Origin of the sequence: Enterococcus sp. AZ149, assembly GCF_051714285.1 — a bacterium.
In the GTDB taxonomy this organism is placed as follows: Bacteria; Bacillota; Bacilli; order Lactobacillales; family Enterococcaceae; genus Enterococcus_D; species Enterococcus_D entomosocium.
In genome coordinates, this window is sequence record NZ_JBIORO010000001.1 from 1695343 (window position 1) to 1753013 (window position 57671).

Genomic DNA, 57671 nt, shown 5'->3' on the forward strand with positions numbered 1-57671 from the left:
TGCCAGCAAGTTAGCAAATCAGCAAGCAGGGGATGTTTTCAAAGATGTCAAAGAAGTAAATGGTCTGCGTCTAATCACAGCGAAAGTGACTGTTAAGGACATGAACCAATTACGTCAACTAGCCGATCAATGGAAACAAAAAGACCATTCTGATATTTTAGTGTTAGCTACCGCGAATGATGGCAAAGTGAATCTTTTAGCTGCTATGAACAAAGTAGCCAATGAAAAAGGATTGAAAGCGGGCGATTTGATCAAAGAGATCGCACCTAAAGTTGGTGGCGGCGGTGGCGGCCGTCCTGATATGGCACAAGCCGGCGGGAAGAATCCTGAAGGAATCACAGCAGCACTTGAGACCGCAGCAGCGTGGTTAGCTGCCAAGTAAGCACACTATGGTTGAATCTGTACCCGCGAGTTCCTTTCCTTCTAAGAAGATAGGTGAAAGAGGAGCGTAGGTCTTTAACACATTCCTTTTTTGAACGAAGATGACGGAGGGGGAGACCCTTCCGTTATCTTTTTCCTTTTTTCCTACGTGTTATCTGAAAATGCGTTTGATAATTGAAGGGAATTCGCTTTTTTTTCGAAAAAACGATACGAATAGTTGTTTAATTGAATTCCTTCGGGGTAAAATAAGAAAGATGGTTTTTTGAGAGGGTGATGATTTGCTAAACTTTTTTTTAAATCGTAGCAAAAAAAATGGTGTCTACGAACGCACAGCCATTGGGAAGTTAGCAGGTAGCCTCGGGTTGCTTTCCAACCTCCTATTATTTGCCGGAAAATTTATCATTGGTTTATCTGCACAATCTGTTTCGATTATGGCCGATGCCATCAACAGTCTTTCAGATACAGCCTCGTCTATTTTAACATTGATCGGTTTTCGGATCTCGGCGAAACCAGCCGACAGTGAACATCCATATGGACATGAGCGATTTGAAGCCATCAGTGGGTTTGTGGTATCTTTGATCATCACGTTTGTTGGCGGTCAATTTCTCATCAGCTCTGTGCAACGCATCATGGAACCGACGAGTATCCGTCTTTCACCACTATTGTTTATCGTTTTGGTTTTATCGATTTTGATCAAAATCTGGCAGGGAGCGATGTACCGAAAATTGGCGAACCTGATTGGCTCTCAAACACTTAAAGCCAGTGGGCAAGACAGTCTCAACGATGTGTATACAACGGGTGCGGTTTTGTTTTCAGCGACGATCGAGTGGTTGACTGGCCTACGTATCGATGGCTTTGTCGGCTGTCTGATTGCCTTGTATATTTTGATTAGCGGAATCAAAATGATTCGTTCCTTTATCAACGAATTATTAGGGGCACGCCCAACGCAAGAAGAAGTAGCTGCCATGGAGCAGCGCTTGGATCACTATCCGACGATTCTCGGTTACCATGATTTACTGGTTCATAATTATGGACCGAAAAATCGCTTTGCCAGTGTGCATATCGAAGTGGATGAAACGTGGTCTTTACGAGAAGCGCATGAGGTGATTGATGCTATTGAACAAGATTTTCGCCAATCTTTAAAGGTCGACCTTGTCTGTCATCTTGATCCAGTACCAATTCAAGATCAGCAGTATCGGTATTTAAAAAAAGAAGTGTCAAAGATCATTCGCTTCGTTGATCCGCAGTTACGGATGCATGATTTTCAGGTCAAAGGAGATCTGTTGGCGTTTGATTTAGTGATTCCCGCAAAATCGGCGTATAGTGATCAAGAAATCGAAGAAATGCTGAAACAAAAAATCAAAGAAACACTAGGGGACTATGAATTGAAGCTTGCTTTCGATCATAGTTACCTATTATAGGGTTACAGGATATAGGAGGAAACTATGATAAAAATGGATATGAGCATGATTTCCACGGTATTATTGGCACTTTTGTTTATTAATACGATTGCTGCCTTTATTACTGTTTTTCGGAAACCACGCTCGATTGCAAGTGTCTTTGCTTGGATGATGACGTTGGTATTCATCCCCGGCATCGGGTTTTTGTTGTACTTGTTTTGTGGTCGGGGGATCGACGGAGAAATTATTTATAAATTTAGTGAGCACCACCAAAGTAGGATCAATGAGTTGAATCAAATCATCAAAGTGCACAATTATTCTTTTCCTGAACATCCTTACTCAGATGACAATCATTTATTAGAGCGCTATTTTAAGAACCTTGATGAATCGCCCTTGACTAAAGGAAACAAAGTAGAATTTTATACAGATGGAAAAGAAAAATTTGCAGCATTGTTTGAAGACATGAAGCAAGCAGAAGATAATCTGCATGTGGAATATTATTCGTTTTTTAATGATGAGATCGGTGGCCAATTTCTGTCTATCTTGATCGATAAAGCCCGTGAAGGTGTTGAAGTGCGTTTGGTCTATGATCCATGGGGGTCACCGAAAGCCAATCGGAAATTCTTTCAACCGTTGATTGATGCCGGTGGAAAAGTCGTGCCTTTCATCACTTCGAAGAACCTGATCCGTAACACACGATTGAACTATCATCTACATCGAAAAATCGTTGTGATCGATGGTCAAATTGGTTGGACTGGCGGCTTTAATGTCGGCGATCAATATTTAGGGAAAAAGGCCAAATTTGGCTATTGGCGAGACACCCATGCGAGAATCGTAGGTACTGCCAGTTTTACACTACAAGAGATTTTTATTCGTGACTGGAACGCATCTGTAAAAAAAGAAGAGGATCAACTGGAATACGAGGATCGCTACTTTATTCTACCGCCGAAAGAGCTCTCTGGAAATGTTGATTTGCAGATTGTCGCTGATGGTCCTGAAAGTGAGACCCAAATTCTCAAAGGCGGTTTTGTAAAAATGATCTTAGCTGCCAAAGAATCGATTTGGATCCAAACGCCTTATTTGATTCCTGATGACAGTATGATGAACGCATTGGAAATTGCCATCCACTCAGGTGTAGACGTCCGAATCATGATCCCATGTATGCCTGACCACCCATTCATTTACCGGGCAACACAGCATTATGCCAATTATTTGCATCGTCGTGGTGCAAAAATCTACATCTATAACAATGGTTTCCTCCATGCGAAGACGGTCATGATGGATGATACCATTAGTTCCTTTGGGACGACAAATCAAGACATTCGGAGTTATGCCTTGAATTTTGAAGTCAATGCTTTTGCCTACGATCACGATGTCACGCAAACGTTGAAAGGCTTCTTTGAAGAGGATATGGCGCAATCCACATTACTGACGGATGAAATTTTAGCTAAGCAGTCTTACTGGTTGCGCTTCAAACAAAACTTCTCTCGGTTATTGTCTCCGATCCTTTAATTTCAACGCCTTTGCTAATCCTTGGCGTGCCAAATGGTCGGCACCTTTGTTTTGGCTCTCAGGGATCCATTGGATGATCGCTAAAGGGAACTGTTTCAACAAGCATTGAATTTCCGTTAAATAATCAGAAAAAGCAGGGTTTTTGGTATAATTCTTGTCGATAGTCTGCGCAACGACTTTGCTGTCGGTATAGAGCATAATCGTCTGTTCCTGTAACCCTTTGTCAATCAGCAGCTGCAACGCGTTTACCATCACAGCGAACTCTGCTTGGTGGTTGGTTGAATCAGGTAGCGGAAACGCAATTTGCTCATGCAGATCAGTACCGACAATGACGATTCCACCGCCACTAGGGCCGGGGTTGCCTTTCGTGGAAGCATCAAGATAAACTTTTAACATTGTCTCACCCTTTTTTGATATGATAAAGATAGTATACTAGAAATTTTATGTTGTGAGGAACTTTTATGAAGCGTAAATTGTATTGGCAACCGGAAGCTGCTACAGCGATCATTTATTGGTCGTTTACTATGATGATATTATTTATCAGTTTGATTCTTTCGTTAGAAAATACCAGACCTTATTGGAAAAGCAACCTCGTTTTAGCCGTCTTTTTCTTTTTTGTATGGTTAGGTATTCATCGAAGCATACTCATCAGGAATGATTTGCTCCTTATTCGCTATGCCCGCTTATGGAAGAAACGCCTTGTTTCTTTACCTGAGATAGAAAAATGGCAAATTGAAAACCATTTAATCAGCATTACCGATCATCAAAAAACGTATACCTTCACGTTACGTAAAAAAGATGTGGTATGGTTAGAAACTTTTTTTCAAGAAAAAATCCCTGAAAAAAGGGTGCAGGTCGAAACCAACGAGTAATTCATAGAAATCTAGAAAACAGCGATCACTCCTTTTGGCGGCACAGCCTTAGGAAGGACGTTGTTTTTGTTTACATAGAGGATTCGGCAAACTTCTTGTAAAAGTGTGGAAAATCTCTCTTTCTTTCTGAATAAAATCAAGTATAATAAGAGCATAGCAAACAAAATACATTTTAAAGTGCTAAATAGTTCGTGAATTGAGGGTAAAAATGAAATCAGATATCGAAATTGCACAAGAATCAATGCCTAAACCGATTATTGAAATTGCTGAACCACTTGGTTTAACAGGGGATGACCTAGAACTTTATGGCAAATATAAAGCAAAAATCGAATGGTCAGCAATCAACGAAAAAGCAAACAATCCGCTGGGTAAACTCATTTTAGTCACAGCGATCAGCCCAACGCCAGCAGGGGAAGGTAAATCAACCGTGACCATTGGACTTGCAGATGCGTTAAATCAAATCGGCAAGCAAACCGTCATCGCCTTACGTGAGCCATCATTGGGCCCAGTAATGGGCATCAAAGGCGGCGCCACCGGCGGCGGCAAAGCACAAGTTCTACCGATGGAAGACATCAACTTACATTTCACAGGTGATATGCATGCGATCACGGCTGCCAATAACGCCTTGTCTGCGTTGATCGACAATCATATCCAACAAGGCAACGAATTAGGGATCGACGGACGTCGGGTCACATGGAAACGCGTTGTCGATTTGAATGATCGAGCGTTACGACAAGTGATTGTCGGTCTAGGGGGACCGTTACAAGGCGTTCCCCGAGAAGACGGTTTTGACATCACCGTTGCTAGTGAAATCATGGCGATTTTGTGCTTGGCAACAAGCATTGATAATTTAAAAGAGCGATTAGGAAAGATTTTAATTGGTTATTCTTTTGAGAAACAACCAATTTACGTAAAAGATTTGGCGGTCCAAGGTGCTTTAGCCTTACTTTTAAAAGATGCCCTCAAACCGAATCTCGTTCAAACGATTGAAGGAACCCCTGCGCTGATCCATGGCGGACCTTTTGCGAATATCGCCCATGGGTGTAACAGTGTCATCGCAACCGAGACGGCTTTGCACTTAGGCAAATACACGGTGACCGAAGCTGGGTTTGGTGCTGACTTAGGCGCAGAGAAATTTCTTGATATCAAAACACCGAATTTATCAAAGGCACCAGATGCGATCGTAGTGGTAGCAACGATCAGAGCACTGAAGATGCATGGTGGGGTCGCTGTCGCTGATTTAGGGACAGAAAACTTAAAAGCATTAGAGCGAGGCTTCAGTAATTTAAAGCGTCATGTTGAAAACATGCGTAAATATGGTATTCCAGTTGTCGTTGCGCTTAATGAGTTCTCACAAGACACAGAAGCGGAGCGAACATTAGTCGAAACCTTGTGCCAGCAAATCGACGTCACCATCGCACGGACAGCCGTTTGGGCAGAAGGTGGCGCCGGTGGAACGGATCTAGCAAAAGCAGTGGTTCAACTAATCGAGGAAAAACCCGCCAACTATCATCGCTTGTATACCGACGATTTGCCTTTAGCGGATAAAGCTTCTTTGATCGTGCGGGAAATCTATGGAGGAGCTGAGGTTGAGTTTGCACCAAAAGCCAAAGCGCAGTTACAAAGCTTCAAAGAGCAAGGCTGGGATCAGCTGCCGATTTGTATGGCAAAAACCCAGTATTCCTTCAGTGATGATCCAAAGCGATTGGGCGCACCAGATGACTTTACAGTAACGATTCGCGAATTCGTGCCAAAATTAGGTGCTGGCTTTATCGTTGCCTTGACTGGTGCCGTGATGACAATGCCTGGATTACCGAAGAAACCTGCGGCTATCAATATGGACGTGACTTCTGATGGCCAAGCGATCGGTCTTTTCTAAAAGAGTGATCACAAGCAAAGAAGACATTCGCTGCATTTGAAACGAAAAAACGGAAAGAGATGATTTGAAAGGACGGATGCAAGCGGCATTCGTCTTTTTCTCGTTCATTAGACGTGATGGAAGATAAAAGTAGGGATTCTTGTTATAATAATCAAGGAAGCAAGCAAAAGTCTATTTTCTTTCTTTTGATAATCAAGTATACTTAACCAATTGAGGTGATCTTTGTCAATGGAGCTACAACTAACTAGGAGGACTGGTTTTTATGGAATGGGCAGTCCCTTAGAGGTCATGCAAGGGAAAAAAAGAATCGCTGCCATCAATCATCAGCAAACGATTTTTTTAGAGTTAGCTGAGCAGACACCGATTCGTGTGCGCATGTTTTTTTTAGAAAGTCAGCCTTTTCAGCTACCACAAGGCCAATCAGCGCTCAAGCTGGAGATCGTGATGAATCCTACGCTTAAAAGATTATATATCGGCTTTTATTTAAGCCTTTTTCTCATGATGGGGGTATTGGGCTTATTCTCTATCTCCCTTTACTCGTTGCTTTTTGTCGGGGTGTATTTGGTGGCATATTTTGTCTTTGTTTTGATTTATTTGAAAAAAGCGTATCTTATCAAGGAGGTTCCTCATGGCTAGTGGTGCAGATCAATTTTTGAGTAGTTTTAATCGAATCGAAAAGCGGCTTCGTGACGAATTGGATAATCCACGGAATATGGGTTTTTCTGAAATGGTTCGTCGCTTGTCAAAAAGCAAAAATATCAATGTCAGAAGAGCAGAAGATGATCTATTACAAATGGCTCAGCTGCGCAATGCCATCGTACATGAAAAAATCGGAGAAAACTTTGTCATTGCTGAACCGAATGAATGGGTCGTCAATCGCATTCAAGAAATTGAACGCTCTTTACTGGCACCTGAAAAAGTCATGCCGCGTTTTGCGAAACGAGTGACTGGTTTTGAAAAGCACCTGCCATTACCAGAGTTATTGAAAATCGTTGCCCAAAAGCGCTATTCACAATTTCCGATCTATGATAATGGTCGATTTTTGGGCTTGATCACTTTGCGGATGCTGGGATACTGGTTAGCGAAAGAAAGCCTCCATGGTGAAATCAAGTTGACAGGCAGAACGGCAGATGAATTATTAGCAGGAGATGGGAAACGATCAAATTATTGTTTCGTGTCGGCTGAAACGACCATCGTAGAAGTGGAAGAATTGTTTCAAAAAAATGCCCTGCTTGAGGCGGTTTTGATCACCAAGGATAAAAATCCGAATGGAAATCTCTTGGGCATCATCCGTCCACGAGATATTTTTAAAGAAGAAAGAGTGGAAAATTTATGATCGCGTTGTTTTTTTTGTTAAGTGCTGTTGTCATTGGCTTGGATCAATGGCTGAAAATTTGGATCGTTGCCAATTATCAACTAGGTGAAACACATTCTCTGATCGACAATGTGTTGTCCCTGACCTATCTTCAGAATACCGGTGCAGCTTGGAGTATTCTAGAAGGAAAAATCACTTTTTTTGCGATCATCACCGTTATCGCGGTTGCCGTCGTTGTTTACCTATTGTTTCGTTACCAAAAAAGTAGTTTGTGGTTTCGCTTTGGATTGGCATTTGTTCTAGGTGGCGCTATCGGAAACTTCATCGATCGCTTGCAGCATGGCTTTGTGGTGGACATGTTCCAGCTTGATTTTATCAATTTCCCAATTTTCAATATCGCTGATATGTCATTAGTGTTTGGGGTAATCTTGATTTTTATTTATGCACTGGTAGATGACGAAGCAAAAGGGAAACAAGGAGAATCAAATGGAAAAGCAAATTGAAGTAATCATTAAAGAAGAAAAAGGGCGGGTCGACAAAGTGTTGGCTGAACGCTTGCCTGACCATAGCCGTTCACAAGTTCAACAATGGCTGAAAGAAGATGCCGTTACTTTAGAAGGTGAAACGGTTCGGGCTAATTATAAAGTAAAAGCAGGCGATCACTTGGTCATCCAAGTGCCAGAGCCGGAAGTAGTAGGTTTAGAGCCAGAAAATATTCCTTTGACGATCGTCTATCAAGATGCTGATGTGGCAGTCATCAACAAGCCGCAAGGGATGGTGGTTCATCCATCCGCTGGGCATCCAAATGGCACCTTGGTCAATGCGTTATTGTACCATATGGATGATTTATCCACGATCAATGATGTTGTTCGGCCAGGAATCGTTCATCGAATCGACAAAGATACGTCGGGTCTGTTAATGATTGCCAAAAATGATCAGGCGCATGAGTCGTTAGCGAAACAATTGAAAGACAAAACCTCGTTACGCAAGTATGTGGCATTGGTCCATGGCAATATCAGCCACGAAAAAGGCACGATCAATGCACCGATCGGCCGCTCGAAAGTCAATCGGAAAATGCAGGCGGTGATTGAGAATGGCAAACCCGCAGTGACTCATTTCACCGTGTTGGAACGCTTTGATCAATTTACCTTGGTGGAATTGCAATTGGAAACTGGAAGAACCCACCAAATTAGAGTGCATATGCAATATATCGGGTTCCCGTTAGCCGGTGACCCAATCTACGGACCAAAGCGTACCTTAAAAGGCAACGGCCAGTTTTTACACGCCAAGCTTTTAGGTTTCGCACATCCCGCTACGGGTGAGTCAATGGTCTTTGAAGCCCCATTACCAGAGCTGTTCGCGGACACGTTAAAAAAATTGCGGAAAAATGATTGATTTTTTTGTGTGAGAACTGTATAGTAATTGTAACAACTAAATAGCTCCTTTAAATGTAGTCCCGTGAGGCTAAGAAGGAATGAGTAAGCAGACGACTCCCGCGTTGGAGATTCGAACCCTTACTAGATGATAACGTGTACCCAAAATTCACAGAATGGGATTTTAGGCAACGATCGGAAAACATGACTCCTACCTCAAGCAGGTAGGAGTTTTTTTATGTTCAAAATTAGGAGGGAATAACATATGGCAGCGAAAGAAGTAGTAGATGCAGTAACAATGAAACGAGCGTTAACGCGGATCACCTATGAAATTATTGAAAGAAATCGCGGCATTGATAACTTGGTGCTGGTAGGAATCAAGACAAGAGGCATCTATATCGCTCAACGAATAGCAGAACGTTTAAAACAACTAGAAGGCGTAGAAGTACCTGTCGGTGAATTGGACATCACCTTGTACCGAGATGACAAAAAGGCAGAAGATGATCCAGAGATCCATTCATCAGACATCCCGACTGCCATTGATGGCAAAGAAGTCATCTTGATCGATGATGTCTTGTTTACAGGACGGACGATTCGGGCAGCTTTGGATGCCATCATGGATATTGGTCGACCAAAGCGAATCTCACTCGCCGTTCTAGTTGACCGCGGTCATCGTGAACTGCCGATTCGGGCAGATTTCGTTGGGAAAAATATTCCAACTGCTTTAAGTGAAGAAATTATCGTGGAGATGGAAGAATCAGATGGTTCTGACCGGATCATGATCAATAAAGAAAACGACTAGGAAGAAGAGTGACAGCAACATGCAGAAGCAAGAATTTCGTAATCCAGACGCAGTTTTAGACATCAAAGATCGGCCCAAAGCACTGCCTTGGTTAGGTCTAAGCTTACAACATCTTTTCACGATGTTTGGGGCAACAGTATTAGTTCCGATCCTCGTTGGGATCAACCCCAGCATCGCTTTAGTTAGTTCAGGTATTGGAACATTGGTTTACTTGGTCACAACGAAAGGGAAGATTCCTGCGTATCTAGGCAGCAGCTTTGCGTTTATCGCAGCGATGCAGATGCTGATGAAATCTGATGGCTACCCAGCTATCGCACAAGGCGCCATCACGACTGGGTTGGTTTACGTGATCGTTTCGATGATCATTAAACGTGCCGGTGCAGCTTGGTTGGATAAGATCTTACCACCGATCATTGTCGGTCCTGTGATTATGGTGATTGGATTAGGGTTAGCCGCTAACGCCGCCCAGAATGCAATGTACAATGACTCAGTCTACGATTTCAAGTACATTCTGGTAGCTTTGGCTACCTTAGGATTAACGATTTTCTTCAATATGTTTCTGCGTGGGTTTTTAGGATTGATCCCGATCCTTCTGGGGATCGTGGGCGGATACTTGATCGCCTTAGCAGCGGGGATCGTCGATGTGCAGCCCATCATTGACGCCAACTGGTTTGGCATGCCAAGCTTCGAGATTCCCTTCATTAACTATGAACCAAAACTGTATCTGAATGCAATCACTACGATGGCGCCGATCGCTTTTGTTACCATGACCGAACACATCGGTCATCTGATGGTCTTGAACAAATTAACGAAGCGGAACTTTTTTGAAGAGCCAGGCTTGAACCGAACACTATTGGGAGATGGGTTTGCTCAAATTGCAGCCGGTCTCGTTGGGGGCCCCCCAGTGACAAGTTACGGAGAAAACATTGGGGTTTTAGCAATTACACGGGTCCACAGTGTGTTCGTCATCGGTGGAGCAGCAGTTCTAGCCATCGTACTAGGCTTCGTTGGAAAACTAAGCGCATTGATCTTAAGTATTCCTGGTCCAGTCATCTCAGGGATCAGCTTCCTGCTCTTTGGCGTCATCGCTGCCAGCGGGTTGAAAATTTTGATCGACAACAAAATCGATTTTGATCGTAAGAAGAATTTGATCATTGCGTCAGTGATCCTTGTGGTAGGAATCGGCGGTCTTGTCTTCACGGTCGGTACCTTCACATTATCCGCAATGGCGTTAGCAACTGTCCTAGGGATCTTCTTGAATCTTATTTTACCTGACAGCTCTCGCAGCGAAGAAAAATAACTTGTGCCAACTCATCGTTTAAACAGAATCAAAGGAGGAATTCATTCATGATTATTCAATCCGAAAGAATCAGCTTAAAGCATCTTTTGACGGTAGAAGCATTGACGGACCGTGAAGTGATGGGACTCATCCGCAGAGGACAAGAATTCAAAAGAGGGGCGAAATGGATGCCCCAAAAAGAACAATATTTCGCAACAAATCTCTTTTTTGAGAACAGTACCAGAACCCACAAAAGCTTCGATGTTGCTGAGAAAAAACTAGGGATCGAAGTCATCGAATTTGAAGCCTCCACCAGTTCTGTTCAAAAAGGCGAGACCTTGTATGACACGGTCTTGACGATGTCGGCTTTAGGTGTAGACGTTGCGGTCATTCGCCACGGCGATGAAAATTACTACGACGCTTTGATCCAAAGCAAAACGATCCAGTGCAGTATCATCAATGGCGGGGACGGCAGCGGCCAACACCCAACGCAATGCTTGCTAGACCTGATGACGATCTATGAAGAGTTTGGGCATTTTGACGACTTGAAAGTCGCAATCGTAGGTGACATCACCCACTCACGGGTCGCAAAATCAAACATGCAAATGTTGAAGCGTCTCGGAGCGAAAGTCTTCTTCTCAGGTCCAAAGGAATGGTATGACGAAGAATTTGAAGTATACGGTCATTGGCTACCATTAGACGAATTGGTCGCAGAAGTCGATGTTATGATGATGCTTCGTGTCCAGCACGAGCGCCATGATGGAACGGAAAGCTTTTCAAAAGAAGAATACTTAAAAAATCACGGGTTGACCGTCGAACGCGCCGCAAGAATGAAAGAGCATGCGATCATAATGCACCCAGCGCCGGTCAATCGCGATGTGGAATTGGCTGATGCCTTAGTTGAAAGCTTACGCTCACGAATCATCACACAGATGTCCAATGGCGTCTTTGTTCGAATGGCGATTCTTGAAGCGGTGTTGAACGGTAAGGCCTAACAGGCAAAAAGGAAAGAATTAGAGGAGGAAGTTTACATGAAAACACTCATTAAAAACGGTAAAATCATCAAAAAAGACAATCACTGTGTTCCTGCAGCAATTTGGATCGAAGAAGGAATCATTCGCGGGATCGGTACAGCATTTCCCGAAACAGATTTTGACGAAGTCATCGATGCCAAAGAGCAATTGATCACGCCAGGTTTAGTGGATGTTCATGTACACTTCAGAGAACCAGGCTTTGAGTACAAAGAAACAATTGAAACGGGCAGCATCGCAGCAGCTCGCGGTGGGTTCACGACAGTTTGCGCAATGCCAAACCTTGACCCAGTTCCCGATACACCGGAAAAATTAACAGCTGTTTACGAAAAAATCAACGCAGATGCGTCAATCAATGTCTTACAATACGCCCCGATCACAGAAAACTTACGCAGTGAAACGTTGACGGATGCAGCTGGAATGAAAGCTGCTGGCGCTTTCGCCTTGACGAACGATGGCGTGGGTGTTCAGACTGCTGGCACAATGTATCTGGCCATGAAGCAAGCAGCCGAAAATGACTTGGCCTTGGTTGCCCATACAGAAGATGACTCCTTACTCTTTGGCGGCGTGATGCATGCTGGTAAAAAAGCAGAAGAACTTGGACTACCGGGGATCTTGAGTGTAACGGAAGCTTCTCAAATCGCTCGTGATGTACTTTTGGCGGAAGCAACAGGTGCTCATTACCATGTCTGCCATGTCTCGACCAAAGAAAGTGTTCGAGTGATCCGAGATGCCAAAAAAGCTGGTATCCATGTGACAGCTGAAGTTTCTCCTCATCATTTGCTTCTAATCGATGAAGATATTCCTGCCGATGAAGGCTTTTGGAAAATGAACCCACCGTTACGTGGGCAAGAAGACCGTGAAGCGTTGATCGAAGGTCTGCTGGATGGCACGATCGATTGTATCGCGACGGATCATGCCCCACATGGCTATGAAGAAAAAATGAAAAGCTTTTTAAAAGCACCATTTGGCATCGTCGGATCAGAATATGCCTTCCAATTGTTGTACACTCATTTTGTCAAAACAGGACGCTTTACCTTGCAGCAACTAGTGGATTGGATGACCGTGAAACCAGCATCAATCTTTGGTCTAAGCGCCGGAACGATGATGGTCGGAGACAAAGCCGATCTCGCGATTTTTGACTTAGAATCAGCTTATAACGTGGATCCTAAGCAATTTCTATCAAAAGGAGTCAATACGCCTTTCGGTGGATGGACGTTATATGGGGATACAAGTTATACATTTGTAAATGGAAAATTAGTATGGCAAAAAGGTGGGCAATAATATGAAACGTTGGCTTATTTTAGAAGATGGAACATACTTTGAAGGCGAAGGCTTTGGTGCCAGTATCAATGTATTTGGTGAGATTGTTTTTACCACCAGCATGACGGGCTATCAAGAAGCCATTACGGATCAAAGCTTTAACGGACAAATCATTACGTTTACGTATCCGATGGTTGGAAATTACGGCGTCAACCGAGACGACTACGAATCAATTTCACCGACTTGTAAAGGGGTCGTTGTGAAAGAACACGCGCGTCTAGCGAGCAATTGGCGGAAACAGCTGACGTTAGATGAATTTTTAAAACGCAAAAATATTCCAGGGATCGCAGGAATCGATACACGCGCGCTGACAAGAAAGATCCGTCAACATGGGACCATGAAAGCGAGTATCGTTGATGCAGGAGATGTCTTTGACCATGCCTTTGATCAATTAAAAGCGGCGGTTTTACCAACCAATCAAGTGGCACAAGTTTCTACCTCAAAACCTTATCCAAGTCCTGGAACGGGTCGCAATATCGTGGTCATCGACTTCGGCTTGAAGCACAGTATTTTACGGGAGTTGTCACGCCGCAACTGCAATTTAACGATTTTGCCATACAATACGACAGCGCAAGAAATTTTAGACCTCGCACCAGATGGTGTAATGCTGACAAATGGACCGGGTGATCCTAAAAGCTTGCCAGAAGCAATTAAAATGATACAAGGGATTCAAGGCAAGGTACCGATCTTCGGGATTTGTTTAGGCCATCAGCTCTTCTCATTAGCGAATGGGGCAGATACCTATAAAATGAAGTTCGGTCACCGCGGATTGAACCATCCGGTAAGAGAGATCGCCACTGGTCGGATCGATTTTACCTCACAAAACCATGGCTTTGCTGTGGATGAAGCATCCATCGATCCTGAAAAACTAATGGTGACACACGTCGAAGTGAACGATGGCACGATCGAAGGGGTTCGTCATCGCCGCTACCCAGCATTCAGTGTCCAATACCACCCAGATGCGGCACCGGGCCCGCATGATGCGGTCCACTTATTTGACGAATTTTTAGAGATGATCGATGCATGGAAGGAGCAGAACTAATATGCCAAAACGTACAGATATCAAGAAAATCATGGTAATCGGTTCTGGACCGATTATTATAGGACAAGCGGCAGAATTTGATTATGCCGGTACACAAGCTTGTTTAGCTTTACGAGAAGAAGGCTACGAAGTGGTGTTAGTCAATTCGAATCCCGCAACGATCATGACGGACAAAGAAATTGCTGACAAAGTCTACATTGAACCAATCACATTTGAGTTTGTCTCACGGATTTTACGTAAAGAACAGCCTGATGCAATTTTACCGACATTAGGCGGACAAACGGGCTTGAATATGGCGATGGAATTAGCCAACTCAGGTATTTTGGATGAATTAGGAATTGAGTTGCTAGGAACCAAATTAGCGGCAATCGATCAGGCAGAAGATCGAGATTTATTCAAACAATTAATGGAAGAATTGGATCAACCGATCCCAGAATCCGAAATCGTATCAACGGTGGAAGCAGCAGTTGAATTTGCGAAAAAAATCGGCTTTCCAATCATTGTTCGTCCAGCATTTACGCTAGGAGGAACGGGCGGTGGCATGTGTAACAATGAAGAAGAATTACGCCAAATCGCTGAAAACGGCTTGAAGCTCTCGCCCGTGACCCAATGCTTGATTGAACGTAGTATTGCTGGGTTTAAAGAGATCGAATATGAAGTGATGCGGGATTCTGCAGACAACGCGATCGTTGTTTGTAATATGGAAAACTTCGATCCAGTCGGCATCCACACCGGCGATTCCATCGTCTTTGCCCCTAGTCAAACACTGTCAGACCATGAATACCAAATGTTGCGAGATGCGTCATTAAAAATTATTCGCGCATTAAAAATAGAAGGTGGTTGTAACGTTCAGTTGGCACTTGATCCACATAGCTTTAATTACTATGTGATTGAAGTAAATCCAAGGGTTTCTCGTTCGTCTGCACTAGCAAGTAAAGCAACAGGTTATCCAATTGCCAAATTGGCAGCGAAAATTGCCGTCGGTTTAACATTGGATGAAATGAAAAATCCAGTCACAGAAACCACCTATGCAGAATTTGAACCCGCCCTTGACTATGTTGTGGCAAAAATTCCTCGCTGGCCGTTTGACAAGTTTGAAACGGGGGAACGTCGATTAGGAACACAAATGAAAGCAACTGGAGAAGTGATGGCCATTGGTCGTAATATTGAAGAGTCATTACTGAAAGCTGTTCGTTCATTGGAAATCGGCACACATCATATCGAAATGAAAGAACTAGAAGCTCTTTCTGACAATGATCTGATGGAGAAGGTCATCAAGGCCCAAGATGATCGCCTGTTCTACGTCATGGAAGCCATCCGAAGAGGGTATACTATCGAAGATTTGAATGAAATGACGAAAATCGATTTATTCTTCTTAGATAAAATGCTTCACATCTTTGAGATCGAACAAGCATTAGCAAACGAACCACATTCCCTTGATGTGTTGAAAAAAGCCAAGCAAAACGGCTTTACGGATAAAAAGATCGCTGAGCTGTGGGAAACCACGGAAGCTGAGATCCGCACGCTGCGTCATGAGCAAAAGATTTTGCCTGTCTACAAAATGGTAGATACATGTGCCGCAGAATTTGAATCAGCAACACCTTATTTCTACAGCACCTATGAGTTTGAGAATGAAAGCAAGCGCAGTGAAAAAGAATCTGTTCTTGTTCTAGGTTCTGGACCGATCCGAATCGGACAAGGGGTGGAGTTCGACTATGCAACAGTGCACTCGGTGAAAGCGATCCAAGCTGCTGGCTATGAAGCGATCATCATGAACAGTAATCCTGAAACGGTTTCGACTGATTTTTCTATCTCCGACAAGCTGTATTTTGAACCGTTGACCTTAGAAGATGTCTTGCATGTGATCGATTTGGAACAGCCAATTGGGGTCATCGTCCAATTTGGCGGGCAAACGGCGATCAATTTAGCCGAACCTTTGGTGAAAGCCGGAGTAAAAATCCTAGGCACCAGCATTGAAGATCTTGATCGTGCCGAAAACCGCGATCTCTTTGAGCAAGCATTACAAGCACTAGATATTCCGCAACCACCAGGCGACACGGCGACGAACGAACAAGAAGCGATCGCCATCGCACAAAAAATCGGCTATCCTGTTTTAGTCCGCCCAAGTTATGTCTTAGGGGGACGTGCGATGGAAATCGTGGAAAACCAAGCCGATTTAGAAGATTATATGCGTCATGCAGTGAAAGCATCACCAGAACATCCTGTCTTGGTCGATCGTTACTTGGTTGGTAAAGAATGTGAAGTCGATGCTATCTGTGACGGCAAAACTGTTTTGATTCCTGGAATCATGGAACATATCGAGCGTGCAGGGGTCCATTCAGGAGATTCAATGGCAGTCTATCCACCGCAAAATCTTTCGGATGAACTAATTGCTACGATCGAAGAATATACCAAACGCTTGGCATTAGGTTTAAATTGTATCGGTATGATGAATATCCAATTTGTCATCCATGAGAACAAAGTGTATGTCATTGAAGTAAATCCTCGTGCTAGCCGAACCGTGCCATTTTTAAGCAAGGTAACAGAGATCCCAATGGCCCAAATTGCCACGAAGGCGATTCTCGGGGAAGAGATCACAGCGTTAGGTTATCAAGACGGACTTGCTCCAACACCAAATGAAGTACACATCAAAGCACCTGTCTTCTCCTTTACAAAACTTTTAAAAGTCGATACTTACTTAGGCCCTGAAATGAAATCAACGGGTGAAGTAATGGGATCAGATAAAGATTTGGCAAAAGCACTTTATAAAGCTTTTGAGGCATCAGGCCTGCATATTCCTGAATTTGGAAAAGCACTTTTCACCGTTGCAGACGAAAGCAAAGAAGAGGCAGCAGCACTGGCGGCGCGTTTCGTAGAGGTCGGCTTCACCTTAATGGCTACCAATGGAACCGCTGATTACTTTGAAGAAAAAGGCCTGCAAGTGACACGAGTTGCTAAAATCTCTGATCAACAAGCAGAAGAAACGGTTGTTGATTTGATCCGTAAAGGAACGACCCAAGTAGTAGTCAATACCATGGACAAAGATCGCCAAAATGCAACGGAAGACGGATTTATCATTCGCCGAGAAGCAGTGGAGCATGGTGTACCGACCTTTACTTCTCTTGATACAGCGGATGCAATTCTAAAAGTGATGGAATCCCGCAGTTTTTCAACAAAAGCAATTTAACGCAGATAAAGGAGTTTTTTGATGAAGCAAGAAATCATGACCATCAGCAAACAGCGTCAACTGGCACCACGGATTTTTGAAATGACATTGACTGGTGAATTAGTCAATGAGATGAGGACCCCAGGGCAGTTTCTGCACCTGCGGGTTCCTCAAAATGCCTTTCTTCTTCGCCGACCGATCAGTATCAATCATATCGATGCTGAGAAAAAAGAATGCCGAATCATTTACCGGGTCGAAGGAGATGGCACACGAATTTTTTCAGAAATGACCGTTGGGGATCCAATCGATGTGATGGGGCCTTTAGGAAATGGGTTTCGCTATCATCATTTAAACCAAGGGGACACTGCATTTATCGTAGGTGGCGGTATCGGTGTACCGCCGCTCTACGAACTATCGAAACGTCTGACGCAACAAGGGATCCACGTCATTCACTTTTTGGGCTTTGCCAGCAAAGACGTCATGTATTATGAAGAGGAATTTCGCGCACTGGGAGATACGAGGATCGCTACCGATGATGGCAGCGCTGGTTTACAAGGAAATGTTGGCAACCTGTTATTAGCTGCAGAGCAAACACCTGCGGCAGTCTTTGCCTGCGGAAATAACGGTCTTTTAAAAACCACCGCCCAGCTTTTCGAAGACCTTTCAGATGTTCAATTATCCATGGAAGCGCGAATGGCTTGCGGGATGGGTGCCTGTTATGCCTGTGTTTGCCATACGAAAGATGACGAACAAGGTACAAAAAGTGTCAAAGTTTGTGACGAAGGGCCTGTATTTCAGGCGAGAAAGGTGGTCATTTAATGTCGATCAACGTCGAGCTACCCGGATTGAGTCTAAAAAATCCGATCATGCCTGCCAGCGGCTGTTTTGGGTTTGGTGCAGAATATGATAAATATTATGACATCAGTCAATTAGGTGCGGTGATGATCAAAGCGACCACACCTGAACCACGTTTTGGCAATCCAACCCCAAGGGTAGCGGAAACGCCTAGTGGTATGTTAAATGCCATCGGGTTGCAAAATCCTGGGTTAGAAACGGTCATGAATCAAATATTGCCGGACTTAGCTCAAAAACATCCAGAGTTACCGATCATTGCAAACGTTGCTGGTTCGACCGTCGAAGATTACGTTCTTGTGTGTCAGGAAATCAGTCAGGCAGAAAATGTCAAAGCGATCGAATTGAATATCTCTTGCCCTAACGTCAAACATGGCGGTATCACTTTCGGAACCGATCCTGCGGTTGCTGGTGCATTGACTGAAGCGGTCAAAAAAGTCTCGCAAGTGCCGATCTATGTCAAACTTTCGCCGAATGTGACGGATATTGTCCCAATTGCAAAAGCGATCGAAGCAGGCGGCGCCGACGGGTTTACGATGATCAATACGCTTTTGGGCATGCGGATCGATTTAAAAACACGAAAACCGATTTTAGCCAACCAAACCGGGGGCTTGTCTGGTCCATCAATCAAACCAGTGGCGATCCGCCTAATCAAACAAGTGGCGCAAGTTTCTCAATTACCAATTATTGGCATGGGGGGCGTGATGTCAGTGGATGATGTACTTGAAATGTATCTGGCAGGTGCAAGTGCAGTTGCAGTAGGAACTGCAAACTTTACCGATCCTTACATTTGCCCAAAATTGATTGAAGAATTGCCTATCCGAATGGCAGAATTAGGGATCACTTCTTTGGAACAGTTGATAAAAGAAGTGAGAGAGGAGCACGTGTGATGAGTGAACGACCAATTATTGCCTTAGATTTCCCCAACAAACAGGCTATTGAAACATTTTTAGCGCAATTTCCTGCGGGAGAAAAATTATTTGTAAAAGTTGGAATGGAGATTTTCTACCAAGAAGGACCAGCGATCGTCACTTGGTTGAAATCCTTTGGCCATGACATTTTTTTAGATTTAAAATTACATGATATCCCTAATACTGTTGGACGAGCAATGGAGCGCTTAGCTTCTTTAGGTGTTGCTTTGACGAATGTTCATGCAGCCGGCGGGATTGAAATGATGACTGCTGCTAAAAAAGGTCTGCAACAAGGAACCCCCGCTGGAGACAAAGTCCCTGATTTGATTGCAGTTACCCAATTGACCTCCACTAGTGAGGCACAAATGCATCATGATCAGCAGATCATGACGTCACTGCAAGAAAGTGTTATCCATTACGCCACCTGTGCCCAAAAAGCTGGATTAGACGGTGTTGTTTGCTCCGCACACGAAGCAAAACAGATCAAGCAAAGAACAACCGATGCCTTCATACGCTTGACGCCTGGTATCCGACCAGCTGGCAGTGAAGTTGGCGATCAAAAACGAATCATGACACCTGCACAAGCTCGCAATGCGGGGGCTACCATGATCGTTGTGGGACGTCCAATCACCCAGTCTAAGACACCGTATGAAAGTTATCTGCAAATAAAACAAGAATGGAAGGAAGCTAGCCAATGAAAGAACAATCCAATCAAATTGCCAAAGATCTTTTAGACATCGAGGCGATTTTTTTACGACCGAATGAACCATTTACTTGGGCAAGCGGCATCAAAAGCCCTATTTACTGCGACAATCGAATCACTATGAGTTATCCTCATGTACGTCGCGCCATTGCGAAAGGCTTAGCTGCAGTCATCAAAACGACTTATCCCGAAGCAGAAGTGATTGCAGGGACCGCAACAGCCGGGATTCCCCATGCTGCTTGGGTCGCTGAATTGTTAGATTTGCCAATGGTTTATATTCGCAGCAAAGCAAAAGAACATGGCAAAGGCAATCAAATTGAAGGTCGTATTCAGCCAAATCAAAAAATGGTCGTCATTGAAGATTTATTGTCAACAGGTGGCAGTGTCTTAGAAGCTTGTGAAGCAGCCAAAAGAGAAGGAGCCGACGTATTAGGCGTCGCTGCGATCTTTACTTACGAGCTGCCTCAAGTCCAAGAGAATTTTGACCAAGCAGGTCTATCCTATGTGACTTTGACAAACTATACAGCGTTGATCGAGTCGGCTTTAGAAACGGGTGCTATTCAAGAGTCTGATGTTGCCCTGTTACAAGAGTGGCGAAAAGATCCTGCTGCTTGGTTGAGTGAATAAGGAATTGAAATAAGAAACGGATATGTGAGGGAATGACCAAGCATATTCGTTTTATTTTCACCTATTTTCTGATAGCATTGGGAGAAAGTTTTTTTGATAGGAAGGGCTATTCCTTGCTGTCAACTTGAATTAGGAGGCTGTTTTTTTGAAAAGAAATATGGATGTTCCCTGGAGTTATTCCGGAGACAATGGACCTGAACATTGGCACACTTTGTGCGATTGGTATGCACAAGGCGCCGAATTTCCTTACCAATCCCCAATTGCTTTAGTTCACGATGAAACCGAAGAACCTATCGATCAGGACTTGGCTTTTCACTATAAACGAGAGCGGTTCACGGAAAAAGAATTCAAAAATACGATTCACTTCGTTCCATATAACAAAGAAAGTTATGTCACATTTAAAGGGATCAACTACTATTTGACGGATATTCATTTCCACATGCCGTCTGAACATATTATCGATGATGAACAGCAAGAATTAGAGTTTCATCTCGTCCATATGAATGAGGACGGAGAAAACTTGGTTGTGGGCATCTTATTCAAATTGACGGATAAGCTCAACTGGATCTGCAATCAGCAAGACGACAGCATCTGGGACTTTGAAAACCATACGCAATGGTTTGATCCGACTATGTTCTTACCAGAACGCACCCACCATTTCCATTATGTGGGTTCGTTGACGACACCGCCAACCAAAGGGCCAATCAATTGGTTCGTCTTTGACTGGATCGGGGAGATGAGCCGCCGCTTCATTTTGGAATTCCGGGAAGAAGTGTTAGAAAACAATAATCGCCCATTACAAGACCGCAAAGATCGACCTATTTATTTCTATTAATTTATAAAAATAGATCCTTTTACGTAGTGTTTATCACTGACTTCATTTGATGGTCAGTATAGAAACCACTTCGTAAGGGTAATCAATAAAAATGATGTTAGAATTTTTAGAATGTCATTGACTAGAAAAAGACGAAAACTCTTCGTCTTTTTTTATTTTTATATTCTAGGACCATGAAGGCTATGCTAAAATATTAAATAAGCTGATTCTCGGCAGTTAATGCATTGTGAAAATAAATACAAATATAGTTTTTTTTAGAAAAAGAGCAGACACGGTAAAGCTTTTTTGGCTGAGTATTTTATAGTGAAAGAAAGGAAATCCATATGCATGCATGGGAAGCAATCCAAAAATCCATCGATTTTATCGAAGACAATCTTGCTGAGTCGCTAGAGATCGAAACGTTAGCACAAGTCGCATCACTTTCTGTATTTTATTATCAACGCTTATTTACTCGCTTAGTTAAAATTTCTGTTAGGGAATATATAAAACTGCGTCGTCTGGCCAGAGCCGCTGTTTTATTAAAAGACAGAAAAAGTCGAGTCATTGAGGTCGCTTTTGAGGTTGGTTTTAGCAGCCATGCAGTATTTTCAAGAACCTTTAAGACCGTTTATGGACTTTCACCTTCTCTTTACCAAAAAGCGCCGATCGGCTTGCAAAATTTTGATAAGCCGGATCTATCTTTAGGGTATATTGTCACAGAAGAAGGCAATCCATTGATCAGCGAAGGAGTCGTTTTGGAGATTCAGAAGAAGCGAAATCAGCAACCGCTGGTTTTTTGTGGCGTTGTTGGTTACTATCCATTTAAGTATGGAAAAATGCTGGGCCAACGAACAGGGATTGATCCGATTGATGATATTTGGCATGATTTTTATCAAAAGACTGCCAATCAGCCTCGCACCGATCATTGCCTGATCGGTGTTTCATTTCCGGGAGATGCGCCTGAAGGCTATTCAAGTTATTTTGTTGGTCAAATATCTGATGGTTCGCAATTTCTCAACTGCACTGAATGGACTTTACCAGAACGTGAGTATATTGTTTGCAGTTTTGATACGGTCTCAGAGCAACTGATCATCAATATGGGAAAGGCGATGCGTTATACCCGTTTTTGGCTCAAGAAAAATGGCTGGATTGCTGAGAATTTTTTTCCTGAGCTTTATCGAAAAGGGGAAAATCATGTGGTTCATGTCGAATTATGGATTCCTTTTAAAAAAAGAATTATGATGCAAGGAGGAACAGAATAATGACCCACCAGTATGAAGAAGGAATAAAGCTGCTTGAAGAAAAATTCGGACATTTTAAAGACAATGTGATTGCCCTTGCGACGACAGCTTGTGACAAAACTGTAGAGGGACACATACAACCAGTCGTTCGAGAAGTTGATGCTTTTTATGAAGAGGGCGTTTTTTACGTGTCGACACACGAGCAATCCAATAAAATCAAGCAAATCAAAAAGAACCCAGCAGTTTCCATTGCTGTTAGCGGTGAATGGTTTACTGCGGTCGGTCAAGGGGAGAATTTACCCTAAAAATGCAGAATTAAGATGCAAAATTCGCAAAGCCTTTGTCTGGTACGACGAAGTCAACAATGAGAATGATAAAGGCTGTTGCTTTCTAGCAATCCATTTGACCAAAGGAACGTTGAATATCAATCACTGGGAAAAGCTGTATCATTTTGATTTCGAGAAGAAAGTCACTATGGAGGATGGTGGAATTTATTAGCTAGCAGAAGCTACTTTCTCACGGTGATTTTCGAATGCCATTCTATCGGATCTAGCAGATACGTCGATGGCTAAATTCTGAGAAGGCTTGCCTTTTGTGTTTCAAGCTAAGCAAAATTTTCGCTGAAAGAGCAGTAGATAGAAGGAAAAAGCATAAAAACCGATCACAAGCGCGTGTAGTTTCGCAGCGCTTTTGTGGTCGGTTCTTTTATTGATTACACTATGATTTTTTGATCCGAATAGGCTGAGGAGCAGCTAGGACTGTTTTAATCTCAAAATTCCCTCATCAGGTGTCACAAAAAGCGTTTTTTGATTCTCATAAATGACGAATCCAGGTTTGGCACCATTCGGTTTCCGAATATGTTTGACTTGCACATAGTCCACCGGTACTTGGGCAGATTGACGATATTTTGAGAAATATGCGGCAAGCTCTGCAGCTTCCATTAAGGTTGTCTCACTAGGATCATCCGAACGAATGATGACATGAGAGCCAGGAATATTTTTGGTATGCAGCCAGATATCACTCTTACGAGCTGTTTTTAAGGTCAGTTGGTCATTTTGTAAATTGTTTTTTCCAACGAAAATTTCTGTTCCGTCTGAAGAAAGAAATCGTTCTGGTTGCGAAGGAGCGGCTTTTTTACGCTGTTTCGTCCGATTTTTGACATAGCCTTGTGCAATCAGTTCTTCCCGAATAACCGCCAGATCCATTGGAGAGGCGATTTCTAATTGGGCTAACACGGATTCGAGATACGCGATTTCTTCTTTCGTTTCGGCAATCTGCTGATGGACCAATTTGACTGCATTTTTTAATTTCTGATAACGTTGAAAATATTTCTGAGCATTTTGATTGGGAGAAAGAGCGGGATCTAATTTGATCGTCAAAAGCCGATTCTCATCATAGTAATTTTCCAAATCAACTGAAGCAGCACCACGGGGGACTTGATTCATAAAGGTCGTCAAAAGCTCACCTTTTTGACGAAATTCTTCGGCGTTTTCTGAATCGATTAACGTTTGTTGGCGTTTCTTTAACTTCAATTGGTTCCGTTTCAGTTCATTCTCAATCTTCTTTAGTAATTCGCCACCTTGTTGTTTGACCCGATCTCTTTCCGCCTTGTCGTGATAAAACGCATCTAAAAGCTCGCTCAGACTCTGATAAGAGGTGACAGTGGTGGTCGCATCGATCAATGATGGATAGGGAATTGGTGTAAAATATTCCTTTTTCTCTGACTGGAGATAACTTGGTGCTAGCTCCTGGGTAAGCTCTGTAAAGAAAGCTTCCCACTGACGCAGTTTTTCATTGGGATTGGCATTGATTCGAGCGATTAATTCTTCTGCTGTATCGCGGCCTAAGCCTTGGAATCGTTGTTGAAGTTCTTTTGCCGTCAAGGGATCGATGGTCGATAATTCTTCAAAAATTTTGGTGCGAGAGGCTGTAAAAGGATTAAGTGTTGTTTGCTTTGGTGGTGCAATATAAGTAGCACCCGGTAATAAAGTACGATACGTATTTTGTGAATGACCAATGTGTTTGATTGTATCGACAATTTTTCCGCTCGTCTTATTCATTAATAAAATCGTGCTGTGACGGCCCATCAATTCGACAATCAAGACGAGGGATTGTAAATCACCTAGTTCATCTCGTCGAGTAAAATGAAAATGGATCACACGGTCATTGTCGATTTGTTCGATTGATTCTAAGATCGCCCCTTCTAAATATTTCCGCAGCATCATCAAGAAATTCGGTGGGGTTTCTGGATTGCTATAGGCGATCGTTGTGCATTGCACACGAGCATAGGTGGGATGTGCGGATAGCAAAAGTTTATGATTTTTCCCTTGGGCACGGATCACAAATACGACCTCATTTTCATAAGGTTGATGAATTTTGTTCACACGTCCACTGGTTAATTGATTTTGTAATTCTTTGACCATTAAATGGGTAAAAACACCATCAAAAGACATATTGTTTCCCTCTTTTCTTATAAGGATAGTTTGACTGAGGGATTGATCCTTCCAATGTCAAATATTCCTATCTATTATACCGAAGAATCCAAAGAAAAGCCATGGCAGCTAGCTTTCCTTTTTCTTGTTAGGTTGGTGATCGGTGGTTTGCAGTGCACGCTCAATTTCTTTGTTCAAGAAATAAGAGATGACTGTTCGAATAATAACGACTGCAGCTAGACGTACGATGTCTTCGAAAGTAGGGTGGATGATCGTCTCAATAATATCTGCTGCAATCAAGATCTCAAGACCTAATAAGACATAACTCCCTAAATAATTGCGGATAAAATTATTCTCTCTGGCTGCCACCAAACGGTCCTTTTCTGTTAATTCGTAGCGCACGAAATCAATGCCTGCGATCAACACACCCCAAACGATGACGAAAATGGAGAGAAAGTTTAAACAGACAACAATGAAATCGAAGATTGGGTTGGCTCCAGTCATCAAAGAACTAGCTAGATTATGCATAATGACTCCTTTACCGTTTTCTTTTATCTTACCGAATTATCGAAGAAATGTGAAGTTTCTTGACGTTCTAGAAGGGAATTGATAGTATGAATTAATAGTAGGATTTTTAAAAAAGGTGGGCAAATTATGGAACAAGTTAGGAACTTTGTTCATTACACGAAAGAAAAAACAGTGGAAAGCTGGCAGGCTTTGTTAGATGATCTATACCGAGATCAGAAAAAAACGATTTTCACGCTGATCGGAGGCATTCTTTTCGCGCTGGTTTTTGCAGGCTTGATCGTTTTTTCTCAAAATCGCATCAACGCCTCTTTAGTGGATCGAATCGCTTTCGACAAGTTACCTTCGGAAAAAGTACAGCCATTACCATATTTGACAGCTGATAAGACGATTCGCGAAACAAGAGCGATTTCTGTGATGTACAGTAAACCAAATGGCCCACAGCTGGATCAAGTGTTTGATCTGATCCAAGCACAGGAAGACGAAATGAATCGAACATTTTTTTATTATCCGATCGTCTATGACGTGGCATTTTTCTCCAATGAATATGACATTGATCCTGATAAAGTGACCTTTGTCTTCTATGAAGAAGGAGTCGAGAAAAATCGCTTTACTTTTGATTCATTTGAGCAGCCAACGACGGAATTCATCCCAGAATTGAATCGTTTACCCATGTGGACGATTCGTTCTTCTGCCAATGATTGATAAAAAAATCTGACAATTTGACAGAAAATTGTTGACGTTTTTTTATCAATAGGCTAAACTGAATTCAATCAAGAAAGAAAACAAGTTGAGAAGGAGGAACAATCATGAAACTATTTATTCCATTGCAAGTGAAATCATGGCAAAACTGGCGTAGATAGTTGTATTGATGGGACCTCATTCCATAGATACAACTTTTTAGAGAACCTTCTAAAGTGCTGTATCTATGCTGGTAGTTGAATTTATCGCCGCATAGGACAACCTTCTATGCGGCTTTTGCTTACTTGCAATTGCCGTCACATAGGCAGTTGCTTTTTTTGTTCTCAAAAACCATAAAATGAAAAACACGAAAAACGTAAGCAGAAAAAGGAGAATGAAAAATGAAAAACAAGGGATTAATTGCATCGGTTGCCGTTATTTTATTATTTTTAGGAGCGACATTTGTCTATCAGTTAGGAATGAGAAGTGGGACCAATCAAGCTAGTGAGACTTCGGAACCAGTAGAAAAAGCTGAAAAAACAGTCGGGATCCTACAATTTGTCAGTCATGAAGCACTGGATGCGATCACCGAGGGGATCAAAGAAGGCCTTAAAGAATCAGGCTATACCGAAGGGGACAACTTGACGATCGAATTCCAGAACGGTCAAGCGGATCAAAGCAAATTGGCAACGATGAGCCAGCAGCTGCTAAATAAAGATGCCGACGTTTTGGTTGGGGTAGCAACACCCGCAGCACAAGCGTTGGCGAATGTCACTCAGGATATACCGATTGTTTTAGGAGCGGTCACTGATCCAGTTGGGGCAAATCTCGTGGCAGATATGGATCAACCCGGTGGAAATATCACTGGTGTTTCAGATAAAGCACCCGTCGCTGCGCAAATCAAACTAGCAAAAGATTTGCTGCCGGAGGCAAAAACAGTCGGCATTTTGTATTCTTCGACTGAAGACAATTCGAAATACCAAGTGGCAGAAGCAGAAGCTGCTGCCGAAGAAAATGGCTTGACCAGCAAATCGTATGCCGTTCCTTCAAGTAACGAAATTGCTCAAATAGTGCAAGTGATGGCACGAGAAGTCGACTTTATCTATATTCCGTTAGATAACACGATCGCAAACGCAATGCAGACGGTAGTACAAGAAGCCAATAAATCAAAAACGCCCATCATCACGTCTGTTGATACGATGGTGGAACAAGGCGGCTTAGCAACGGTTGGGCAAGATCAATTTACGATTGGGGTCGAAACTGGGAAGATGGTGGCAGCAATTCTTGACGGGACGGCCGAACCTGCGACAACGCCGATCTATACATTCAGCGATGGCGAAACGATCATTAATGAAACACAAGCGCAGTTATTGGGAATCACTATCCCAGAAAACCTCAAAGACGAGGCAAAATTGATTACAACGACTCCGGAAAGTGAAGCAAGTGATGAGTAACAATTAGAAACAGCAATCACCTGCGATCACCGAGAGGGTCTTGAAAGAGAAAACTTGTAAGAATATGGAGGAAGAATGATGATTGTTTCAGCAATAGGGCAAGGGCTACTTTGGGGGATCCTTGGTTTAGGGATATTTATGACCTATCGTATTTTGAATTTCCCGGATATGACGACGGAAGGGTCCTTTCCGTTAGGCGGTGCTGTCTGTGTGACAGCGATCACCCATGGGGTGTCGCCCGTCTTAGCGACTTGTTTAGGAGTATTGGCTGGGATGTGTGCGGGCTGTGTGACAGGACTTCTTTATACAAAAGGCAAAATTCCCGTGATTTTAGCAGGTATTTTGGTGATGTCTTCATTGAACTCGGTCATGCTGTTTGTGATGCGCTCACCAAACCTCTCTTTATTAAACCAACCGAAAATTCAAGATTTTTTTACTAGAATGAATTTACCGAATTATTATGATACGGTGATTATCGGATTGATCATGGTCTTGTTGATTGGGGGCGTCTTGGTTTACTTTTTCCATACCAACTTGGGTCAAGCTTATATTGCTACCGGGGATAACGAACACATGGCCAAGTCAATGGGGATCAATACGGATCGAATGAAAATCATTGGACTGATCGTCTCCAATGGCGTGATCGCACTCTCAGGCGCATTGATCGCTCAAAACGACGGCTACGCCGACATAAGCAAGGGAATCGGTGTGATCGTTATCGGACTGGCGTCAATCATCATTGGTGAGGTATTATATGGTGAATTGACCTTGCTGGAACGTCTGATCGCTATCGTAATCGGCAGCATTATCTACCAATTATTGATCCTATTTGTGATCAAAGCTGGATTTGATACGACTTACTTGAAGATCTTCTCTGCAATCGTCTTGACGATCTGCCTGTTGATCCCTCAATTTAAACAAGCCTTGCATCTACGCACTGGTTTTGAAACGGAGGATGAATAATGTTAGCCTTAAAAAAAGCCTTTAAAGTTGTCGGCAACGGACCGAATGAGAAAAAAGTGCTCTTGAATAAAATCGATCTTTCTTTAAAACCAGGAGAATTTGTCACGGTCGTCGGAGGAAATGGCGCCGGCAAAAGTACGTTATTCAACTGCATCTCAGGCACCATGCCCTTGACGAGTGGGCAAGTGATGATCGATGATCAAAACGTGACCGCACTTTCGGAAGAAAAACGCGCCCGCTTTTTGGCACGTGTCTTCCAAGACCCGAAAATGGGGACGGCTCCCCGTATGACAGTGGCAGAAAATCTTCTATTAGCACAAAAAAGAGGGGAAAAACGGTCACTAGGTCTTCGACAACTCCAAGGGCAAAGAGAAACGTTCTATGCCCTTTGTAAAGAAATCGGCAATGGGTTGGAAAATCATTTGGATACGCCAACGGGCAGTTTATCCGGCGGTCAACGACAGGCACTAAGTTTATTGATGGCAACGATCCAAACACCAAAACTGTTGTTGCTAGATGAACATACGGCTGCGTTAGACCCAAAGACCTCCAAACAGCTGATGCAAATCACTGCAAAACGCGTGGAAGAACAAAATCTAACTTGTCTCATGATTACCCATCGGATGGAAGATGCATTAAAATACGGAGACCGCCTGATCCTGCTCAGAAAAGGGGAAATCGTTAAGGATCTTTCAGCAGATGAAAAAGTGCGCTTAAGTTTACCAGAACTGTTACTGTTCTTTGAAGACGACTTATAAAGCCCTTGATAGAACAGTGTTTTCAAAAAAACTAATCAAATAAATGAAAAAAATAAGAAAAAATCATTGACATCTTTCAAAGTTAAACCTATACTTAGGTCAATCTTACATCAGTTTGGAGCGAAGGACTATGCAAAAATTATTGCTAACGAACCCCACACAACTGAATAAATATTACTTTAGCTATTTTAGATAGGTTTGTATTCATGAAGGCATGGGTACAAACGCTAAGTTTGTATCTATGATGGCTAGAGCATTTCGTAATGAATTCGCAGCCACGTAGATCGTAAAATCTATAGTGGCTATTTTTTATATTCACATATCTAGCTTTGCCGATATGTAATGTTTGAAGGTGTCCACTGTAGATTCTTATATCTACGGTGGACATCTTTTTTTGTTGAAAGGAATGAACCAGATGAAACAAATGATAACCGGTCACACACGGTTGGCGGCACTATTTGCCAAACCAGCCAAACACAGCATCTCTCCAGCGATGCACAATCTTTCTTTTGAAGAACAAGGGATCGACGCCGTGTATCTGGCCTTTGATGTTGAGCCGGATGATTTAGCCGCTAGTATCCAAAGCATCCGTCAGTTGGATCTCTTAGGTGTCAATCTATCAATGCCCCATAAAATGGCAGCAGTACCGTTGATGGATGAATGCTCACCAGCAGCCGAGCTGATCGGCGCAATCAATACAATCGTCAATCGAGAGGGGCGATTGATTGGGCACAATACAGATGGTATCGGCTTTATGCGCGCACTTGAAGACATTCAAGTGTCGATCATTGGAAAAACGATGACTGTGATCGGTGCAGGTGGAGCAGCGACAGCAATCATTAGTCAAGCTGCACTAGATGGTGTCAAAACGATCCGTGTCTTTAACCGCAAGGATGAGTTTTATCCAATCATTCAGGAAAAATTGACACAGATCGCAGAAAAGACCGCCTCTGAGATCACATTAACGGATTTAGAAGATCAGACGGCTCTAAAAACAGCCATCGATCAAAGCAGTCTTTTAGTTAATGCTACTGGCGTGGGGATGAAGCCGAATGATACGGTAAGTCCTCTAAAAGACAAAACACTCTTGCGGGAATCATTAGCTGTCTATGATGTCATCTATAATCCAAGAGAAACGCAGCTTTTGAAAGATGCGAAAGAAGTCGGTGCCAAAACTGCAAACGGCTTAAGCATGTTGCTGTATCAAGGTGCAGCTGCATTTAAACTTTGGACAGGCCAAGAAATGCCTGTTGAAAAAGTAAAAGCACTTATTGAATCCATGTAAAAAATAAAAAAATTAGAAAAAACGAAAGTAGGAAGAAAAAATGATCGTAATTATGAAACCAGGCGCTACGCCAGAACAAGTTGAAGTTGTTGTAACTAGAATCAAAAAAGAAGGCTTAGATGTTCAAGTCAACCAAGGAAAAGAACAGGTCGTTATCGGGTTAAAAGGGGATACACGCCGCATCCAAGATGTTGCTTTTCGCAGCTACGAAGGTGTCGAAGATGCCATTCGGATCTCAAATACTTACAAATTGACCTCTCGTGAGTTCCATCCGCAAGATACGGTTGTGGATGTAGATGGTGTGAAAATCGGTGACGGCAACTTTGTTACGATGGCTGGTCCATGTTCGATTGAAGGCTTAGACCAAATTCGTGAATGTGCCCGAATCGCCAAAGCTGGTGGTGCACAAATCTTACGTGGTGGTGCCTTCAAACCCCGCACGTCGCCTTACGCATTCCAAGGGCTTGAAGAAGAAGGGCTAAAATACATTCGCCAAGCAGCTGATGAAACTGGCATGAAAGTCATCACAGAAGTCATGGACGAAGGGCATATCGATATGGTGGCGGAATACAGTGATATTTTACAGATTGGTGCTCGGAACATGCAAAACTTCAAATTGCTAGCTGCCGTTGGAAAAACCGGGAAACCAATTGGCCTTAAACGAGGCATCTCAGGCACGATCGACGAATGGTTGAATGCTGCGGAATACATCGCCGTTCAAGATAAAAGTGAAGTGATTTTCATTGAACGTGGGATCCGAACTTACGAAACAGCAACCCGTAATACCTTTGATCTAAGTGCAGTACCAATCATCAAAAAATTGAGCCACTTCCCAATCATCGTTGATCCTAGTCATGGAACAGGTATTTGGGATCTTGTACCACCAATGGCAAGAGCGGGTGTTGCTGCTGGCGCCGATGGGATGATCGTTGAGATCCATCCAGATCCAGCCAATGCTTGGTCTGATGGCCCTCAATCACTTAATGAAAAAACGTACATGAACATGATGAAAGAAGTCCATATCATGGAAAAAGCGATGAAAGAAATCAAAGCGTTGCAAGACTAAGCGTGAAGACAACCAATAAAAGAGGTGCAAAAATCAATGTTACACATTCACTTAGAAGAACATTCCTATGATATCCTCATCAAACGAGGGTCGTTTCAAAAAGTTGGAACTTGGGTACAACAGTTGTGGGACAAACAGCGCATTGCCGTCATTACAGACAGCAATGTCGCACCCCTGTATGGCGGACAAATCGTTGATTCCATAACCGCTGCCGGGTTTGAAGCGACACTGTTAATCGTACCAGCCGGCGAAAAAAGCAAATCACTAGAGCAAGCAGCTAGTTTATATGATGGTCTTGCCCAATTCGGAATGACCAGAAGCGATGGAATCATTGCCCTTGGTGGCGGTGTGATCGGTGATCTCGGAGGATTTGTTGCTTCTACGTATATGCGCGGCATTGATTTCTTGCAGATTCCGACGACGTTATTGGCACAGGTCGATTCAAGTATCGGCGGGAAAACAGCTGTAAATACTGGCAGTGCCAAAAATCTCGTTGGCACGTTTGCCCAACCAGCCGGGGTGATGATCGATCCAGATTTACTTGAAAGTTTGCCGCTTAAACGCGTCCAAGAAGGCATTGCTGAAATCATCAAGTCAGCCGCTATTGCAGATCCTGAACTTTGGCAAACGTTAGCAGGTTTGAAAGATGAAGCCGATTTGTTGGCCCACGCTGAAAATGTGATCACAGCTTCTTTAAAGGTTAAACAAAAAGTAGTGGAAGAAGACCCCTTTGATCATGGTAGTCGTCTGACACTGAACTTCGGTCATACGATCGGTCATGGCTTAGAAAGAACGGCTGCTTTTGAGACTAGTCACGGAGAAGGCGTTGCGATGGGGATGATTATGATTACCCGACATGCAGAAGCCACCGGATTAACACCAAAAGGTACGACCCAGCAAATTACAGAAATGGTTGAGAAGTTTCACTTGCCGATTACACCAAGGGAAATAGATAAAGAGCAATTATACCAAGCAATCACTCATGATAAAAAAGCCCGCGGGCAACAATTGAAGATTATTCTATTAGAAGCGATCGGACAGGCGAAAATCGTGACGATCCCGACTGAAAAAATCAAAGACTACCTAGTATAAGAAAGGAAGGTAACGGATCATGCGTTATATTACAGCAGGCGAATCACATGGACCAGAGTTGACCGCCATTATCGAAGGGTTACCGGCAGGATTGCCATTAACAGCAGAAGACATCAATTTTGAATTAGCGAGACGACAAACCGGCTATGGTCGTGGGGGACGGATGTTGATTGAAAAAGACCAAGTCCGTATCACTTCCGGTATCCGTCATGGAAAAACATTAGGCTCTCCTGTGACTTTAGTGGTCGAGAACAAAGATTGGAAAAATTGGACCAAGGTCATGGCAATCGAAGAGGTACCAGAAAAAGACCGCAAACTACGACGAGTGGCACGACCAAGACCTGGTCATGCTGACTTGGTCGGCGGCATGAAATACCACCATCAAGATCTACGAAACGTCCTGGAACGTTCATCTGCCCGGGAAACGACTATGCGGGTAGCCATCGGCGCAATCGCGAAGAAAATTTTGAAGGAGCTTGGCATCGATGTGGCAGGTCATGTAACGATGTTAGGCGGCATCAAAGCAGAAATTCCAGAAGGCTTGACTGTCAAAGAAATCGCACAACGCTCTGAAGCCTCGGAAGTAAGAGTCTTAGATCCATCTGTCGAGGAAGAAATTAAACAGTTGATCGATCAAACGAAGAAAAATGGTGATACGATCGGCGGCGTAGTGGAAGTGCTTGTTGGCGGCGTTCCTGCTGGTCTTGGCAGTTACGTGCAATGGGACAAAAAACTTGATGCGAAGATTGCCCAAGCCGTGGTCAGTATCAACGCCTTTAAAGGGGCTGAGTTCGGTGTTGGCTTTGAGGCAGGTGTTTTACCGGGTTCAAAAGTCATGGATGAGATTTTATGGGACGAACAACGGGGCTACACCCGTCGCAGCAACAACCTAGGTGGTTTTGAAGGCGGCATGACGAACGGGGAACCAATTGTGGTTCGCGGGGTTATGAAGCCGATCCCGACCTTGTACAAGCCGTTGCAAAGTGTTGATATCGACAGCAAAGAACCGTATAAAGCAAGCGTCGAACGCTCAGATAGCACCGCTGTACCAGCAGCTAGTGTTGTTTGTGAGAGTGTGGTGGCAACAGTGGTGGCCAATGAACTATTAGAAAAGTTTCCAAGTGATTCTTTCGAAGAATTGACCGCATCTGTTCAGGCGTATCGAGAATACTTGTTAACCTACTGATTAAAGAAACAGCAAAAAATTCCAGTAGAAATGAGGATTCTTTTCATGAGCCAAAATATCTTCGTCGCCGGTCTAGGATTGATCGGCGCTTCCTTAGCAACATGTATCAAAAAGGCACATCCGCAAGTGCATTTGATGGGGTGGGATTGTCAGGAAACCAATGAGATCGCATTAGCAACAAATTTAGTAGACGAAGTGCCCCCTTCATTTTCTGAAGGTGCTGTCCGTGCCGACGTGATTTTGTTGGCATTGCCGGTAGAGATCACCAAAAACTATCTTGCCGAACTGGGGGCACTTTCATTAAAGCCTTCGGTGCTAGTAACAGACACCGGCAGTACCAAAGCGGAAATCACGCAATTTGCCGAGTCCTTTTCCTTTGATTTTATTGGGGGCCATCCGATGGCTGGCTCTCATAAATCAGGGATCACAGCAGCCGATGAGAACCTTTTCGAGAATGCTTACTATATCTTCACACCGACGAAAAGTCAGCGGGTGGAAGAACTACAGGAGCTTTTTCGCGGCACTAGAGCCAAATATGTGGCACTTGCTCCCCAAGAGCATGATCAAATCACAGGGATGTTGAGCCATCTGCCCCATATTATTGCTTCGGGATTAGTCAATCAGGCAGATGCCTTCAACCACGAACACCCTAGAGCGCAGCAACTTGCAGCAGGCGGTTTTCGCGATATCACTCGCATTGCTTCTTCAGATCCTCGTATGTGGACCGATATCTTATTGAGTAATCGACAGGAGCTGCTGCAGCTGATCGATGAGTGGCAAAAACAAATGACGACCATGGCTCACTGGTTGCAGAAAAAAGACGAAAGGGCGATCTTTCGGTTTTTTGAATCCGCGAAGGAAACACGGGATCAATTGCCGGTTCATCAAAATGGGGCGATCCCAGCATTCTATGATCTATTCATCGATGTACCGGATCATCCCGGCGTTGTCGCTGAAGTGACGGGGCTATTGAGCGAACATCAGCTCTCTTTGATCAACTTGAAAATTCTTGAAACTCGAGAAGATATTATTGGTGTTTTACAGATTTCATTTAAAACGCAAAATGATTTGCTGCAAGCAGAGCAGCTGATTCAAAAAAAAACGACCTATTCATGTCGAAAAAAATAGGAGGCCGTTATGAAACTAAAAAAAGCAACACATCTAAAAGGGACGATAGCAGTCCCTGCTGACAAATCAATCTCGCATCGTAGTATCATGTTCGGGGCGTTAGCCGAAGGGACAACGATTGTCCGTAATTTCTTGCGTGGAGAAGACTGCTATAGCACCCTTCATGCATTTCAATCATTAGGCGTTCCAATCCATGATGACGGTCAGACGATCACGATTGAAGGACAGGGCTTTAATGGCGTTAAGCCTGCCCAAGCCCCAATTGATATCGGCAATTCTGGTACAACGATTCGCTTAATGATGGGGATTTTGGCTGGACAGCCATTTACAACCACCTTATTCGGCGATAACTCTTTGAATAAACGTCCGATGAACCGAGTGATGCTGCCATTAAGAGAAATGGGTGCCAATGTGAGAGGGCATGAGCAGACGGAGTTCCCACCGATCACCGTTAATGGTACTGCTTCTTTACAGCCCATCAATTATCAGATGCCCGTAGCAAGTGCCCAAGTAAAATCGGCGCTGATTTTTGCGGCATTGCAAGCACAAGGTACCTCGACGATCATTGAAAAAGAGGCGAGCCGTAACCATACTGAAGAAATGATCCGTCAATTCGGTGGCGTCATCACAACACAAGGCAAAACGATCACTGTGACGGGACCTCAAACACTCCAAGGACAAGAAGTAAATGTTCCTGGTGATATTTCCTCCGCTGCTTTTTTCCTAACAGCCGGCGCGATTATGCCAGAAAGTGAGATCGTTTTAAAAAATGTCGGGATCAACCCCACTCGTACAGGAATTCTTGACGTGCTAGAGGAGATGGGTGCTTCGATTGCTTGTTCCAATCAAGACGATCAGAATCAATCAGCTGACCTTACCGTTCGAAGTTCTACCTTGCAGGCAGTAACCATCGCTGGCGATATTATCCCACGCTTGATCGATGAATTGCCGATCATTGCGTTGTTAGCCACGCAGGCTCATGGCAAAACGGTGATCAAAGATGCGGAAGAACTGAAAGTAAAAGAAACCAACCGAATTGATGCAACTGCCGAAGAGTTGACAAAACTTGGGGCGGACATCACTCCCACCGAGGACGGGTTGATCATCAACGGTCCAACCCCTTTGCATGGCGGACGTGTGTCAAGTCGGGGGGACCATCGCATCGGCATGATGCTGCAAATTGCCGCCTTATTGACAGATGAAGAGGTAGAATTAGAAAAAGCCGAAGCCGTAGCAGTTTCTTATCCTGATTTTTTTGAGGATGTCGCACGTTTGGCTAAAGGAGGAAACAGCGAGTGAAAAAAGTGATATTAATTGGATTTATGGGTGCTGGAAAAACCACGATTGGCCGTCTTTTGGCTGAAGAAACGAAACAGTCTCATGTGGATTTTGATGACTTGATCGTTGCTGAGATCGGCATGACCATTCAAGAATTTTTCGACCAACACGGTGAGGAAGCCTTTCGCAAAATCGAAACGGATATTTTAGCTAAAACTTTGGCAAAGGAACAAATTATTTCCACTGGTGGGGGCATCGTATTAAAAGAAGAAAATCGTCAACTTTTAAAAGAGATGCCGCTCGTCGTGTATTTAAAAACAGATCCCGAGGAGTTGATTCATCGCTTAAAGGCGGATAATGGCAGCATTCGTCCCTTAGTCGTCTCAAAATCACCAGAAGAAATATTGGCTGTTTACCGTCCTCGGATCCCTCTTTATGAAGAAACTGCTTCATTGATCGTTGAAACGACGAACAAAGCACCAGAAGAAATCGTACAGGAAATTTTGATCAAAGCGGGTGCATAAAATGAAGATTGGTTATTTAGGACCGAAAAGTTCCTTTACGCATTTAGCTGCGCAAGAAGCTTATCCGGAAAATACCTGTATCCCCTATGGATCGATTCCACTTTGTATTCAAGCGCTAGCTAACGGCGTGATCGATCGCGCGGTCGTTCCGAACGAGAACTCATTAGAAGGGTCCGTTCATGCCACGATTGATACGCTCTTTCGTCAAAATCAGTTGAGCATCGAACAGGAAATTATTTTACCGATCAATCATCAATTGTTAGTTTCTCAGCAATCAGCAAAAGACAACCGTCCCATCACTAAGATAATTTCTCATCCGCAAGCCTTAGCGCAATGTGCCGACTTCATCGAAGCCCGATTTGCTGGAGCTACTGTTGAGGCGGTTGCTTCCACAACGACTGCAGCAGCCTACGTAGCAAAACATCCAGAAGAAGCAGTTGCGGCGATTGCTTCCAAAGAAGCGGCATTGGCCTATCAATTAACGATCAAAGAAACCAATATTCAAGATGTTGCCTTTAATCAAACCCGTTTTTGGGTTTTGACGAAGAAAGTAGCAAACACCCAGTTACCAGAGCAGTCTGCTGAGAAAGCAACGATTTTTGTGACGCTGCCAGCAAACCGACCGGGGATCTTGCACAAAATCTTAGCAACCTTTGGCTGGCGAGAAATTGATTTAAGCAAAATTGAATCGCGGCCTTCAAAAACCACCTTAGGGGAATACTTTTTCGTGATCGATCTGGTGATGGACAAGCCGTGGCAACTGATTGTAAATGCCTTTGAAGAAATTCAGTTGTTGGGTGGTCAAGTCCATCTTCTCGGCGTGTATTCCGTAAATGTTGTTGAGGAAGTGACCAAGAATGACTCAAGTCAAAATAAAATTTAGCCAAGATGAAACCCTATTAGCAACGTTTCATAAAGAGATCCAAACACAGCACCATCAATGGTACCCAACGATTTTTAAGCCCTTTGATCAGTCAAGATTTGAACGAGCAATCACACAGCAGCTGCAAGAGCCAAGCCACCACTTTTTTATCGCTTGGTTGGCGGACCAGCCTTGTGGCTTTGTGCATCTTCAAGAGGTCTGTTTGCCACAAAATGCGATGATGCATGAACGAAAGTGGCTGGAAATTGCAGCGATCGCTGTTGACCCTCGGTACCAAGGGATGCATATTGGAAAACAATTGTTGGCATTTGCTGAAAATGTTGCGCTGGAAAAAGGCTTCGATGATCTCTCACTAAACTTTTGGTCGGCAAACCAAGTGAAATCATTTTATGAGCAAGCAGGATTTGTGAGCATACGACAAGGCGCATCAAAGCATCTAAGGTAAAATATGAAGAAATTTCCTAGAAAAAGGTTAAAATTTCAGAAAATAGCTTTCTTTCTATAAGGTCTAGGGTATCCTTATAGACAGAGAGCTATTTTTTAGTTGGAGGATCAGAAGCAATGAGCAGGATGGAAAAAAATAAAAAACTGCATGAACGGCTAGAAAAGGAATCCAGTCAGGCAGCCAAAGAAAGTATCTTTGCCCGTCGAGAAGCCAAAAGAAGAAACCAGCGCGTCAGACCGAGTGATTCTACTTTTTCTGCTGATGAGCGAGTAGGAGACATTCCTTATCAAAACACCGATCATCCTAGGGCAAGCGACTCTCGTGCGGCTCAAAGTTCTCGAGAACAGTCACAAGTAGGAGCAATAAAATCTGAGGGACGAAAAAGCGCGATCCCTCCGCTATCTGCTCAGAGGCCTGCGATGCATCAAAGCCAGGAACAAAGCAAACAAAAACCGTCAAAGCTTAAGAAGACCAAGCAACCCAAACAAAAGAAAAAGCGGAAGCACCCAGTTCTGCGTATTGTGGTTCGGGTACTATTGGTGCTTTTTGCCTATTCATTGATTGCGTTTCTTGTCGGTCAGCAAGTCGCAAGAAGTGACGCTGCTTTTGCTACGACTGATGAAGAGACCTTTAATGGTACGGCCGCTGCAAATGGTGCTCGGAATATATTGCTCATTGGTAGTGATAGTCGTGAAGGAGAAGCTGGACGAGCAGACACTATTATGGTTTTGCAATTAGATGGTCCCAGTAAGCAACCGAAGCTACTTTCCTTTATGCGGGATACTTTAGTTACGATTCCCGGTTATGGCGAAAACAAGATCAATGCGGCTTATGCCTTTGGTGGTGCTGATTTGGTTAGACAAACGTTAGCGGAGAACTTCGGGCTAGAAACCAACTATTATGCAAAAGTTGACTTTCGTTCCTTTGAAAAAGTGATCGACACATTGTTTCCCTCAGGCGTTGCTATCAACGCGGAAAAAGATATGAGTAAAAATCTTGAAGTTGCCATCAAGCAAGGGCAACAACAAATGAATGGGCTTGAGCTGTTGCAATACGCACGCTTTCGGATGGACGAAGAAGGTGACTTCGGTCGTGTAAGACGACAGCAGCAAGTAATGGATGCGATCTTTAGCGAAATGAAAAATCCTTTAGCTATTTTAAAATTGCCTTATGCAGCTGGAAAAGTCTTAGGCTATGCTTCCACCAACCTGCCAATGTCTTTCCTATTAAAAAATACCTTCTCGATTGCTCGAGGGGCGGGAGGAGTCGACAGCTTGACTGTCCCAGTCGCTGACTCTTGGCAATACGGTTCAAGTGCGAGTGCCGGAAGTGTGTTAGTCGTCAATCTTGAAACCAATCAACAAGCGATCAGGAATTTTCTTAATGAGTAAGCAGAATGAAAAGTTCTGAAAACCATTTGAAAGTAAGTAAATTTATGCTATATTATTAATGACGTTTGAAATTTGTTGAAACGAGGAAAAAGAATGAAATTAGCCGTTGTTACTGACAGTACAGCTTATCTGCCGGAACGGATCAAAAACCATGAAGATTTGTTTATCATACCGATCCCTGTTATTTTAGATGGAAAAGTCTACAATGAGGGCATCGACATTGAAGCTGATGAGTATTACGCTTTGTTGAAAAACAGCAAAGAATTCCCAACCACTTCTCAACCGGTATTAGGAGAAGTGTTAGCCTTATATGAGTCATTGAAAGATCGCGGTTACGACACGATCATTAGTATCCACTTATCAAGCGGTATCTCTGGATTTATCGGAACGCTTTATGGAATTACCGATGAAATCGAAGGCGTTCAAATCATTCCTTACGATTCGAAAATCACAAGTATGCCGATGGGGCACATGGTAGAAACCGCTCTTGATCTGTCAAGTCAAGGCAAAACCGTAGAAGAGATCATTTCCCATCTGGACACTATCAGAGACAATACCTATGCCTATTTGATCGTTGACGACTTGAATAACTTGGTTCGTGGCGGTCGCTTAACCAATGGAGCAGCCTTGATTGGCGGATTATTAAAAATCAAACCGATTTTGACCTTTGATCAAGGAAAAATTGTGCTTTACGAGCGCATTCGTTCCAGCAAAAAAGCATTCAATCGCGCGGAAGATATCATTGGTCAACGGGAGCAAGAAATCGCATTGCCTGTTAAATTTTATGTAATCCACGCCAATAATTTAGAAGTAGCGAAAGAAGAAAAAGCGAAGCTACAAGCGAAATACCCAAATGCAGAAATTGAGATTGGTCACTTCGGACCAGTTATCGGCACGCATTTAGGGGAAAAAGCCATTGGCATCGCTATTTCAGCGCAATAATTTTTATTTTTTCTATGTTTATTCACGCCATTATCTCCTCAAGACAATGTATGTAAGAATCAGTTAGACGTTCGTCTAGCTGGTTCTTTTTTCTGCTTTTTTGAGATTCGCTTGTAAAAAATCACACAAACTCGTACAATAGGATCAAAATGAAGGACTGGCAAAGGAGGAATTGCTATGAAGTGTTCCTTAAGAAGGTGGCAAATGAGCGATGCGCAAGATTTAGCCCATGCGTTAAATAATCAATCCATCCACGATTATTTACGGGAGGGGTTGCCATTCCCGTATACGGTCGCAGATGCACAAGCCTATATTCGATCTGTGGAAGAAGCAGAATTTGCCTTTGCAATCACTGTGGATGACCGAGCAGTCGGCAGTATCCGTGCTGTTCGCAAAGAAAATATCCATTATAGAACGGCTGAGATTGGCTACTCTATTGCACAAGAGTACTGGGGAAAAGGTTTGATGACACAAGCCGTTCAACAACTATGTGACTATATATTTACTACTTCAACTATCGTTCGTATTTCTGCTGAATCTTTTGCGAAGAATCATTCCTCTTGTCGTGTGTTGGAAAAGGCAGGTTTTACATTAGAAGGCGTTTTGCGAAAGCATGCGGAGAAAAACCATCAGCTGTTAGATATGAAACTCTATGCGTTGATTCGTCAAGAGGAAGACGGGCAGGATGACAACAATCAAAAAGGAGAAACCTATGAATGAACTGCAAAAGTTACCAAATGTAGGCCAAGTTTTAGCGGATCACCTGGTTCGTATCGGCATCAATACCCCTGAACAACTACGCGCAAAAACGGCCGAAGAGGTTTTTCTAGCTATCCGCCAACAATGCGATACGGGCGCTTGCTTGCATATGCTATACGGCATTGAAGGGGCGATCCAAGGCATTCCCAAAGCCCAACTTGCAAGTCAGAGAAAGCAAGAATTGCGCCTTTTTTTCAATCAATTGAGCTAGTGAAGTAATGCGTCATAAAAAAGCACTTTTTAAGAGCGTTTGTTTTTAGATACTTCTTATCAAGTGCTTTTTCTATAGACATCTGTCCCTAGCTACTAGAAAAGACCTTTTACTTGTTCCAAACCAGCTTCCTCATTATACTTACTCTATCTAGTAAATTAGTAATTTACTAAACAAGGAGTGAGAACAATGAAAATACCAGAAAACTTGAAACATAAGCCCGTCATTAAAGTGGAAGACTATGATACTGTTGACGGAAAAAATGCGTTACATACGGATGCAAAAGGCCTTTCCCTCGGATTGGCACAATGGAACGACCGGGGAAAAGTCGATATCTCAGGCAAGGTTTGGCGCCACACAGGTGAAAAATGGTCTCGTCAGTCAGAAGAACTACCGCTCACTAGAATCTTAGATCTAGCAATCTTAGTGGCGCAATCCAGTTTGTATTTTCAAGAGGCTTATCGCCATGAAAAGTTTTACGATCCTGAAAATCCGTTGATCGAGATCATTGGCTTACAAGGAAATCGTATGACCGTTGAAGTAGACACCGAAAATCCTAAGATCGATGAAGACATTTTACTTTTTTATGATTCCTTGCAAAAAGATGGCGAGCTATACGGCGAACGCTTCAAAATCCTAAAGCGGCTTTTAGATGAGCTAGGTTATTAAGAAAAGGAGCAGATTGCCATGACACAAAATCAACCGTCTTTTGTTGTAACGAAAGGACGCGCTTTTAGCAAATTAGAACAAACCATGATTTGGAAAAAACCACAAAGTCATCAGACCAGTGCTGAAGAACTACGAATCGCTTCAGAGATCGCGTTGAATTGGGCGGATCCAGAGATGAAGATCTTCAATGTGTTGCTGGAAGGCGATGCTGGTTCCGGCAAGACCCAGTTGGCAAAGGCACTTTCTGCCGACCTGCAACTGCCCTACACCAAAATCACCTGCTTTGCGGATATGGATAAGTCAGATGTGTTTGGGGCTTTATTACCAGTGATCAACACCGACCAAGAAGAGGACAAGGACTTGCTGGATGCAATTTATCAAAGTGATTGTTTTGAAGATGTCTTAGGGTTGATCCAGCGGCATTTTTCCCTGACTCGTGAGCGGGCACGGGCGAAATTTGCAGAACTGATCGAACGGATCGAAACCAGTGATCAGCAACCAACGATTCAATACAAATTTTATCCCTCGGAAATCGTACGGGCGCTGGAAAAAGGTTATTTGCTTGAGATTCAAGAGCCAACGGTCATTCGTGATGCTTCGGTACTAGTGGCACTAAACTCGGCCCTTGAACAAAATGGAATGCTGAATATCCCAACTGGCTTTGTTCGACGACACCCTGACTGTGTGGTGATCATCACAACGAATCGGAATTACCAAGGCAACCGACCATTGAACGAATCCTTGCGAGATCGGATGCAGCATGCTGAAAAAATGGATTTACCTGAGCTAGCAGTCATGGTGCAGCGAGGCATTGCCAAAACCAATTATCCGGACAAAACGACTGCGGAGAAAATGGCTGAGATCATACGCTTGCTAGACGTGACCGCCAAAGCCAATGCCATCAAAGGAGTGGCGGGCATGCGTTCCTATTTTTATTGGCTAAATGCAGTCAAGCAAGGACAAGATCCCTTTACAGCAATTGATAGCAAAGTGCTATACAAAATCACCACCGATCCGAATGAGCTTTCTCTTTTACAACAGGCGCTAGAAGCTTCAGGGTTATTGGCGCAATTGCGGCTTTTGTTTTCTGGACAACCGCTAAATGCCTTTAAAGAACAAATCAAAGGACGCCGAATCAGCAGCGAAGAGGCGGACCATCGCAATGTAGTGGAAGAAGGCACGCCCGTCCTAAAAAATGAGCAAGTCCTTGAGACCGCCAATCAAGAAACTGAGGCGGAAACGATGGAAACCACTGATTTTGACAAACAAGAAGCGAAAAGCGCAGCAACTGAGGCGACGTTTTCAGAAGAACTAGAACGCAATAGTCATGATGGCCAAGCAAAAGCTGGGAGTGAAGCACAAGAGGCAGCTCCTGCTGCTCATTCTTTGTCGATCGAAGCGTATGAAGCCCAGGAGAAAGAAAAGAAAACTACGGCATCAAAGGCAGCACGACAAGCATTGAAAGAATCAATCCATGCCAAAGAAGGGCTGATCGTTCATCGACCACCCGTCGATTTAGAAAAAGCGACTGAAGCCCAACAGCGTTTGCAGCCGTTGCTGCCGATCGTAGAGTCATTGATCAAGCAAACCCAAGAAGTATTGGAAAATGAACAAGCTTCGGCATACAGTAAAGGTAAGTACAGCGGCACACGCTTTGATGCCAGCAAGGTTGCGTATCAAGATTTCCGGACCTTTGACAAGAAGAATCCACCTCATGAACAGCCTTCCTTAGCTCTTGCTTTGCGCATCGATGAATCGGGTTCGATGATTCGAGAAGATCGGATATTGTATGCGCAACAGGCGGTCTTAGCGGTGAATGCTTTTGCCGAACGTTTATCTTTGCCATTGATGATCTATGGCGATACAGCGGACGTGACCGCTCGTGAAAAAACCTCGCTTTTTGCTTACAAAGAATTTAATGAAGGCTTTGAATTTGTGCCAGAGAAACTCATGACAATGAAGCCTCGGCAAAATAACCGTGATGGGTCTGTCTTGCGCGTGCTAGCTGAAAAGCTCGCTCATCAGCCGGCAACCACTAAATTACTCTTGAATATCAGTGATGGCCAGCCAAAAGCTCTTCCTGATTATACAGGGGTAAAAGCCAAAGAAGATATTCAGCAGGTGATCGCTGACTATGAACGACAAGGGGTGCTGTTTCTGGCAGCTGCCATTGGCCAAGACAAAGAGGTGATCAAAGCGATTTATGGGGAAGAACGCTTTATTGATCTTTCCAATCTAACAGAATTTCCGCAGCGCTTGTTGCAGCTGCTGACAAGGTATTTGTAGACGTCGATAGCTAAAGGGAAAAGAGTGTGGGCTACGTGCCGCACTCTTTTTTGATCATAATTATATTATGTAAACAAGAAGATGTTTGTCTAAATTTGAAAAGTTCTGTAAAATAGGCGCCAAAAGGAGGGATATCATGAACAAATGGCGGTACTTCTACTATCCTTGCCAATTCGGCTGGCACGCAGCACTTCGTAGGCGCAGTTTGCTGATGAGTGGTGTATTGGCGATTCTTCTACTGATCATTGCCATCTTTGCAAAGAATTGGCTAGTTTTTTTTCGTCAATGGCTGCGCTACGAAACAAATAGTGGTGAGAATCAGATGGATCTCACATATGCCAGTTGGCTTTTCTTTTTGCAATTGCTGCGCTTCGTACTTAGCAATCTAGCTATAGGATTGATCGCCGCCTTTTTATGGCACTGCAATCACATGTATCGTTTTCATTTGATGGGGGAGGAGCAGCAATCTCTGAGTATTCGGTTGTTGTTAGGACAGTCTCCGTTGGTGGTCACCTTAGAAGAGCTTTTCTTTGTAGGCATTCAAAGCATTGTTATTGGTTTGATAGGGCTTGTCAGCGGTTTGTGGTTTAGTCAAAAAGCACTGCAGGATTTTTTTCATTTCTTTCATCTTCCCGCAGGCTTTACTTTTGAATTTCCCTTTAAAGGTCTATTAATCACGCAACTTGTGTGCTCTTGCTGCTTTTTTTGTTACGATTCCGCGGCACAAAGAGGACGGTTGAAGAGATTCTCGGTAACGGATGCCCGAATGAGTGAGGGGATGATAGGTTGCTTTTATTTCCCTCTTTTAAAATGCGAACATATGTTTTATAATAGGTGAAACAAGATAAAGGTCGTGAATTTGTGAAGACATCCTTAACTTTAGAAATGGAAGAGGCACTTTATTATTATTGTCGTGAAAACAGTGATATTGTGGTAGAAGAGGTAGTCATGCCAGATGATCACGGCATCGTGGATACTTTGAGTTGTCGCTTGACGACTGAAAATACATTTGAATGGCGTTGCTACGAACTCAAAGTTAGTTTGGCAGATTTTCGCTCAAAAGCAAAACTATCCTTTATTGGGAATTATAATTATTTTGTCTTACCCAAGACATTGTATGAAAAAGTCAAAGATCAGATTGCACCTACAATTGGTGTTTTGGTCTATCATGCATTTCTTGAAAAAGAAACGGGCAGCAAAGGGTATTTCAGTGTCGAAAAGAAACCCCAACGGCAAGAGCTGCAGGTTCCAGAAAATGGCTTATTGTTTCGGTTGATTTCGGCACAAGCGAGAGAAGTCGGCAAAGCAAAACAGACTGCTCGAGGATTGCGGGTATTTTCAACAGAACGTTTGTACCAAGAACTGAAGAAACGCCAGCCTGAGTATGACTTGTTCGGTGGTGGAGTCAATTACTATGATCGATTTATTGAAGATACTCAGCTGCAAGCGATCGAAGCCTTGAAAGAAGAATTGGCCGCTACGAGAGCAGCCTATGAAGCGCTGGAAAAACGTTTTTTATCAGGCAAGTAAGAAGGAGAGAAGAAGATGTACTTCCCGTATATTCGTGGAAAACAATTTGATTTATTGGCGTTGAAAGCACTGTTGGAACAAGATCGCTTGTCAGAAGCGATCCAGCCGATCATTGAACCGGTCAAGCAATCAAAAACGTTTTGGACGACCATTGACCTGTTTCAAAGGAAGCAGCATCCTTTTTATCTTGTTCGCAATCCACAGGCTGGGGCTTTTCTGACTGCAGAGGGGTTAGCAGAGTTGCAAAATGTTGCTGCCCCTAAAGCAATGATCGTAGATCGACCCATTGAAACAGTGGAAGAAACGCCTGATCTTTGGATCGTTCATCAAGCGGACCCAGCACTCGCTAGTGATTGGCGGGAAAATACACTGCCGGTGCTGGTAGGCAAAGAGTTTCGTTTGTTAAATAAAATCAACGGCCCGAAACTACTGATGGAAGATCCGTTTACACGTTTACCTAAAAATAGTTTTTATACAGAATGTCCGGACGAAGGGTTTTCAAAAACCCATCATCTTTATCAAAAATTGGGTTATGCTGGGTTTAGTGATTTTTCTGTCGATAGCAAAATTTATTATGAGCACAGTTATCCCTCAAAGCGGTTGGTTTTGCATTGGATCTATCCGACAACTGAGCAAGATTTGCGAATCGTTCACTTATTTTCTGAGGAAGAATTACCAAATCAGAAAGAAAAATTTTTCGAAGTCATGGAAGCTTTGTTACAGCATGAAGAAGAGTATCCTACACAAACAGCTGGGCTGCAGCTATTAATTGCTGCCTATCAGCAAAGGTCGTTTCCAGGTATGGGCGTTATTCGGAAAGCTGCGGTTATGAATCACTTGGAACTCGTCAGTCGTCTTATTTAGTCGCTATACGCATACGATGGTAAGCTCTAACAAAATACTGCCATTTATTGTACAAAACACCTTGATTGCACCCATTGTTTTCAGGATAGTGATAAAATCAGGGAAAAGGAGTTGGCGCTCGTGGGAACAAAAGATAGAGAATATTATCGAAATGAAGGAAAAGAATTTGAAAAAAATAAGAAAAACCTGCTTATTCGACGTTTAAATCAACTAATCATTGTTTTGGTCGTTTTGATCATTGTCTTTTCGGCGATCCTGTATTACATAGTTTGAAACTTTCCGTAGCTGTCATTGCTTTATTAGCAGCAACAAAAAGAAAACTGTACTTAGATGACTGTGATCCCTTGATTAGGACTCGCTATGGGAATCGGATCCGTTTAGGTGAAAACTGAACGCAACTCAACTTTTGTTGTTTATCGTTGCTGGTTTGCCTGTGATCAAGATTCCCATTAGGCTATTTAGTTAGCACAAATTTGGCTGGGTTATGTACGAATCATTACTGATAAAATCGTGAACAGCGATTCATTAAGCACTGAGTGATTCATTGAGATTGGCCAGCAGTTGCAAGCAATGTTTGAATTCAAAGATTCAAGGATCAACAAGATCAAATACAGACAAAGGTACAGATATAATTTGTCAATTGATTTTCTTGTCAGTCGTAAAATAAACAAAAATCTTAAACTATCGCTTAAATAACCGTTTTTTTTGGATTATGCTGGTATTTAGGTTAATTTGAAGGAAATAATCATGAATAAGAGAGAGGAGAGTCGCACAATTACTAGCTAAATACGGTGTTCAAAAAATTTTTTATTTTAGTTTACATAATATATATTATACAAAGTTACATTCAAAAAAGGGTTCGTGCCATTCTAAATAGTTCAAAACAATTTTGTATCATTTTACCTCCCTCCGAATGACTTTTATCAGTAGATTGTCGCTAATGCACCTAAAATTCAATTAAAACTAAGAATTTCTTGTTTTACATGTTCTTCAGATTCTTTTTTTGATTTGCTGATTAACAGATTGATAACTGTCTGGTAGCAAGTACTTGCGGATTCGTCGTCCTACTTTCTTTATCTCAGCAAATACAGATTCAAGCTATCAGCCTTAGCCTTGATTTACGAACCAATCGGTTTGATTGTATGCTATAATCATTTTGAAAATCTTTGAGCTTTTTTCTCGAACTTTATTCATATATAGCCAATCCGTTTCAAAGTTCTAACACTAGTGCTTAGATGTTGCAAATGCTAACAAATACCCGTTACATGATTCTATAAAAAAGAACCCTAAAATCAGGTAGATAACTTAGGATATTTCGTTGGCAAGTAAAATCAAACCAGCAGCTATCCAGAAGCTTATTTTTCCATTTCGTTGACTGGTGAACGGACTTTGCTTCAAATTGCCACTAGTCAGGATGAAATACATAATCATGCTGAATGATATGAGCAAAATAATTTCTACCCCTAAGCCTAACCATAATCGCTCATTGTTTATTATTGTCATTTTATCACCTCAACTCATTTTAGGCAGACTACTGATTTGCCTAGTCTGCAGCTTGTTTTTCCATTTGTGTAATTAATACCCGATAAAAGCAATTTCATAAGTATGGCTGACAATTCCTAAAAAGGAGAATAAAAATGAAAACGAATAATCAATTAAAGCTAGCCTTTTTACCAAAGCTATGGGCGTCACTCCTCTACTTACTTTTCGTGTTCACAGCCCTTTTCCTCTATTTATCAAAGTACTTGGACATTTCTTTCTTTACTTCGAGGTATGCTGACTTTTATCTTCATATCTCCAATTTTTCGATTAGTTTGATTATTGGCTTACTGGGGTACTTTTGGCTTCTCGTAGGTGCGCCATTTAAAGCCGTCACGCTATTGACCCTGCTCTTACTCATTGCCAATCTATTGAGCGAGACTGTCTTTGGCTTTATGAACACCCCTGATCGAATCGATTTACTTTTTGGTATTGCAGGAACGCTCATCGCATATTTTACTTTGGCAATGATCAAAAGACACGGTTTAGTCAAGAATCAATCGTTTTGATTTAAACAGTCATGACTTCTCCTTATATGATCCCCTCGTTACTTAGGTCTAACCTATTTTTTTGGGAAAAGAAACACCTTGCTGCAGTTATTTAGCCGCAAAAAAGCACTCAATAAAGGGAGTGCTTTTTTGCGTTTCCATTGGCGATACTTTCGTATGGCTAGTCACTTGGCAGCCAATACAATGGACTTAGCTGTAGATTTTCCCAATACGGGTTGTGAAAACCTATCAAATAGTGCAAAGCTAAATACCCGAAAATCATAAAGCCAAATGACAAAGTCACGATCCGTCCCCAACGTGGTATTTCTTTGATAAATAAACCTAGCATACATATCAATAAGGGAAACGAATAATTAAACAGTAAATTACTTCTAATATTTTGGTTCAGAGGATCCTTCATTATTTTGTCATTTAAGCCCCAACTTATGCCGACGATCACAAACATAAGCGCCAGAATAGTCAATCGTTTGCGATCAAAAAGCCACTGTTCTTTATCTTTCCTACTTGCAAAGTAGATCGTAAGCAGGACCACGATTAATCCAGACATACTATTCTCCTTTTTCGCCAGCTATTTTCCAAATCGTTCATCGTCGCTTCAGGATAAATTATAACAGATATAGTGCAAAAAAACGATACCCACCACTAGCCCCTTGTTTGATGCCCTTTTTAGATGTTTCATAGAAGAATCAGAAATTTAAAAATCTGTTCGCTTTACAAAAGAGAACGTATGTTTGTATTATATAGATAAGAGGTGATTGCTATGGGTATGCTACAACCATATGAAGATCGAAAAAAGCTAAAGTGGCAAGGATTCTTTTTATCTGAGCATACAACTGAAATTGAAGAGGAACCGACACGTAAGTTTGATTGTCCACCTAAGCCGTCACTCACAACGGAAGAAATCAATCAGTGTTTATTTGAAGCCATGAAAAAGAACCTAACTGTGGCGATCCAACGAGAAGAAGTTAATGAAGAAGGCGGCTATCCTCCAGATATTATCGGGAAAATCAGCGGTTATGACCCATTAGGTATTTATTTGACGGGAGAAACAACGGAAAAAATCCATTATGATGAGATTCGTCACGTTGCTTTTTATGAAGAGAAAAAATGGTTTGATCTCAACGAATGATCCGCTTTTTACTACTTACTAAAGGAGGAATACCTGATGGAAACACAAAAAGGATCTGTCTCAAAAATAAGAATCGTCTCCTTTGCCCCCTCCCCTTTGGTCCGCTTTACACTAGGTACCACCAACTGTTTGATTGCGAAACACAGTTTGAATTTTTTAGGGGATGTTGATGACGGTATGTTTCTAACCGTGGGCGGCTATTGGAATAAGCGCCGTCAATTCGTGGTGCAAAAGTATACGGTGTACGGCAAAACGAAAATCATGTTGGATATCGATGCCTATCGACAAAAAACAGTAAAGGCGGGTTCATTATGAGAGCAAGAGACCTCTTGACAGCACTGACAACGTCGTCGAGTGCAGCAGATTACCAAGGAATTTATTTAACTTACAAAGAAAACCTGATTCCTTTTACGACGATCGCCCAAGATAGCCATAACCAATTGATTTTATTTTTTGAACCAAAAAAACCCGCTCTGACGCTGAAAGAATTATATACACAGCTAATGCTGCATAAGAATTTGGACTTACTCTATTGGGATGGCGAGTCACGTCAAAAAGTTCTAGGGTTTCGTGAACAAGAAGAAAAGATCATTCTTTAGTCCCCTCGCCTATTTTTGGCACACAACAAGTGTCGAAAATCTCGGCAAAACGAAGAAAATAAAGTATACTTTGTGTAAAGACTAAAGGAGTATATCATGAAAAATCAAAAGATCACCCAAATGAGTTTCGCGAAAGTCTATCCCCTATATATTGCCAAAGCAGAGCGGAAAAATCGAACAAAAGAAGAAGTGGATCAGATTATTACCTGGCTGACCGGTTATGACCAAGAAACGCTGCAACAGATGAATGAAGAGCTTTCTTTTGAACGTTTTTTTAGTCAAGCCCCTCAGCTCAATCCCGCACGAAAGCAGATCACTGGTGTCATTTGCGGCATTCGGGTAGAAGAGATCGAAGAGCCAATGGTCCAAGAAATTCGTTATCTAGATAAACTGATCGATGAACTGGCGAAAGGAAAAGCCATGACGAAAATTCTGCGCTCTGCTGAATGAGGCGATTTTTTTCGAGTTGCTATTTAAGAATCAACGCTTTATACTTGAAATACCTTGGCAGGGGCAAATCATTGCTCAAAACACAGTGGGAAAACACCCCACTGTGTTTTTTTATACTGACTTTCTTGACGGTAGCTTTCAACCAGACAGGCGTTCTTAGCTTAGTTCAACCATTTAGCATGTAGTGCCCAGTGGAATTGGCCGACTTTTCGTGAAAACACAAGGACATTGTCTACGTCCCTCTTCTTTACTCAACAAGACTCTCTTAACACGTACAAAAAAGCACTCCTCTTAAAGAAAGGAGTGCTAACTTTTACTTTTTCAATTCTTTGATCTGTTCTTTTCGCTTCAAATACGCCAGTTCTTTTTCCATTTTACGATAGCGGGCGAAAGCTTCTTCTGAAAGTTCACCGGCAGCAATGGCCGCTTTGACCGCGCATTTCGGTTCTGTTTCATGACGACAGTCTCTGAAAAAACAACCTTCAGCATACTGGCTGATCGCTTCAAAGGATTGGTCGATCGAAGCTGACCGGACGGTACTGATGCCAACTTCCCGCATGCCAGGAGTATCAATGATCATTGCGCCAGAGGACAGAGTGAACAACTGGCGACTCGTCGTCGTGTGTCGTCCTCGACTATCCTCTCGTATGTCATTGGTTTTTTGAACGTCTTGCGCCATAAGCTGATTTAATAAGCTGGACTTTCCGACCCCAGATGAACCGATAAATTCGCTGATCTGTCCGTCAGAAAAATACGTTTCCATCAGCAATTCGTTTGGTTCAAAAATGGACGTAGCAAATGTTTTCACACCAAATGCATCGTTTAATGCTTGCAGCAGCTCTGCTTTTTTATCAGCAGTAACTTGATCGGCTTTGGTCAAGAGAATCACCGGATTAGCCCCACTGTCCCAAGCGATCGTTACAAAGCGCTCTAACCGAGCCAAATTGAATTCTTCATTGGCACTAGTTGCAATAAAAACTGTGTCGATGTTCGCCGCAATGCCTTGCTCGTCCGTGCGATTTCCAGCTACTTTTCGTTGTAAAAAACTTTTTCGTGGCAGCAAAGCATCAATCAAGAAATGATCTTGATCGTACACCTGTCCTTGTACAAAATCACCAACGATCGGATAATCCTTTGGCGCTAGTGCCTGTTGGCGAAATTTTCCTGAAACCGTTGCTAAACATTCTTCTCCTGTGGTCAAGCGGACTTTTGCAATATCTTTGGCCTGAAAGACCACAATTCCTTGTTTTTCCATGATTTCCCTCCAGTTAGTTAGGAGGCCGCACTTAAAAAGAGAAACCTCCGAGTTGATGTTGCTTCATTTGATTTGTCATAAGACATTTCCCCTTTCTATGTTGTGCTCATCATGTGATGTCGCTTTATTATACCACCGGAACGGACAGTATGCTAAAGCAAATGACCCAAAAGAACATTTACTGAAACGAAGTAGATAAACAAGCCGGCGATATCTTTGATCGATGTGATGATCGGTGCCGAACCGGCTGCTTGGTCGATGTTTAGTTTAATCAGTACAAACGGGACTAAGAAGCCAAGTGCTGCGGCTAAGGTCATGGCAAAAACTAACGAAATACCAACAGCCACACCTAACATCGGGATTCCTTGCCAAAGTGATGCAGCAGCCCCAGAGATGACCCCTACGATCAAACCTAGACTTAAGCCGATCCAAACTTCTTTAAAGAAATGGCGAGTGAAGGTCGAAAGATCAATATGCCCTAATGACATCCCGCGAACAAAAACAGTTGAGGACTGTGTACCAACGTTTCCACCCATATCCATGATCAAAGGGATAAAAATCGCAACGGCTGCCACCGATTCCAATGTTTGTTCAAATTCATCAATGACTACCCCAGCTAAAAGACCGGCAACCAAAGTGATCACTAGGAACGGCAATCGGACTTTCCAAATTTGCCAAAGGGTGCCGTTGATCAGAACGTTACTACGGTCTGCTTCATTAGAAGCAACATCGACTAAACCAGCGGCATTAAACATGTCTTCTGTCGTTTCTTGCTCGATGACATCGATGGCGTCATCGACAGTGATGATCCCAACGATTCGCGATTCCTTGTCTACGACTGGTAGCGCAATGATATCTAGTTCATTTAGCAAACGTGCCGCTTCTTCCTGGTCCGTGTCCGTGGTAACATAAATAACTTTTTGGGACATGATTTCACTGATGAGTTGATCCCCTTGCGCCATTAAGAGATCTTTCAGCGACAAAACACCTTCTAATGTTTTCGTTTGATCAGTAACATAAAGCGTATAAATCGTTTCTTTTTCTTTGGCTTGCATTCGCACTTTTTCTAACGCTTGATTGACCGTCATATTTTTTTTCAATGTGATGAATTCCGGTGTCATCAAACGTCCAGCAGTCTCAGCCTCATACCCTAATAAGAGGTTTGTTGCAGCACGTTCATCCGGTGCCATTGATTGTAAAAGTTTTTGTGTTACGGTCGCTGGCAACTCATCCAAGAGTCTTACTCGGACATCTGGTGCCATTTCGTTCACAAACTCGGTTGCCCGTTCATCGGTGAAAGAGCGTAATAAGTGTTGTTGTGTAGCTGGTGTCAAATCTTCAAACAGGATAAGTGCTTTATCTTTTGGTAATAGTCGGAAAACGATCACTTTTTCATCCGCGGATAAATTGCTGAACAATTGTAACAGCGGCAGCTCTTCCATTCCTGATACGAGTTCTTTTAATTTTTCAGAGTCTTTCTGATTTAAATAATGTAAGATGGTTTCTTGCTGGTTCATGGGATACACTCCTTCTCCTGTAATTTTGCTCAAAGAAAGAAAGGAAATCGTTCAGAAAATTGTCCAGATTTCTTTCGTTTGAAGGTTGCGTGCTATACAGCTGAAATTTCGTTCCGCAGCTGGAGATGCCTGTTATTAAAACAAGCATCAAAGGGAAATAGCAACAACTTTATTCATTATATCACATAGTTTTTTTAAAACATGAAAAATTTGACTTGCAAATAAAAAAAACCATTCAGGCATGTTCCCTTGGTAAAGAAAGTGGGTTAAGAACATTTGAGATCAAAAAGCAAAAGAAACCTGAAAGTTCTGTAAAACGCTCCATGCAAATGGTATGATGAATGGGTTGCAGTTTTTTTACTCCCCGTTTATGCTAACTATACATCAATGAAAAGAGAGGCAAAAAAAGATGGCAAAGAAAAAAACATTTATCGGATCGGTCACTGCGCTTCTCGCACTCGCAGCAGTCGGATTTAGTCTCCTACACAGTAATGATCTATTCCCAAATCACAAAACACCATCATCAGAAGTGGCAATCACTTCTGCTAAGGATATTCGTGCAGATGAGCTGGCACAGTTAACTTACCAAGGCACCCAAACGATTGAAGTCAATCAGAACATTCCTGAGTTTTCAGAAGATGATCTTTCCCTTGAAAATGGCGCCTGGGAAGCATACGGCGACCTCGATCACCTCAATCGTGCGACCTCTGCTGAAGCAATGTTGAATCAATCCTTGATGCCCACGGAAAAGCGTGGCGATATTTCCAGTGTAAAACCGACAGGTTGGCGTAATAAACAGCTCCCTAATGGGAAATATTTATATAATCGAACCCACTTGATTGGCTTTGCTTTAGCTGGCGAAAATGCAAACTGGAAGAATCTGATCACAGGGACAAGTCAGTTGAACAATCCCGAGATGTTGCGCTTAGAAATGGATATCAACTATTATCTCAAGCAAGATAAAAATCATTATGTCCGATATTCCGTCACCCCGATCTATCGCGATGACGAGCTGGTTGCCCGTGGGGTACAGATGCAAGCCCAATCTATTGGCGAGGATACGATCCAATTCAACTATTATATCTTCAACATCCAAGATGGTGTCACAATCAACTATGCGGATGGTAGCAGCGAGATTTCCAACGAAGATATGACGCAGCCGGAGAATGCTACAAGTAGTGAAAACAACACGACAACAGCCACTTCTCAAAGCAGTGAAACAGAGGAAAAACAGAAAGAATATGTCGATCAACAAGGAAACGGTTTGATCAAAGGATCAAGAAGCGGCATCTATCATTTGCCCGGATCTAAATACTACGAGGATACTACCAACCCGAAAGAATGGTTCAAAACCATCGCTGAAGCGGAAGCTGCCGGCTACCGTGCACCAAAATAAAAAAGCCTTAGGCTTTTTTATTTTGGTTTTATTTATTCTTCGTTGGCTTGTGCTTGTCGCAACACTTTGACATAGGCCTTCCCTTCGTCTGTAAAACGAACCGAACGTGACTTAAAGCGATAAGCTCGGTAAATCAGGCCTCTTTTTTCAAGACGCAATAAATGACGATAAACCAAAGAAGTTGTTTTTATCTCTTCATTGGCACAGATTTCTCGTATGGTAGGTGCGCAACCTTGAGCTTGCATATATTCGTCAATAAAAAGTAAGATTCGATCTTTTCTCGGCATAATTCCTCCTTTCCGCAAAACAGTCTTCACTGCTGCAAATTCGTAAAAACCGATAAGCTACTGCCTCGTCAGCTTTTTGTCCAATTAATACACTGAAAATCTATTGTTCCTCTCTCTTTTCCCATTCTTCCAACGAGTTAAAGTTCCTTTTAAACGCTGGAATTTTCCCCTTAACGAGAAAAACATCGGCAAGCAGCGCTCTTTGTTATTGATTTTATCAAATTTAACAGCAAAAAATAGTAAATTTGAAAATTATTTTCCTTTTTATTGACATAAAAATAAATAAAGGTATTATTTTTTCTTGGAATTTGTTATTCTAAATTTAAGTAAAGGAGGATTTTATGTTAGGGATCGGCTTATTTTTTGTTATTCTAAATTTAAGTAAAGGAGGATTTTATGTTAGGGATCGGCTTATTTTTTGTAGGAATTACTTTGATAATCAACGGCTGGGGAAGTTTACTTCACATTGACTATCGTTCACTTGCTTTAATTAATCTTTTTACAGGTTCGTTATCTTTCATTATCAATCTAATCTATATGCTCCAAGGTGCTTATTATGAAGCAGGCACAGGCTTTCTCTTTGCCTTCACGTATTTACTAGTAGGAATTATTTATCTCTTTGGTTTGGATCTACGGATTTATGGAATTTTTGCGCTATTCGTAGCCATCAATACCTTGCCTTTTGCCTGGGTCTCTTGGCAATGGGAGCAAGATCCCCTTTTTGCACTGATTTGGTTAACATGGGGAGCATTATGGTTTTGCGGCTTTTTGGATACGATCGTGAAGGTAAACTTTGGTCGTAAGATTCATTATTTTGCGATCGCTTGCGGTATCTTCACTACGTGGGTCCCAGGTTTGCTGATGCTATTAGATCTCTATTAAACAATAGTGATTATCTCAATGATAATCACTATTGTTTATTTCTAAAAAGTGCTCAATCTCCTGCATCGCCTTCTGAGGACCATTTGTCGGGAAATGATTCTTTAGCTGGCAGGCTTGTTGGCAAATCTTCAGATCTCCAACCTCTGTCAGAGCAGTTTCCAGCTTTTTCTCAGTTACTGGTTTTGTCAGTGCAATTGCATTGCCATACGCCACGCAGTACTGAATATTGCAGCTTTGCTCATAGTGCATCCCGATTCCGATAAACGGCTTCCCAGAGGCACAAGCTGTTTGAACAGTCCCTTCCCCACCATGGATAAAAGAAAAATCGATATGCTCATGCAATAGATGACTTGGCAGATATTCGGTCAGGAACAAATTCTTTGAGACGTTGTGTTTCCCCTTGAGTAGATGAGTAACCGGAGCAATGATCGCTAGTTCCGAACGGTTTTGTAAGAAAGCTAAGATTTTTCGCACCATGCGCGGATTCCCCGAACTGCCCATTGCAAAATAAACGATTCGTTTTCTTTCCCGCCGCTTTTGTTCAATAAAAGTCAACACTTCTTCTGGCAAGGACGCCCCCATCTTGGCAAAAATCGGCCCCACGATTCGATAATTATCTGGCAGCAGCTCTTTTGTTATAAAGCGTTCAGGAGTGGTGATGAGATTTAAATCAGCGTCCATCATTCGTAAGCTCGTTTCAGGCATAGAAAGTTTTTCTGTTTGGGCAGCGTGTTTGAATGCTCGGGGCATCCAGCGGGATTTTACCAATTGTTTTCTTGTCCAATACCAAAGTGGTTTCCTTAACGGTCCGAAGAAACGCAAACTAGAAGGGATAAACGCGCTATCTGATCGAAAAAAGGGATCACTCATCGCATAGGGTTTTACGTAGACTAAGGGAATCTGTTTGCTGCGAGCAGATAGAAAGATCGTGACATTCGATCCAGTTACAATCACCTGAGGAGCAAGCTTGTCGACCAGTTTTTTTTCGCTCAGGATACGCGCAGCAACCATCTCTTTGGTGAAGGGATTTTTGAATGAGCGCAGTTGATCTAATTTTATGATCTGTTCCTCTTGTTTTTCTGTCAGAGTCGGCGTCAATAAATGGTACGTAAAACCACTTTCAATGATAAGTGAAGCAAAGGTCTTTGAAAAACCAAAGAACTCACAGTGGTGATTTCCTTGCATTTGTTTAGCGACTTCGATCATCCGTGTCGTTTCAGCCAAGTTGAATAC

Annotated in this window: 58 protein-coding genes and 1 pseudogene (2 of these 59 only partly in view); 51 read left to right on the plus strand and 8 right to left on the minus strand. The window is 42.7% G+C overall.

The window, feature by feature from the left end:
* The 3 genes from alaS to cls all read left to right on the plus strand — a co-directional run.
* Positions 1-382 carry the end of an alanine--tRNA ligase gene (alaS, locus tag IGI94_RS07920; protein ID WP_005236010.1) on the plus strand. The gene continues 2261 nt to the left of window position 1, outside the view, so 382 of the gene's 2643 nt are visible here — the last part of the coding sequence; its start codon lies off the left edge, out of view; the stop codon is at positions 380-382.
* 277 nt (positions 383-659) lie between these two features.
* Positions 660-1802, plus strand: coding sequence for a cation diffusion facilitator family transporter (locus IGI94_RS07925; protein WP_005236009.1), 1143 nt, complete (start codon positions 660-662; stop codon positions 1800-1802).
* Between the two features lie 24 nt (positions 1803-1826).
* Entirely contained in the window at positions 1827-3293 is a 1467-nt protein-coding gene (gene cls, locus IGI94_RS07930) for a cardiolipin synthase (RefSeq protein ID WP_008379854.1), read from the plus strand.
* Here cls and IGI94_RS07935 read toward each other — a convergent pair.
* Entirely contained in the window at positions 3273-3689 is a 417-nt protein-coding gene (locus tag IGI94_RS07935) for a ribonuclease HI family protein (protein ID WP_005236004.1), read from the minus strand. The two genes, cls and IGI94_RS07935, sit on opposite strands and share 21 nt — an antisense overlap.
* Before the next feature lie 65 nt (positions 3690-3754).
* Here IGI94_RS07935 and IGI94_RS07940 point away from each other — a divergent pair, with 65 nt between their 5' ends.
* The 19 genes and pseudogenes from IGI94_RS07940 to IGI94_RS08030 all read left to right on the plus strand — a co-directional run bounded on the left by IGI94_RS07940 (position 3755) and on the right by IGI94_RS08030 (position 23021).
* A complete protein-coding gene (locus IGI94_RS07940; protein WP_194199743.1) occupies positions 3755-4165 on the plus strand; it encodes an EbsA family protein in 411 nt (136 codons plus the stop codon).
* Positions 4166-4373: 208 nt separating this feature from the next.
* Positions 4374-6044: a formate--tetrahydrofolate ligase gene (locus IGI94_RS07945; RefSeq protein ID WP_429960799.1), complete on the plus strand. Its 1671-nt coding sequence runs from the start codon at positions 4374-4376 to the stop codon at positions 6042-6044.
* A 228-nt stretch (positions 6045-6272) separates the two neighbouring features.
* Positions 6273-6680, plus strand: coding sequence for a hypothetical protein (locus IGI94_RS07950; protein WP_005235998.1), 408 nt, complete (start codon positions 6273-6275; stop codon positions 6678-6680).
* Entirely contained in the window at positions 6673-7380 is a 708-nt protein-coding gene (locus IGI94_RS07955) for a CBS domain-containing protein (protein ID WP_005235996.1), read from the plus strand. The genes IGI94_RS07950 and IGI94_RS07955 overlap by 8 nt, the downstream gene beginning before the upstream one ends.
* A complete protein-coding gene (gene lspA, locus IGI94_RS07960; RefSeq protein ID WP_005226122.1) occupies positions 7377-7862 on the plus strand; it encodes a signal peptidase II in 486 nt (161 codons plus the stop codon). Before IGI94_RS07955 ends, lspA begins: the two co-directional genes overlap by 4 nt.
* A complete protein-coding gene (locus tag IGI94_RS07965) occupies positions 7846-8754 on the plus strand; it encodes an RluA family pseudouridine synthase (RefSeq protein ID WP_005235994.1) in 909 nt (302 codons plus the stop codon). Before lspA ends, IGI94_RS07965 begins: the two co-directional genes overlap by 17 nt.
* A gap of 243 nt (positions 8755-8997) precedes the next feature.
* Positions 8998-9534 carry a bifunctional pyr operon transcriptional regulator/uracil phosphoribosyltransferase PyrR gene (pyrR, locus tag IGI94_RS07970; RefSeq protein ID WP_005235992.1) on the plus strand — a complete coding sequence of 179 codons (537 nt, stop codon included), beginning with the start codon at positions 8998-9000 and terminating at the stop codon, positions 9532-9534.
* 19 nt (positions 9535-9553) lie between these two features.
* Positions 9554-10834 carry a solute carrier family 23 protein gene (locus IGI94_RS07975; RefSeq protein WP_005235990.1) on the plus strand — a complete coding sequence of 427 codons (1281 nt, stop codon included), beginning with the start codon at positions 9554-9556 and terminating at the stop codon, positions 10832-10834.
* A gap of 47 nt (positions 10835-10881) precedes the next feature.
* The gene (locus tag IGI94_RS07980) at positions 10882-11808 is read left to right on the plus strand and encodes an aspartate carbamoyltransferase catalytic subunit (protein ID WP_005235988.1); all 927 of its coding nucleotides are present in this window, start codon (positions 10882-10884) and stop codon (positions 11806-11808) included.
* Positions 11809-11844: 36 nt separating this feature from the next.
* Entirely contained in the window at positions 11845-13128 is a 1284-nt protein-coding gene (locus tag IGI94_RS07985; protein WP_016611753.1) for a dihydroorotase, read from the plus strand.
* A gap of 1 nt (position 13129) precedes the next feature.
* Positions 13130-14209, plus strand: a complete 1080-nt coding sequence (locus IGI94_RS07990) for a carbamoyl phosphate synthase small subunit (RefSeq protein ID WP_005235984.1) — start codon at positions 13130-13132, stop codon at positions 14207-14209.
* Position 14210: 1 nt separating this feature from the next.
* The gene (gene carB, locus IGI94_RS07995) at positions 14211-17396 is read left to right on the plus strand and encodes a carbamoyl-phosphate synthase large subunit (RefSeq protein WP_005235983.1); all 3186 of its coding nucleotides are present in this window, start codon (positions 14211-14213) and stop codon (positions 17394-17396) included.
* Positions 17397-17417: 21 nt separating this feature from the next.
* On the plus strand, positions 17418-18194 hold the full coding sequence (locus IGI94_RS08000; RefSeq protein ID WP_008379873.1) for a dihydroorotate dehydrogenase electron transfer subunit: 777 nt from the start codon (positions 17418-17420) through the stop codon (positions 18192-18194).
* Positions 18194-19117, plus strand: coding sequence for a dihydroorotate dehydrogenase (locus IGI94_RS08005; protein ID WP_016611756.1), 924 nt, complete (start codon positions 18194-18196; stop codon positions 19115-19117). The genes IGI94_RS08000 and IGI94_RS08005 overlap by 1 nt, the downstream gene beginning before the upstream one ends.
* Positions 19117-19836: an orotidine-5'-phosphate decarboxylase gene (gene pyrF, locus IGI94_RS08010; protein ID WP_008379878.1), complete on the plus strand. Its 720-nt coding sequence runs from the start codon at positions 19117-19119 to the stop codon at positions 19834-19836. The genes IGI94_RS08005 and pyrF overlap by 1 nt, the downstream gene beginning before the upstream one ends.
* The gene (gene pyrE, locus IGI94_RS08015) at positions 19833-20468 is read left to right on the plus strand and encodes an orotate phosphoribosyltransferase (protein ID WP_005226111.1); all 636 of its coding nucleotides are present in this window, start codon (positions 19833-19835) and stop codon (positions 20466-20468) included. The genes pyrF and pyrE overlap by 4 nt, the downstream gene beginning before the upstream one ends.
* 157 nt (positions 20469-20625) lie before the next feature.
* The gene (locus IGI94_RS08020; protein ID WP_016620153.1) at positions 20626-21303 is read left to right on the plus strand and encodes a carbonic anhydrase family protein; all 678 of its coding nucleotides are present in this window, start codon (positions 20626-20628) and stop codon (positions 21301-21303) included.
* A 323-nt stretch (positions 21304-21626) separates the two neighbouring features.
* Positions 21627-22544, plus strand: coding sequence for a helix-turn-helix domain-containing protein (locus IGI94_RS08025; protein ID WP_430617901.1), 918 nt, complete (start codon positions 21627-21629; stop codon positions 22542-22544).
* Positions 22544-23021, plus strand: a pseudogene (locus tag IGI94_RS08030) (pyridoxamine 5'-phosphate oxidase family protein). The gene IGI94_RS08025 and the pseudogene IGI94_RS08030 overlap by 1 nt, the downstream one beginning before the upstream one ends.
* 254 nt (positions 23022-23275) lie before the next feature.
* On the opposite strand, the gene efbA reads toward IGI94_RS08030, so the two are convergent.
* Together efbA and IGI94_RS08040 are read right to left on the minus strand one after the other, a co-directional pair.
* The gene (gene efbA, locus IGI94_RS08035) at positions 23276-24976 is read right to left on the minus strand and encodes a fibronectin-binding protein EfbA (protein ID WP_005235971.1); all 1701 of its coding nucleotides are present in this window, start codon (positions 24974-24976) and stop codon (positions 23276-23278) included.
* 108 nt (positions 24977-25084) lie between these two features.
* The gene (locus tag IGI94_RS08040; RefSeq protein ID WP_005235970.1) at positions 25085-25483 is read right to left on the minus strand and encodes a DUF1622 domain-containing protein; all 399 of its coding nucleotides are present in this window, start codon (positions 25481-25483) and stop codon (positions 25085-25087) included.
* Positions 25484-25609: 126 nt separating this feature from the next.
* Between IGI94_RS08040 and IGI94_RS08045 the strand changes: the two genes are divergently transcribed.
* The 23 genes from IGI94_RS08045 to IGI94_RS08155 all read left to right on the plus strand — a co-directional run bounded on the left by IGI94_RS08045 (position 25610) and on the right by IGI94_RS08155 (position 48923).
* Entirely contained in the window at positions 25610-26185 is a 576-nt protein-coding gene (locus tag IGI94_RS08045) for a hypothetical protein (protein ID WP_005235969.1), read from the plus strand.
* Between the two features lie 377 nt (positions 26186-26562).
* Positions 26563-27615, plus strand: coding sequence for a tryptophan ABC transporter substrate-binding protein (trpX, locus tag IGI94_RS08050; protein ID WP_438899619.1), 1053 nt, complete (start codon positions 26563-26565; stop codon positions 27613-27615).
* 78 nt (positions 27616-27693) lie between these two features.
* Entirely contained in the window at positions 27694-28578 is an 885-nt protein-coding gene (locus tag IGI94_RS08055) for an ABC transporter permease (RefSeq protein ID WP_010748362.1), read from the plus strand.
* Entirely contained in the window at positions 28578-29336 is a 759-nt protein-coding gene (locus tag IGI94_RS08060) for an ABC transporter ATP-binding protein (RefSeq protein WP_016620147.1), read from the plus strand. The genes IGI94_RS08055 and IGI94_RS08060 overlap by 1 nt, the downstream gene beginning before the upstream one ends.
* Positions 29337-29751: 415 nt before the next feature.
* Positions 29752-30621 carry a shikimate dehydrogenase gene (locus tag IGI94_RS08065; RefSeq protein WP_042890750.1) on the plus strand — a complete coding sequence of 290 codons (870 nt, stop codon included), beginning with the start codon at positions 29752-29754 and terminating at the stop codon, positions 30619-30621.
* Between the two features lie 40 nt (positions 30622-30661).
* Entirely contained in the window at positions 30662-31687 is a 1026-nt protein-coding gene (aroF, locus tag IGI94_RS08070; protein ID WP_005226100.1) for a 3-deoxy-7-phosphoheptulonate synthase, read from the plus strand.
* A 36-nt stretch (positions 31688-31723) separates the two neighbouring features.
* On the plus strand, positions 31724-32779 hold the full coding sequence (aroB, locus tag IGI94_RS08075; protein ID WP_429967786.1) for a 3-dehydroquinate synthase: 1056 nt from the start codon (positions 31724-31726) through the stop codon (positions 32777-32779).
* Between the two features lie 19 nt (positions 32780-32798).
* A complete protein-coding gene (gene aroC / locus IGI94_RS08080; protein ID WP_016620144.1) occupies positions 32799-33965 on the plus strand; it encodes a chorismate synthase in 1167 nt (388 codons plus the stop codon).
* 45 nt (positions 33966-34010) lie between these two features.
* Positions 34011-35093, plus strand: coding sequence for a prephenate dehydrogenase (locus IGI94_RS08085; RefSeq protein WP_008379898.1), 1083 nt, complete (start codon positions 34011-34013; stop codon positions 35091-35093).
* A 9-nt stretch (positions 35094-35102) separates the two neighbouring features.
* Entirely contained in the window at positions 35103-36392 is a 1290-nt protein-coding gene (aroA, locus tag IGI94_RS08090; RefSeq protein ID WP_429967788.1) for a 3-phosphoshikimate 1-carboxyvinyltransferase, read from the plus strand.
* Positions 36389-36895 (plus strand): shikimate kinase, encoded by a 507-nt coding sequence (locus IGI94_RS08095; protein WP_008379901.1) that lies wholly within the window; start codon positions 36389-36391, stop codon positions 36893-36895. Before aroA ends, IGI94_RS08095 begins: the two co-directional genes overlap by 4 nt.
* 1 nt (position 36896) lies before the next feature.
* A complete protein-coding gene (gene pheA, locus IGI94_RS08100; protein ID WP_430617904.1) occupies positions 36897-37778 on the plus strand; it encodes a prephenate dehydratase in 882 nt (293 codons plus the stop codon).
* Positions 37753-38223 (plus strand): GNAT family N-acetyltransferase, encoded by a 471-nt coding sequence (locus IGI94_RS08105; protein ID WP_438899620.1) that lies wholly within the window; start codon positions 37753-37755, stop codon positions 38221-38223. The genes pheA and IGI94_RS08105 overlap by 26 nt, the downstream gene beginning before the upstream one ends.
* A 116-nt stretch (positions 38224-38339) precedes the next feature.
* On the plus strand, positions 38340-39614 hold the full coding sequence (locus IGI94_RS08110) for an LCP family protein (RefSeq protein ID WP_430617905.1): 1275 nt from the start codon (positions 38340-38342) through the stop codon (positions 39612-39614).
* A gap of 93 nt (positions 39615-39707) precedes the next feature.
* A complete protein-coding gene (locus IGI94_RS08115) occupies positions 39708-40556 on the plus strand; it encodes a DegV family protein (protein ID WP_005235946.1) in 849 nt (282 codons plus the stop codon).
* A gap of 177 nt (positions 40557-40733) precedes the next feature.
* A complete protein-coding gene (locus IGI94_RS08120) occupies positions 40734-41276 on the plus strand; it encodes a GNAT family N-acetyltransferase (RefSeq protein ID WP_008379907.1) in 543 nt (180 codons plus the stop codon).
* Positions 41269-41526, plus strand: a complete 258-nt coding sequence (locus IGI94_RS08125) for a TfoX/Sxy family protein (RefSeq protein ID WP_438899621.1) — start codon at positions 41269-41271, stop codon at positions 41524-41526. Before IGI94_RS08120 ends, IGI94_RS08125 begins: the two co-directional genes overlap by 8 nt.
* A gap of 189 nt (positions 41527-41715) precedes the next feature.
* On the plus strand, positions 41716-42195 hold the full coding sequence (locus tag IGI94_RS08130; protein WP_005235941.1) for a DUF6530 family protein: 480 nt from the start codon (positions 41716-41718) through the stop codon (positions 42193-42195).
* 18 nt (positions 42196-42213) lie between these two features.
* On the plus strand, positions 42214-44481 hold the full coding sequence (locus IGI94_RS08135; RefSeq protein WP_438899622.1) for an AAA family ATPase: 2268 nt from the start codon (positions 42214-42216) through the stop codon (positions 44479-44481).
* Between the two features lie 136 nt (positions 44482-44617).
* Positions 44618-45319 carry a hypothetical protein gene (locus IGI94_RS08140; RefSeq protein WP_438899623.1) on the plus strand — a complete coding sequence of 234 codons (702 nt, stop codon included), beginning with the start codon at positions 44618-44620 and terminating at the stop codon, positions 45317-45319.
* Positions 45320-45342: 23 nt separating this feature from the next.
* Positions 45343-46011, plus strand: coding sequence for a hypothetical protein (locus IGI94_RS08145; RefSeq protein WP_429967495.1), 669 nt, complete (start codon positions 45343-45345; stop codon positions 46009-46011).
* A gap of 15 nt (positions 46012-46026) precedes the next feature.
* Positions 46027-46875 carry a sce7725 family protein gene (locus IGI94_RS08150; protein ID WP_016611778.1) on the plus strand — a complete coding sequence of 283 codons (849 nt, stop codon included), beginning with the start codon at positions 46027-46029 and terminating at the stop codon, positions 46873-46875.
* Between the two features lie 1637 nt (positions 46876-48512).
* Positions 48513-48923 (plus strand): hypothetical protein, encoded by a 411-nt coding sequence (locus tag IGI94_RS08155; RefSeq protein WP_016620133.1) that lies wholly within the window; start codon positions 48513-48515, stop codon positions 48921-48923.
* A gap of 160 nt (positions 48924-49083) precedes the next feature.
* Here the strand turns inward: IGI94_RS08155 and IGI94_RS08160 are convergent, their stop codons facing one another.
* Entirely contained in the window at positions 49084-49470 is a 387-nt protein-coding gene (locus IGI94_RS08160; protein ID WP_016620132.1) for a hypothetical protein, read from the minus strand.
* 213 nt (positions 49471-49683) lie between these two features.
* On the opposite strand from IGI94_RS08160, the gene IGI94_RS08165 reads away from it, so the two are divergent.
* The 4 genes from IGI94_RS08165 to IGI94_RS08180 all read left to right on the plus strand — a co-directional run bounded on the left by IGI94_RS08165 (position 49684) and on the right by IGI94_RS08180 (position 51101).
* Positions 49684-50052: a hypothetical protein gene (locus IGI94_RS08165; protein ID WP_016611785.1), complete on the plus strand. Its 369-nt coding sequence runs from the start codon at positions 49684-49686 to the stop codon at positions 50050-50052.
* 36 nt (positions 50053-50088) lie between these two features.
* The gene (locus IGI94_RS08170) at positions 50089-50367 is read left to right on the plus strand and encodes a hypothetical protein (protein WP_016611786.1); all 279 of its coding nucleotides are present in this window, start codon (positions 50089-50091) and stop codon (positions 50365-50367) included.
* Positions 50364-50651 (plus strand): hypothetical protein, encoded by a 288-nt coding sequence (locus IGI94_RS08175; RefSeq protein ID WP_005226077.1) that lies wholly within the window; start codon positions 50364-50366, stop codon positions 50649-50651. Before IGI94_RS08170 ends, IGI94_RS08175 begins: the two co-directional genes overlap by 4 nt.
* A gap of 96 nt (positions 50652-50747) precedes the next feature.
* Positions 50748-51101 (plus strand): DUF2200 domain-containing protein, encoded by a 354-nt coding sequence (locus IGI94_RS08180; RefSeq protein ID WP_005235929.1) that lies wholly within the window; start codon positions 50748-50750, stop codon positions 51099-51101.
* 313 nt (positions 51102-51414) lie between these two features.
* Here IGI94_RS08180 and rsgA read toward each other — a convergent pair whose 3' ends face one another.
* Positions 51415-52356 carry a ribosome small subunit-dependent GTPase A gene (gene rsgA / locus IGI94_RS08185; RefSeq protein ID WP_438899624.1) on the minus strand — a complete coding sequence of 314 codons (942 nt, stop codon included), beginning with the start codon at positions 52354-52356 and terminating at the stop codon, positions 51415-51417.
* A gap of 152 nt (positions 52357-52508) precedes the next feature.
* Positions 52509-53873: a magnesium transporter gene (mgtE, locus tag IGI94_RS08190; RefSeq protein WP_016611788.1), complete on the minus strand. Its 1365-nt coding sequence runs from the start codon at positions 53871-53873 to the stop codon at positions 52509-52511.
* A 409-nt stretch (positions 53874-54282) separates the two neighbouring features.
* On the opposite strand from mgtE, the gene IGI94_RS08195 reads away from it, so the two are divergent.
* A complete protein-coding gene (locus IGI94_RS08195) occupies positions 54283-55269 on the plus strand; it encodes a DNA/RNA non-specific endonuclease (protein WP_016611790.1) in 987 nt (328 codons plus the stop codon).
* A 32-nt stretch (positions 55270-55301) separates the two neighbouring features.
* Here the strand turns inward: IGI94_RS08195 and IGI94_RS08200 are convergent, their stop codons facing one another.
* Positions 55302-55556 (minus strand): LexA family protein, encoded by a 255-nt coding sequence (locus IGI94_RS08200; RefSeq protein ID WP_016620130.1) that lies wholly within the window; start codon positions 55554-55556, stop codon positions 55302-55304.
* Positions 55557-55952: 396 nt separating this feature from the next.
* Between IGI94_RS08200 and IGI94_RS08205 the strand changes: the two genes are divergently transcribed.
* On the plus strand, positions 55953-56438 hold the full coding sequence (locus tag IGI94_RS08205; RefSeq protein ID WP_005235922.1) for an AmiS/UreI family transporter: 486 nt from the start codon (positions 55953-55955) through the stop codon (positions 56436-56438).
* 15 nt (positions 56439-56453) lie between these two features.
* Here IGI94_RS08205 and IGI94_RS08210 read toward each other — a convergent pair whose 3' ends face one another.
* Positions 56454-57671, minus strand: partial view of a glycosyltransferase gene (locus tag IGI94_RS08210; RefSeq protein ID WP_086332390.1) — the 3' portion only. It continues 27 nt past the right edge of the window; 1218 of the gene's 1245 nt are visible here — the last part of the coding sequence; its start codon lies off the right edge, out of view; the stop codon is at positions 56454-56456.

What these genes read in the sequence shown, in the direction of transcription:
- pyrE (WP_005226111.1), top strand. Translation starts at nt 19,833, where the DNA reads ATGAAAGAACAATCCAATCAAATTGCCAAAGATCTTTTAGACATCGAG.
- IGI94_RS08125 (WP_438899621.1), top strand. Translation starts at nt 41,269, where the DNA reads ATGAATGAACTGCAAAAGTTACCAAATGTAGGCCAAGTTTTAGCGGAT.
- IGI94_RS08110 (WP_430617905.1), top strand. Translation starts at nt 38,340, where the DNA reads ATGAGCAGGATGGAAAAAAATAAAAAACTGCATGAACGGCTAGAAAAG.
- aroF (WP_005226100.1), top strand. Translation starts at nt 30,662, where the DNA reads ATGATCGTAATTATGAAACCAGGCGCTACGCCAGAACAAGTTGAAGTT.
- IGI94_RS08105 (WP_438899620.1), top strand. Translation starts at nt 37,753, where the DNA reads ATGACTCAAGTCAAAATAAAATTTAGCCAAGATGAAACCCTATTAGCA.
- IGI94_RS08135 (WP_438899622.1), top strand. Translation starts at nt 42,214, where the DNA reads ATGACACAAAATCAACCGTCTTTTGTTGTAACGAAAGGACGCGCTTTT.
- IGI94_RS07950 (WP_005235998.1), top strand. Translation starts at nt 6,273, where the DNA reads ATGGAGCTACAACTAACTAGGAGGACTGGTTTTTATGGAATGGGCAGT.
- lspA (WP_005226122.1), top strand. Translation starts at nt 7,377, where the DNA reads ATGATCGCGTTGTTTTTTTTGTTAAGTGCTGTTGTCATTGGCTTGGAT.
- IGI94_RS08170 (WP_016611786.1), top strand. Translation starts at nt 50,089, where the DNA reads ATGGAAACACAAAAAGGATCTGTCTCAAAAATAAGAATCGTCTCCTTT.
- pyrF (WP_008379878.1), top strand. Translation starts at nt 19,117, where the DNA reads ATGAGTGAACGACCAATTATTGCCTTAGATTTCCCCAACAAACAGGCT.
- IGI94_RS07965 (WP_005235994.1), top strand. Translation starts at nt 7,846, where the DNA reads ATGGAAAAGCAAATTGAAGTAATCATTAAAGAAGAAAAAGGGCGGGTC.
- IGI94_RS08160 (WP_016620132.1), bottom strand. Translation starts at nt 49,470, where the DNA reads ATGTCTGGATTAATCGTGGTCCTGCTTACGATCTACTTTGCAAGTAGG.
- IGI94_RS08025 (WP_430617901.1), top strand. Translation starts at nt 21,627, where the DNA reads ATGCATGCATGGGAAGCAATCCAAAAATCCATCGATTTTATCGAAGAC.
- IGI94_RS07990 (WP_005235984.1), top strand. Translation starts at nt 13,130, where the DNA reads ATGAAACGTTGGCTTATTTTAGAAGATGGAACATACTTTGAAGGCGAA.
- efbA (WP_005235971.1), bottom strand. Translation starts at nt 24,976, where the DNA reads ATGTCTTTTGATGGTGTTTTTACCCATTTAATGGTCAAAGAATTACAA.
- IGI94_RS08140 (WP_438899623.1), top strand. Translation starts at nt 44,618, where the DNA reads ATGAACAAATGGCGGTACTTCTACTATCCTTGCCAATTCGGCTGGCAC.
- IGI94_RS07945 (WP_429960799.1), top strand. Translation starts at nt 4,374, where the DNA reads ATGAAATCAGATATCGAAATTGCACAAGAATCAATGCCTAAACCGATT.
- IGI94_RS08180 (WP_005235929.1), top strand. Translation starts at nt 50,748, where the DNA reads ATGAAAAATCAAAAGATCACCCAAATGAGTTTCGCGAAAGTCTATCCC.
- IGI94_RS07940 (WP_194199743.1), top strand. Translation starts at nt 3,755, where the DNA reads ATGAAGCGTAAATTGTATTGGCAACCGGAAGCTGCTACAGCGATCATT.
- aroB (WP_429967786.1), top strand. Translation starts at nt 31,724, where the DNA reads ATGTTACACATTCACTTAGAAGAACATTCCTATGATATCCTCATCAAA.
- cls (WP_008379854.1), top strand. Translation starts at nt 1,827, where the DNA reads ATGATAAAAATGGATATGAGCATGATTTCCACGGTATTATTGGCACTT.
- carB (WP_005235983.1), top strand. Translation starts at nt 14,211, where the DNA reads ATGCCAAAACGTACAGATATCAAGAAAATCATGGTAATCGGTTCTGGA.
- IGI94_RS08005 (WP_016611756.1), top strand. Translation starts at nt 18,194, where the DNA reads ATGTCGATCAACGTCGAGCTACCCGGATTGAGTCTAAAAAATCCGATC.
- rsgA (WP_438899624.1), bottom strand. Translation starts at nt 52,356, where the DNA reads ATGGAAAAACAAGGAATTGTGGTCTTTCAGGCCAAAGATATTGCAAAA.
- IGI94_RS08200 (WP_016620130.1), bottom strand. Translation starts at nt 55,556, where the DNA reads ATGCCGAGAAAAGATCGAATCTTACTTTTTATTGACGAATATATGCAA.
- IGI94_RS08150 (WP_016611778.1), top strand. Translation starts at nt 46,027, where the DNA reads ATGTACTTCCCGTATATTCGTGGAAAACAATTTGATTTATTGGCGTTG.
- IGI94_RS08155 (WP_016620133.1), top strand. Translation starts at nt 48,513, where the DNA reads ATGAAAACGAATAATCAATTAAAGCTAGCCTTTTTACCAAAGCTATGG.
- IGI94_RS07975 (WP_005235990.1), top strand. Translation starts at nt 9,554, where the DNA reads ATGCAGAAGCAAGAATTTCGTAATCCAGACGCAGTTTTAGACATCAAA.
- IGI94_RS07935 (WP_005236004.1), bottom strand. Translation starts at nt 3,689, where the DNA reads ATGTTAAAAGTTTATCTTGATGCTTCCACGAAAGGCAACCCCGGCCCT.
- IGI94_RS07980 (WP_005235988.1), top strand. Translation starts at nt 10,882, where the DNA reads ATGATTATTCAATCCGAAAGAATCAGCTTAAAGCATCTTTTGACGGTA.
- IGI94_RS08000 (WP_008379873.1), top strand. Translation starts at nt 17,418, where the DNA reads ATGAAGCAAGAAATCATGACCATCAGCAAACAGCGTCAACTGGCACCA.
- IGI94_RS07955 (WP_005235996.1), top strand. Translation starts at nt 6,673, where the DNA reads ATGGCTAGTGGTGCAGATCAATTTTTGAGTAGTTTTAATCGAATCGAA.
- mgtE (WP_016611788.1), bottom strand. Translation starts at nt 53,873, where the DNA reads ATGAACCAGCAAGAAACCATCTTACATTATTTAAATCAGAAAGACTCT.
- IGI94_RS08165 (WP_016611785.1), top strand. Translation starts at nt 49,684, where the DNA reads ATGGGTATGCTACAACCATATGAAGATCGAAAAAAGCTAAAGTGGCAA.
- IGI94_RS08115 (WP_005235946.1), top strand. Translation starts at nt 39,708, where the DNA reads ATGAAATTAGCCGTTGTTACTGACAGTACAGCTTATCTGCCGGAACGG.
- pheA (WP_430617904.1), top strand. Translation starts at nt 36,897, where the DNA reads ATGAAGATTGGTTATTTAGGACCGAAAAGTTCCTTTACGCATTTAGCT.
- pyrR (WP_005235992.1), top strand. Translation starts at nt 8,998, where the DNA reads ATGGCAGCGAAAGAAGTAGTAGATGCAGTAACAATGAAACGAGCGTTA.
- IGI94_RS08130 (WP_005235941.1), top strand. Translation starts at nt 41,716, where the DNA reads ATGAAAATACCAGAAAACTTGAAACATAAGCCCGTCATTAAAGTGGAA.
- trpX (WP_438899619.1), top strand. Translation starts at nt 26,563, where the DNA reads ATGAAAAACAAGGGATTAATTGCATCGGTTGCCGTTATTTTATTATTT.
- IGI94_RS08085 (WP_008379898.1), top strand. Translation starts at nt 34,011, where the DNA reads ATGAGCCAAAATATCTTCGTCGCCGGTCTAGGATTGATCGGCGCTTCC.
- IGI94_RS08060 (WP_016620147.1), top strand. Translation starts at nt 28,578, where the DNA reads ATGTTAGCCTTAAAAAAAGCCTTTAAAGTTGTCGGCAACGGACCGAAT.
- IGI94_RS08175 (WP_005226077.1), top strand. Translation starts at nt 50,364, where the DNA reads ATGAGAGCAAGAGACCTCTTGACAGCACTGACAACGTCGTCGAGTGCA.
- IGI94_RS07985 (WP_016611753.1), top strand. Translation starts at nt 11,845, where the DNA reads ATGAAAACACTCATTAAAAACGGTAAAATCATCAAAAAAGACAATCAC.
- IGI94_RS08120 (WP_008379907.1), top strand. Translation starts at nt 40,734, where the DNA reads ATGAAGTGTTCCTTAAGAAGGTGGCAAATGAGCGATGCGCAAGATTTA.
- IGI94_RS08020 (WP_016620153.1), top strand. Translation starts at nt 20,626, where the DNA reads ATGGATGTTCCCTGGAGTTATTCCGGAGACAATGGACCTGAACATTGG.
- IGI94_RS08065 (WP_042890750.1), top strand. Translation starts at nt 29,752, where the DNA reads ATGAAACAAATGATAACCGGTCACACACGGTTGGCGGCACTATTTGCC.
- IGI94_RS08205 (WP_005235922.1), top strand. Translation starts at nt 55,953, where the DNA reads ATGTTAGGGATCGGCTTATTTTTTGTAGGAATTACTTTGATAATCAAC.
- IGI94_RS08055 (WP_010748362.1), top strand. Translation starts at nt 27,694, where the DNA reads ATGATTGTTTCAGCAATAGGGCAAGGGCTACTTTGGGGGATCCTTGGT.
- IGI94_RS08045 (WP_005235969.1), top strand. Translation starts at nt 25,610, where the DNA reads ATGGAACAAGTTAGGAACTTTGTTCATTACACGAAAGAAAAAACAGTG.
- aroA (WP_429967788.1), top strand. Translation starts at nt 35,103, where the DNA reads ATGAAACTAAAAAAAGCAACACATCTAAAAGGGACGATAGCAGTCCCT.
- IGI94_RS08195 (WP_016611790.1), top strand. Translation starts at nt 54,283, where the DNA reads ATGGCAAAGAAAAAAACATTTATCGGATCGGTCACTGCGCTTCTCGCA.
- IGI94_RS08040 (WP_005235970.1), bottom strand. Translation starts at nt 25,483, where the DNA reads ATGCATAATCTAGCTAGTTCTTTGATGACTGGAGCCAACCCAATCTTC.
- aroC (WP_016620144.1), top strand. Translation starts at nt 32,799, where the DNA reads ATGCGTTATATTACAGCAGGCGAATCACATGGACCAGAGTTGACCGCC.